62 protein-coding genes, 1 tRNA gene, 1 pseudogene and 1 riboswitch (1 of these 65 running past the window's edge) are annotated in these 57671 nt (G+C 41.4%); of the genes and pseudogenes, 13 read left to right on the top strand and 51 right to left on the bottom strand.

Annotation, left to right across the window (positions count from 1 at the left end; translation table 11 throughout):
- Both AC3EBE_RS10665 and AC3EBE_RS10660 read right to left on the bottom strand, forming a co-directional pair.
- Positions 1–501, bottom strand: partial view of a phosphodiester glycosidase family protein gene (locus AC3EBE_RS10665; protein ID WP_488595013.1) — the 5' portion only. 3612 nt of this gene lie to the left of the window's left edge; only the first 501 of its 4113 coding nucleotides appear in the window; its start codon is at positions 499–501; its stop codon lies beyond the left edge, outside the window.
- A gap of 200 nt (positions 502–701) precedes the next feature.
- Positions 702–1223 (bottom strand): hypothetical protein, encoded by a 522-nt coding sequence (locus tag AC3EBE_RS10660; RefSeq protein ID WP_488595012.1) that lies wholly within the window; start codon positions 1221–1223, stop codon positions 702–704.
- A 164-nt stretch (positions 1224–1387) separates the two neighbouring features.
- Here AC3EBE_RS10660 and AC3EBE_RS10655 point away from each other — a divergent pair, with 164 nt between their 5' ends.
- Positions 1388–2200 carry a DODA-type extradiol aromatic ring-opening family dioxygenase gene (locus tag AC3EBE_RS10655; RefSeq protein WP_488595011.1) on the top strand — a complete coding sequence of 271 codons (813 nt, stop codon included), beginning with the start codon at positions 1388–1390 and terminating at the stop codon, positions 2198–2200.
- 49 nt (positions 2201–2249) lie between these two features.
- Positions 2250–3446, top strand: coding sequence for an MFS transporter (locus AC3EBE_RS10650; protein WP_488595010.1), 1197 nt, complete (start codon positions 2250–2252; stop codon positions 3444–3446).
- Positions 3447–3474: 28 nt separating this feature from the next.
- Here the strand turns inward: AC3EBE_RS10650 and AC3EBE_RS10645 are convergent, their stop codons facing one another.
- The 4 genes from AC3EBE_RS10645 to AC3EBE_RS10630 all read right to left on the bottom strand — a co-directional run bounded on the left by AC3EBE_RS10645 (position 3475) and on the right by AC3EBE_RS10630 (position 6281).
- Positions 3475–3717 carry a hypothetical protein gene (locus AC3EBE_RS10645; RefSeq protein ID WP_488595009.1) on the bottom strand — a complete coding sequence of 81 codons (243 nt, stop codon included), beginning with the start codon at positions 3715–3717 and terminating at the stop codon, positions 3475–3477.
- Positions 3718–3808: 91 nt separating this feature from the next.
- The gene (locus AC3EBE_RS10640; RefSeq protein WP_488595008.1) at positions 3809–4282 is read right to left on the bottom strand and encodes a GNAT family N-acetyltransferase; all 474 of its coding nucleotides are present in this window, start codon (positions 4280–4282) and stop codon (positions 3809–3811) included.
- An 83-nt stretch (positions 4283–4365) separates the two neighbouring features.
- On the bottom strand, positions 4366–5013 hold the full coding sequence (locus tag AC3EBE_RS10635; RefSeq protein WP_488595007.1) for a pentapeptide repeat-containing protein: 648 nt from the start codon (positions 5011–5013) through the stop codon (positions 4366–4368).
- A gap of 338 nt (positions 5014–5351) precedes the next feature.
- On the bottom strand, positions 5352–6281 hold the full coding sequence (locus AC3EBE_RS10630; protein WP_488595006.1) for a DMT family transporter: 930 nt from the start codon (positions 6279–6281) through the stop codon (positions 5352–5354).
- A 265-nt stretch (positions 6282–6546) separates the two neighbouring features.
- Between AC3EBE_RS10630 and AC3EBE_RS10625 the strand changes: the two genes are divergently transcribed.
- On the top strand, positions 6547–7515 hold the full coding sequence (locus AC3EBE_RS10625) for an NAD(P)-dependent alcohol dehydrogenase (protein WP_488595005.1): 969 nt from the start codon (positions 6547–6549) through the stop codon (positions 7513–7515).
- 170 nt (positions 7516–7685) lie between these two features.
- On the top strand, positions 7686–9008 hold the full coding sequence (locus AC3EBE_RS10620) for a DUF3238 domain-containing protein (protein ID WP_488595004.1): 1323 nt from the start codon (positions 7686–7688) through the stop codon (positions 9006–9008).
- Between the two features lie 46 nt (positions 9009–9054).
- Here AC3EBE_RS10620 and AC3EBE_RS10615 read toward each other — a convergent pair whose 3' ends face one another.
- Together AC3EBE_RS10615 and AC3EBE_RS10610 are read right to left on the bottom strand one after the other, a co-directional pair.
- A complete protein-coding gene (locus AC3EBE_RS10615) occupies positions 9055–9444 on the bottom strand; it encodes a thiol-disulfide oxidoreductase DCC family protein (protein ID WP_488595003.1) in 390 nt (129 codons plus the stop codon).
- A gap of 86 nt (positions 9445–9530) precedes the next feature.
- On the bottom strand, positions 9531–10625 hold the full coding sequence (locus AC3EBE_RS10610; protein ID WP_488595002.1) for an alpha/beta hydrolase: 1095 nt from the start codon (positions 10623–10625) through the stop codon (positions 9531–9533).
- Positions 10626–10791: 166 nt separating this feature from the next.
- Here AC3EBE_RS10610 and AC3EBE_RS10605 point away from each other — a divergent pair, with 166 nt between their 5' ends.
- Positions 10792–11835 carry an S-layer homology domain-containing protein gene (locus AC3EBE_RS10605; protein WP_488595001.1) on the top strand — a complete coding sequence of 348 codons (1044 nt, stop codon included), beginning with the start codon at positions 10792–10794 and terminating at the stop codon, positions 11833–11835.
- A gap of 97 nt (positions 11836–11932) precedes the next feature.
- Here the strand turns inward: AC3EBE_RS10605 and AC3EBE_RS10600 are convergent, their stop codons facing one another.
- Positions 11933–12502 (bottom strand): cysteine hydrolase family protein, encoded by a 570-nt coding sequence (locus AC3EBE_RS10600; RefSeq protein WP_488595000.1) that lies wholly within the window; start codon positions 12500–12502, stop codon positions 11933–11935.
- Between the two features lie 178 nt (positions 12503–12680).
- Between AC3EBE_RS10600 and AC3EBE_RS10595 the strand changes: the two genes are divergently transcribed.
- The gene (locus tag AC3EBE_RS10595) at positions 12681–14096 is read left to right on the top strand and encodes a vWA domain-containing protein (protein ID WP_488594999.1); all 1416 of its coding nucleotides are present in this window, start codon (positions 12681–12683) and stop codon (positions 14094–14096) included.
- A gap of 826 nt (positions 14097–14922) precedes the next feature.
- On the opposite strand, the gene AC3EBE_RS10590 is transcribed toward AC3EBE_RS10595, so the two are convergent.
- Both AC3EBE_RS10590 and AC3EBE_RS10585 read right to left on the bottom strand, forming a co-directional pair.
- Entirely contained in the window at positions 14923–15222 is a 300-nt protein-coding gene (locus tag AC3EBE_RS10590) for a hypothetical protein (RefSeq protein ID WP_488594998.1), read from the bottom strand.
- Between the two features lie 140 nt (positions 15223–15362).
- On the bottom strand, positions 15363–16685 hold the full coding sequence (locus AC3EBE_RS10585; protein WP_488594997.1) for a M14 family zinc carboxypeptidase: 1323 nt from the start codon (positions 16683–16685) through the stop codon (positions 15363–15365).
- Between the two features lie 263 nt (positions 16686–16948).
- Here AC3EBE_RS10585 and AC3EBE_RS10580 point away from each other — a divergent pair, with 263 nt between their 5' ends.
- On the top strand, positions 16949–17797 hold the full coding sequence (locus tag AC3EBE_RS10580) for a DUF2785 domain-containing protein (RefSeq protein WP_488594996.1): 849 nt from the start codon (positions 16949–16951) through the stop codon (positions 17795–17797).
- 67 nt (positions 17798–17864) lie between these two features.
- On the opposite strand, the gene AC3EBE_RS10575 is transcribed toward AC3EBE_RS10580, so the two are convergent.
- From AC3EBE_RS10575 to AC3EBE_RS10530, 10 genes and pseudogenes are all read right to left on the bottom strand, one after another.
- Entirely contained in the window at positions 17865–18368 is a 504-nt protein-coding gene (locus AC3EBE_RS10575; protein WP_488594995.1) for a DinB family protein, read from the bottom strand.
- Between the two features lie 69 nt (positions 18369–18437).
- Positions 18438–19295 (bottom strand): pentapeptide repeat-containing protein, encoded by an 858-nt coding sequence (locus AC3EBE_RS10570; protein ID WP_488594994.1) that lies wholly within the window; start codon positions 19293–19295, stop codon positions 18438–18440.
- Between the two features lie 116 nt (positions 19296–19411).
- Positions 19412–20365 carry an ATP-grasp domain-containing protein gene (locus AC3EBE_RS10565; RefSeq protein ID WP_488594993.1) on the bottom strand — a complete coding sequence of 318 codons (954 nt, stop codon included), beginning with the start codon at positions 20363–20365 and terminating at the stop codon, positions 19412–19414.
- Between the two features lie 257 nt (positions 20366–20622).
- A pseudogene (locus AC3EBE_RS10560) lies at positions 20623–21672 on the bottom strand (LLM class flavin-dependent oxidoreductase).
- A gap of 254 nt (positions 21673–21926) precedes the next feature.
- Positions 21927–22032, bottom strand: a riboswitch (SAM riboswitch).
- 83 nt (positions 22033–22115) lie between these two features.
- Positions 22116–23291 (bottom strand): LL-diaminopimelate aminotransferase, encoded by a 1176-nt coding sequence (locus AC3EBE_RS10555; protein ID WP_488594992.1) that lies wholly within the window; start codon positions 23289–23291, stop codon positions 22116–22118.
- 250 nt (positions 23292–23541) lie between these two features.
- A complete protein-coding gene (clpP, locus tag AC3EBE_RS10550; protein ID WP_488594991.1) occupies positions 23542–24120 on the bottom strand; it encodes an ATP-dependent Clp endopeptidase proteolytic subunit ClpP in 579 nt (192 codons plus the stop codon).
- A gap of 21 nt (positions 24121–24141) precedes the next feature.
- Positions 24142–24816, bottom strand: a complete 675-nt coding sequence (locus tag AC3EBE_RS10545; protein ID WP_488594990.1) for a sigma-70 family RNA polymerase sigma factor — start codon at positions 24814–24816, stop codon at positions 24142–24144.
- Between the two features lie 335 nt (positions 24817–25151).
- A complete protein-coding gene (locus AC3EBE_RS10540; RefSeq protein ID WP_488594989.1) occupies positions 25152–25826 on the bottom strand; it encodes a hypothetical protein in 675 nt (224 codons plus the stop codon).
- Between the two features lie 217 nt (positions 25827–26043).
- Complete coding sequence (locus tag AC3EBE_RS10535) at positions 26044–26406, bottom strand: YunG family protein (protein ID WP_488594988.1); 363 nt, start codon at positions 26404–26406, stop codon at positions 26044–26046.
- A gap of 21 nt (positions 26407–26427) precedes the next feature.
- On the bottom strand, positions 26428–27333 hold the full coding sequence (locus tag AC3EBE_RS10530) for a DMT family transporter (protein ID WP_488594987.1): 906 nt from the start codon (positions 27331–27333) through the stop codon (positions 26428–26430).
- 396 nt (positions 27334–27729) lie between these two features.
- Here AC3EBE_RS10530 and AC3EBE_RS10525 point away from each other — a divergent pair, with 396 nt between their 5' ends.
- Positions 27730–29976, top strand: a complete 2247-nt coding sequence (locus AC3EBE_RS10525) for a molybdopterin oxidoreductase family protein (protein ID WP_488594986.1) — start codon at positions 27730–27732, stop codon at positions 29974–29976.
- Entirely contained in the window at positions 29973–30374 is a 402-nt protein-coding gene (locus AC3EBE_RS10520) for a hypothetical protein (RefSeq protein WP_488594985.1), read from the top strand. The genes AC3EBE_RS10525 and AC3EBE_RS10520 overlap by 4 nt, the downstream gene beginning before the upstream one ends.
- 62 nt (positions 30375–30436) lie before the next feature.
- Here AC3EBE_RS10520 and AC3EBE_RS10515 read toward each other — a convergent pair whose 3' ends face one another.
- From AC3EBE_RS10515 to AC3EBE_RS10445, 15 genes are all read right to left on the bottom strand, one after another.
- Positions 30437–30736, bottom strand: coding sequence for a hypothetical protein (locus AC3EBE_RS10515; protein WP_488594984.1), 300 nt, complete (start codon positions 30734–30736; stop codon positions 30437–30439).
- 140 nt (positions 30737–30876) lie between these two features.
- On the bottom strand, positions 30877–31362 hold the full coding sequence (locus tag AC3EBE_RS10510; protein ID WP_488594983.1) for a GNAT family N-acetyltransferase: 486 nt from the start codon (positions 31360–31362) through the stop codon (positions 30877–30879).
- Between the two features lie 18 nt (positions 31363–31380).
- A complete protein-coding gene (locus AC3EBE_RS10505) occupies positions 31381–31761 on the bottom strand; it encodes an NUDIX hydrolase (RefSeq protein ID WP_488594982.1) in 381 nt (126 codons plus the stop codon).
- Positions 31758–32234 carry a GNAT family N-acetyltransferase gene (locus AC3EBE_RS10500; RefSeq protein ID WP_488594981.1) on the bottom strand — a complete coding sequence of 159 codons (477 nt, stop codon included), beginning with the start codon at positions 32232–32234 and terminating at the stop codon, positions 31758–31760. Before AC3EBE_RS10500 ends, AC3EBE_RS10505 begins: the two co-directional genes overlap by 4 nt.
- 425 nt (positions 32235–32659) lie before the next feature.
- Complete coding sequence (locus AC3EBE_RS10495) at positions 32660–33001, bottom strand: YolD-like family protein (RefSeq protein ID WP_488594980.1); 342 nt, start codon at positions 32999–33001, stop codon at positions 32660–32662.
- Positions 33002–33155: 154 nt separating this feature from the next.
- Entirely contained in the window at positions 33156–33524 is a 369-nt protein-coding gene (locus AC3EBE_RS10490; RefSeq protein WP_488594979.1) for a hypothetical protein, read from the bottom strand.
- A 590-nt stretch (positions 33525–34114) separates the two neighbouring features.
- The gene (locus AC3EBE_RS10485) at positions 34115–34372 is read right to left on the bottom strand and encodes a DUF1450 domain-containing protein (RefSeq protein WP_488594978.1); all 258 of its coding nucleotides are present in this window, start codon (positions 34370–34372) and stop codon (positions 34115–34117) included.
- Between the two features lie 228 nt (positions 34373–34600).
- Positions 34601–35581 (bottom strand): DUF2705 family protein, encoded by a 981-nt coding sequence (locus tag AC3EBE_RS10480; RefSeq protein ID WP_488594977.1) that lies wholly within the window; start codon positions 35579–35581, stop codon positions 34601–34603.
- On the bottom strand, positions 35574–36485 hold the full coding sequence (locus AC3EBE_RS10475) for an ABC transporter ATP-binding protein (RefSeq protein ID WP_488594976.1): 912 nt from the start codon (positions 36483–36485) through the stop codon (positions 35574–35576). Before AC3EBE_RS10475 ends, AC3EBE_RS10480 begins: the two co-directional genes overlap by 8 nt.
- Before the next feature lie 13 nt (positions 36486–36498).
- The gene (locus tag AC3EBE_RS10470; RefSeq protein WP_488594975.1) at positions 36499–37281 is read right to left on the bottom strand and encodes an SGNH/GDSL hydrolase family protein; all 783 of its coding nucleotides are present in this window, start codon (positions 37279–37281) and stop codon (positions 36499–36501) included.
- Positions 37282–37670: 389 nt separating this feature from the next.
- Positions 37671–38204 (bottom strand): cell wall hydrolase, encoded by a 534-nt coding sequence (locus AC3EBE_RS10465; protein WP_488594974.1) that lies wholly within the window; start codon positions 38202–38204, stop codon positions 37671–37673.
- A gap of 146 nt (positions 38205–38350) precedes the next feature.
- A complete protein-coding gene (locus tag AC3EBE_RS10460) occupies positions 38351–38707 on the bottom strand; it encodes a hypothetical protein (RefSeq protein ID WP_488594973.1) in 357 nt (118 codons plus the stop codon).
- 196 nt (positions 38708–38903) lie between these two features.
- Entirely contained in the window at positions 38904–39347 is a 444-nt protein-coding gene (locus AC3EBE_RS10455; RefSeq protein ID WP_488594972.1) for a YfmQ family protein, read from the bottom strand.
- Between the two features lie 384 nt (positions 39348–39731).
- Positions 39732–39968 (bottom strand): hypothetical protein, encoded by a 237-nt coding sequence (locus AC3EBE_RS10450; protein WP_488594971.1) that lies wholly within the window; start codon positions 39966–39968, stop codon positions 39732–39734.
- 97 nt (positions 39969–40065) lie between these two features.
- Positions 40066–40869 carry a metallophosphoesterase gene (locus AC3EBE_RS10445; RefSeq protein WP_488594970.1) on the bottom strand — a complete coding sequence of 268 codons (804 nt, stop codon included), beginning with the start codon at positions 40867–40869 and terminating at the stop codon, positions 40066–40068.
- Between the two features lie 274 nt (positions 40870–41143).
- Between AC3EBE_RS10445 and AC3EBE_RS10440 the strand changes: the two genes are divergently transcribed.
- Positions 41144–42073 (top strand): LCP family protein, encoded by a 930-nt coding sequence (locus tag AC3EBE_RS10440; protein WP_488594969.1) that lies wholly within the window; start codon positions 41144–41146, stop codon positions 42071–42073.
- 269 nt (positions 42074–42342) lie between these two features.
- On the opposite strand, the gene AC3EBE_RS10435 is transcribed toward AC3EBE_RS10440, so the two are convergent.
- From AC3EBE_RS10435 to AC3EBE_RS10405, 7 genes are all read right to left on the bottom strand, one after another.
- Positions 42343–42837: a hypothetical protein gene (locus AC3EBE_RS10435; RefSeq protein WP_488594968.1), complete on the bottom strand. Its 495-nt coding sequence runs from the start codon at positions 42835–42837 to the stop codon at positions 42343–42345.
- Positions 42838–43154: 317 nt separating this feature from the next.
- Entirely contained in the window at positions 43155–44849 is a 1695-nt protein-coding gene (locus AC3EBE_RS10430) for a M3 family oligoendopeptidase (protein ID WP_488594967.1), read from the bottom strand.
- A gap of 340 nt (positions 44850–45189) precedes the next feature.
- Positions 45190–45900: an ABC transporter ATP-binding protein gene (locus AC3EBE_RS10425; protein WP_488594966.1), complete on the bottom strand. Its 711-nt coding sequence runs from the start codon at positions 45898–45900 to the stop codon at positions 45190–45192.
- Complete coding sequence (locus tag AC3EBE_RS10420) at positions 45893–46666, bottom strand: ABC transporter ATP-binding protein (RefSeq protein WP_488594965.1); 774 nt, start codon at positions 46664–46666, stop codon at positions 45893–45895. The genes AC3EBE_RS10425 and AC3EBE_RS10420 overlap by 8 nt, the downstream gene beginning before the upstream one ends.
- A complete protein-coding gene (locus tag AC3EBE_RS10415) occupies positions 46638–47615 on the bottom strand; it encodes a branched-chain amino acid ABC transporter permease (RefSeq protein WP_488594964.1) in 978 nt (325 codons plus the stop codon). The genes AC3EBE_RS10420 and AC3EBE_RS10415 overlap by 29 nt, the downstream gene beginning before the upstream one ends.
- A 12-nt stretch (positions 47616–47627) precedes the next feature.
- A complete protein-coding gene (locus AC3EBE_RS10410) occupies positions 47628–48503 on the bottom strand; it encodes a branched-chain amino acid ABC transporter permease (RefSeq protein WP_488594963.1) in 876 nt (291 codons plus the stop codon).
- Between the two features lie 77 nt (positions 48504–48580).
- Positions 48581–49732 carry an ABC transporter substrate-binding protein gene (locus tag AC3EBE_RS10405; RefSeq protein WP_488594962.1) on the bottom strand — a complete coding sequence of 384 codons (1152 nt, stop codon included), beginning with the start codon at positions 49730–49732 and terminating at the stop codon, positions 48581–48583.
- A gap of 587 nt (positions 49733–50319) precedes the next feature.
- Here AC3EBE_RS10405 and AC3EBE_RS10400 point away from each other — a divergent pair.
- Positions 50320–51312, top strand: a complete 993-nt coding sequence (locus tag AC3EBE_RS10400) for an L-lactate dehydrogenase (RefSeq protein ID WP_488594961.1) — start codon at positions 50320–50322, stop codon at positions 51310–51312.
- 981 nt (positions 51313–52293) lie between these two features.
- Here AC3EBE_RS10400 and AC3EBE_RS10395 read toward each other — a convergent pair.
- The 3 genes from AC3EBE_RS10395 to AC3EBE_RS10385 all read right to left on the bottom strand — a co-directional run bounded on the left by AC3EBE_RS10395 (position 52294) and on the right by AC3EBE_RS10385 (position 54172).
- Positions 52294–52767 (bottom strand): hypothetical protein, encoded by a 474-nt coding sequence (locus AC3EBE_RS10395; RefSeq protein ID WP_488594960.1) that lies wholly within the window; start codon positions 52765–52767, stop codon positions 52294–52296.
- A 284-nt stretch (positions 52768–53051) separates the two neighbouring features.
- Entirely contained in the window at positions 53052–53630 is a 579-nt protein-coding gene (locus AC3EBE_RS10390; protein ID WP_488594959.1) for a C39 family peptidase, read from the bottom strand.
- 445 nt (positions 53631–54075) lie between these two features.
- Positions 54076–54172, bottom strand: a tRNA-Sec gene (locus AC3EBE_RS10385).
- Between the two features lie 138 nt (positions 54173–54310).
- Here AC3EBE_RS10385 and AC3EBE_RS10380 point away from each other — a divergent pair.
- Positions 54311–54742 (top strand): DUF2621 domain-containing protein, encoded by a 432-nt coding sequence (locus AC3EBE_RS10380; RefSeq protein WP_488594958.1) that lies wholly within the window; start codon positions 54311–54313, stop codon positions 54740–54742.
- 49 nt (positions 54743–54791) lie between these two features.
- On the opposite strand, the gene AC3EBE_RS10375 is transcribed toward AC3EBE_RS10380, so the two are convergent.
- The 4 genes from AC3EBE_RS10375 to AC3EBE_RS10360 are packed head-to-tail and all read right to left on the bottom strand — an operon-like array spanning position 54792 to position 56376.
- Positions 54792–55265 carry a YhcN/YlaJ family sporulation lipoprotein gene (locus tag AC3EBE_RS10375; protein WP_488594957.1) on the bottom strand — a complete coding sequence of 158 codons (474 nt, stop codon included), beginning with the start codon at positions 55263–55265 and terminating at the stop codon, positions 54792–54794.
- A 51-nt stretch (positions 55266–55316) separates the two neighbouring features.
- Positions 55317–55832, bottom strand: coding sequence for a P-loop NTPase family protein (locus AC3EBE_RS10370; RefSeq protein WP_488594956.1), 516 nt, complete (start codon positions 55830–55832; stop codon positions 55317–55319).
- Between the two features lie 23 nt (positions 55833–55855).
- A complete protein-coding gene (locus AC3EBE_RS10365) occupies positions 55856–56188 on the bottom strand; it encodes a hypothetical protein (protein WP_488594955.1) in 333 nt (110 codons plus the stop codon).
- A 14-nt stretch (positions 56189–56202) separates the two neighbouring features.
- A complete protein-coding gene (locus tag AC3EBE_RS10360; RefSeq protein ID WP_488594954.1) occupies positions 56203–56376 on the bottom strand; it encodes a hypothetical protein in 174 nt (57 codons plus the stop codon).
- 122 nt (positions 56377–56498) lie between these two features.
- Here AC3EBE_RS10360 and AC3EBE_RS10355 point away from each other — a divergent pair, with 122 nt between their 5' ends.
- Complete coding sequence (locus AC3EBE_RS10355; RefSeq protein WP_488594953.1) at positions 56499–56837, top strand: hypothetical protein; 339 nt, start codon at positions 56499–56501, stop codon at positions 56835–56837.
- 22 nt (positions 56838–56859) lie between these two features.
- On the opposite strand, the gene AC3EBE_RS10350 is transcribed toward AC3EBE_RS10355, so the two are convergent.
- Complete coding sequence (locus AC3EBE_RS10350; RefSeq protein WP_488594952.1) at positions 56860–57075, bottom strand: hypothetical protein; 216 nt, start codon at positions 57073–57075, stop codon at positions 56860–56862.
- Positions 57076–57671: the final 596 nt, after the last annotated feature.

Genomic DNA, 57671 nt, shown 5'->3' with positions numbered 1-57671 from the left:
CCCGATGACAGCCTTCCCTGATTTTGTAATTGCAAAGAACTCCTGCCCAGGGGAGGATTGACCCTTTACTGCTTGTCTATCCTTGTACACGTAGCCCAGCGGTTCACCGGTAGCCATATTGTAAAAATCCGCATTTACGGCTGCCACCACCTGATGATTCTCTTTGTTTGCCGCGTTCGCCTGCTGCCTCACTGGCTGTAAACCAAAGGAAGTTCCATCATTCGGCATTCCCGCTTCAATAGATACCGTTGGATTTTGCATATCGACTTCGACTACAAAACTTTCAAGCTTCTTTCCTTCATTACCTACGAAGCTGTAATGCTTCTCCTTTACACCGGGTGCGAGATTCGCCTGATACTGGTTAATTGGCGTTTGGACAATTGTCGACGCCAACTCAAATGGCCCCAACGCGGAAGTGATACCAGGTGCTATCATACTGGTTACCAAAGTGGCGGAGAGGGCAAGCGGCGCAATTCTACTCTTCCATTTCGTTTTCATCATTCTCCTCCTCTATTTTTTCAGCAGCTATGTAGTACAGCTTCTATGCTAGTGAAAGACTATTAATTTAATATGAATCTATTATTAAAATTTTCCTAAAATTGGGTAAGGGTGGAAGGACCTAATTGTGGTTGGGAAATTAATTTCCTTTGGGGACTTCTCATAAAAAGCGAAAACGCACAGATAGTCTGTGCGTTTAAATATTAATTGTTATCCATAATGATCCCTTCATCGAAGGGTAGGTTTTGTATTTGTGTAATCCCATATTTTTTGTATGTGATGCTTACTGTCTCTATATCATTATCTTCACGGATGCCATCACCTTTTACACGTAACACCAGATGAAAATCACCATTGACCTGATAACCGTTCACATTGGCAAAATCATTGTTCAGCTCATCATTCAATACGTACTCTTCATCAAGTACTCCAATCGTATTCGTGGTGGCTATAAAAGGTTGGAGGTGAAGTTCATCATCCTCTTCCCCTACAATGGTACCGTCCTTTTTAATGAACTCAAGTTTTTGAATCTCTGGTTTACCTATTCCTTCCCACATAAAACTGTAGCCAAGATATATCACTTTTCCATCTGCAAATTGTTCAATCCCTGCGGCAGCATGACTCCATTTTACAAATTCCCCGTCACGGCTCATATAATCAAATATCCACCATCCACAAAAGAAGATTACGATAAAACTGAATATCATCAATGAATTGGACTTCATCTATCTCTCTCCTTATCTTGCCGGTTATTAAATTATATTTCCGTATCACCTCTACATACCTTCATCTACTTTTCCATCGAAGGCTCCTTTTTCATTTTAATGAAGGAAAAAGGCTGCTCACTATCCAATTTGTTATATAACTCATAAAAAGGTGGTACATATGAATGAACCCATTCGTCTTTGCCTGCATTGCCCCTCATGGAGGCGAACTCATTCCAGAACTTCAAGGCTCAGATCCAGGACGCATGTCAGTGACACGGGAAAACATGAAGAAGCTTGGCAGTCTCATGCAGTCGGCCAGTCCAGACTATATAATCGTTCTCACCCCTCATGGCACCAGAATCAATGGCCGTTTCTCGATTGCCGATTCCGAAAGGATGCTCGGCTCCTGGCAGGAAAACAATCTTAATTATGAAATGGAAAGACCGGTGGCACGGGAGCTGGCTGAAGCGATTCATGATGAAGCCTGTAAGAAGAATCTGCCGGCTTCAACGATTAATTTCGGCACATCTGCGGGGCCTATCTCCTGCCTGCCGCTCGATTGGGGCGCCATTGTTCCGCTTCGCTTCATGCCAGAAGTACCGATTGTCGTGATCACTCCTTCGCGGGAGCTTTCTTTCCAGCAGCATATCGATTTCGGGAAGTCGCTGAGAAAGGCTGTTTCCTCTTTCGGCCGACGAGTTGGCTTGATCGCCAGCTGCGACTGGGCCCACGCCCATGATGATAACGGTCCATATGGATTTCACCCTGCCGCACGCGCATTCGATGAACAAGCTGTCGAACTGATCAAAAATAATCAGCTAGAAAAAATGGCTGATTTTGCTGCTGATTTTATCGAGGATGCGAAACCGGATGGGATCTGGCAAACATTGATTTTGGCAGGTGCGATTCCTGTCGAGGAGAGAAGCGCTGAGTTTTTGTCCTATGAAGCACCGACTTATTTTGGGCTGATTTGTGCGGGTTATCGCAAGGAATGAAACCATTTATCAAAAGCATATTATAGTGTAAAAGAACCGGAGGGCTACTATGATTAATGGTTCGTGGCGGGCTTTATTGTGGATTGGATTGGCAGAACTATTTGCTTTGAGCCTTTGGTTCAGTGCTTCAGTGATTGCACCGCAGCTGATTCATGAATGGAATATACAGGCAGACTTTGAAGCATGGCTTTCCGCCTCTGTGCCGATAGGTTTTGTGATTGGAGCATTGATTAGTTCCTATTTTGGCATGGCTGATCGCTATAATCCGCGGAAGATCCTTGCCCTATCAGCGCTTATTGGATCCATTTTAAACGGATTGATCATTCTCGCTGACCATGCTGTTATCGGCGTCCTGCTAAGGGTACTGACTGGAGTGACCCTTGCCGGTATTTACCCAACAGCCGTTAAAATTTTATCGCAGTGGTTCCCGAAAAAACGTGGTCTTGCGATTGGAATCTTAATCGCTGCATTAACACTCGGCTCTTCCTTGCCACATTTTGTGGTGATGTTTTTTTCTTCATTAAATTGGCGGCTTGTGATCATTTGCAGTTCCATACTGGCCTTATTGGCAGCAGGCATCGTCTTGTGGATTTTAGAGGATGCACCAGAAGAATTGAATAAAATGCCTTTCTCATTTAAATTAATCAAAAAGGTGGTTGCCAATAAGCCAGTCATGCTGGCGAATTACGGATATTTCGGCCACATGTGGGAACTGTATGCTGTGTGGACATGGCTCCCCGCCTTTTTGGCAGCAAGTCTAAGACTCTACCACCCAGAAATATCCGCTTGGCTGATTGCCCTATCCTCATTTGTTTCTATTGGCATTGCAGGTGCAATTGGCTGTGTTATCGGCGGGATCATATCCGATAAAATCGGAAGGGCGAATCTCACCATTTACTCAATGTTTATTAGCGGAATTTGTGCCCTTACCATTGGGTTTACATTTGGACATTTTATCTGGCTGACCCTGGTCCTCTCTTTTATCTGGGGCATGTCAGTCATAGCAGATTCCGCACAATTCTCAGCAGCAGTCTCTGAAGTCGCAGAAGCGGAATATATAGGAACAGCCCTTACCTTCCAAATGTGCATTGGTTTCCTGATCACCATTTTCTCTATCAACCTTGTGCCAGTTTTACAAAAAACAATCGGATGGGAATGGGTCTTTACCTTTTTGGCTATAGGTCCATTACTAGGTATTGCAGCCATGTTCAAATATAAAAAGCACGAATATAAAATAAAAGAGTAGTGGCTGGCGAACAGCCACTACTCTCAATTTAATCTCTATGATCGCCACAATGATGAATCCACTTCACAGCCTTCAGCAATAAAAACGCCAAAATCAGTTCAGGAATGATAATTAAAAAGAAAAGGACATTCGTGATGGTCACTGCAGCCTCAGGCTGTCTCGCTATACTTTCCAGAGCTGCTGCGCCAGCAACACCAATCCCGTACCCGATCCCAATAAAACCCAGCAAAGCCAGTCCAGCTCCAATACAGCATTGAATAAAGCTTTTCATTGTCTCACCTTCTCATAAAATAGTGTTTTTACTACTATATTCACGAGATAGTCAGCCTGCTTGGACAATTGCACTGGAGTTTGTGGGGAGCTTAGGTTATGGCCTTTTTCATTTTGTAGCGGGGGTGAGTATCTTCCTCCTCTGCTCCCAGCAGCTCAAATCCATGCTTCTTGTAAAAAGCAATTCCCCTTACATTGGATGCTGATACTCTTAGCTGGTATTCATTTATTCCATTTTTACGGAAGTATTGCTCCGCATAGGCAATTAATTCAGCACCATATCCTTTTCCGCGGTATGCAGGCATTAGATAGAATAAGTTCACATATCCAAACCTTTTCTCCTCTTCCCTGATTTGCATTTCAATTTGGCCAACGGGTTGGCCATCCTTTTCGACAATGACCAGTCCGCCAGGAAATTTCAACAGCCTGGCAGTGATCCTGGCTAAATATTCGTTGTCATCGCCAAATAAGCGGTCATCACCAAAACTAACAACATACGAATCTCGTCTGAATTTTACAATAGTCTCAGAATCTCTCTTTAAATCGATGCTTCGGAAAGAAAGCAAGTGAATTCCCCCATTTCTTTTAAGACTATTAATGCTGTATCTTTAAAACCCCAGTCTCGCAGTCTGGGCTGGGAACAAAGGCTTCACTCCTTTACCTGTAATCCAAGGAGCTTTGAAAACCCAATCGCCTGATGGGATGACACGATACAGCCCTTCAATTTTTCCAAAGAGACGTTCAGCTGCTCGTAGGAACATGTACTTATGTCGATGCCGTTCAGTTCAGTTTCGGTAAAATCAGCGTTGTTCAGTTCACAATGGTTAAAGTCTACATTCTTGAGTTCACACCCGTAGAAGTTCGAATTATCCAAAGCTGACTGCGTGAAGCGAACGTTTTTGAGGTTCGAATCCGTAAAATCACTTAAATTAATATCACAATTTTCGAAGGTTACATGCCCGAGTGTGGTATCAGAAAAGTCAGCACCAAGAAGCTTGCATTCTTTAAATAATACACGGTGAAAAATGCCATTAGTTAACTTGGTATTAGAGAGATTGCAATTTTCAAAGATGACATCAACTGTATCAATTTTATTAAAGCCAGATTCCGAAAATGATGTATTTTTAAAATGGACCTTTGAAAAATACACTTTTTCCTCGGTTACATGGTCCAATTGGCCGCCATCCATTTCCGCATTAACGAATTCATTGTAATCATCAAGAATTTCACCATCAGGATTTACCTCATCTAAATAGGCCGGTATTTTCGGAAGATCTACTTTTATCTTTTTAGCCATAATGCACCTCTGGTTTTTTATAGGTTAATTTAACACTACACTTCATTTTCCCTGCTTATAAGTCTTTATTTTATTTTGGACTTGTGTCAATGAAAAAAGGAACCATTTCCGGTTCCTTTTAAAGGTGTGTTTAGGACTATTCAAATCAGAGTATTGCTGGTGATTTGTTATGATTGGTTGATTATGAATAACTTGAAATAAAACGGGTGTAGAATTATTATAATAGCGGCTATTAGAACAACTCGGCCCTCCAGTCTGCTTTTGAATTGTTATAGAGGCTCGAATAGAACAATTCAAACCATAAGTCGGCTTTTGAATTGTTCTAATAGCATGTTAATTTATGCATTCGATTGTTTCAGTTTTTCTTCTTCAACAGCTGACTTGTTTCCGCCAATCGACAGCCATGTTACGAAGATGAGCATTAGTATCACTCCCAGGAGCTGCATGCTTTGAAGCACCCTTTCAAACCAGATGACTGAGATCACCATTACTGTCAGCGGCTCGACGCTTGATAAAATACTCGTTTCGATGGCACTAATGTATTTCATGCTGCCGAGGAATAATAGAAACGCCATCGTACCGAAGATGATCAATATGCTCATGATCAGTATTCCTTCAGGCTGTACAATAAATGTCCATTGGTCATACTGCCAGACACGATAGATTAGGCCGAGGACAACTCCGCCTATCAGCATACTCCAGCCAACGATCGCCAGGATGCTCCATTCCTTCATAAGGCGCGCTGGATAAAGTGTATAGAAAGAGAAGGTTAATCCCACTGCCAGCCCCCATAAAAGGGCTTCCGTACTGACCAGGAGATTTCCGAGCGATCCATTTGTAAGCAATAAAAAGAGACCGGCAAGCGTTCCAGCTATTCCAAGAATTTGATAACGCGGCGGGAACTTTTTGTGAGTCAGCGAGACGTAAAGCACAACAAATATTGGAGCAGAGAATTGCAGCAGTGTCGCTACTACTGCATTGCTCGTTTCAATTGCATACGAGAATGTAAATTGCAGACCCACCATTCCAAAGATACTGAACAGCACCAGCTGATTCCTCCAGTAAGGAGTCTGGAGCACTCCAAAAACATCTTGCTTTTTTAATGCAAGGTAGCTCAATATTCCAGCCCCTGAAATAATCAGCCGGACAGTCAGCAGGAATGGGACAGTTAATTCAGTGTGAGCCAATACCCACTCCGTTAGCGACCCCGTCGTGCCCCATAACATCGAGCCAATCACAATCATCAAAATCCCCTTCAAACGCACCATTACCAGAACGCCCCTATTCTACAGGAAAAGAAAAATTTCCATAAACTATCATTCATATTAAATACTATACTACCATATAAACTACCGAAAAAAACAACTCCTTTACCGCATTAACGCGCCGGGGGTCAGACCCCCGGCGCGTTAATGCGGTAAAGCTTTTTGCTTTATTTCCAACGGGAGTTCTTTTATCAATGCTTTCGGGATATTTATTAGGTATTTAGTACCTTTGAAGTTGATCTTTAGGTCTGGATGAGGAGGGGTATTCGTGAAGGCTGTTGTTTGCAGGCGATATGGTTCTCCAGATGTTTTGGAGTTAACAGATATGGAAAAGCCTGGTCCTAAGGCTGGTGAAGTTCTCGTGAAGGTACATGCTTCTTCGCTGAACTTTGGTAATCTGGTGCTTTTAAAGGGGAAACCTTTTTTGGCCCGTTTTGCTTTTGGCCTGACTAAACCTAAATTTTTGATTCCAGGAGGAGATCTGGCAGGCACTGTTGAAGCGGTCGGAATAGATGTAAAGGAGTTTAAGGTTGGCGATGAGGTTTTTGGTGACCTGGCGGCTTCCGGCTGGGGTGCCTTTGCCGAATATGCGGCCGTTCCTGAAAGTGCTTTAACAACTAAACCGGTTAACCTTACATTCGAGGAAGCAGCGGCAGTCCCGATGGCTGGTGTTACTGCGTTACAGGCACTCAGGGATAAAGCACTGATTAAAGCAGGACAGAAGGTTTTGATTCACGGAGCCTCAGGTGGTGTCGGTTCTTTTGCCGTGCAGCTGGCCAAGGCATTCGGTGCGGAGGTTACGGCTTTATGCAGCACAAGAAATATAGGCATTGTTCAGACGCTTGGGGCTGATCATGCCATTGACTACACAAAGGAAGACTTCACAACAGGTCCGCATAAATTCGACCTGATTCTTGGAGTAAACGGACATCAGCCCCTTTCATCTTATAAGAATGCCCTAAACCCAGACGGGATTTTTGTTCATGTAGGAGGCTCTGAGTCACAGATGTTTCAGACGATGCTTCAGGGACCCTTTCTTTCAATGGCCGGAAAAAAGAAATTCAGATCCTTTTTGCAAAGACCCAACCAGAAAGATTTAACGCAATTAAGAGAATTGATCGAAGCAGGCAAAGTGAAACCTGTTATCGACCGAAGCTTCACTATGGGTAATATCGGCGAAGCCTTCAAGTATTTTGCTGAAGGCCACGCTCAAGGAAAAGTGATAATTACCATCTGATTAGAATTAGGAGGCACATAATCGATAATATTTGTGCCTTCCCATCTCACTTTTGACTAGCTTCACCTCCTATCAATCTTAGGATCACCAGAACATTTGAATGCGTTCACACCCAAGATTCTGGGTATACAGGTGGCAAGGACAATTTTAAAAGAAGAGGTGAAGGATCTATGAAAACCGAAAAGACATCAGAAAATACATCTAAAATGTCCAAAGTATTGCCTCTTGCCGCCCTTGGAGTTGCTGGAATCCTGTATGCCGGTTCTGTGAACAGACGCCGCAAGACAGCTGCTGTATCTCACTCAGAAATGCTAAATATGATGGAACAAAAGCCTACCAGCATTACTTTTGCCTGGCCAGATAAAGGCGGAAGGTATCGGGTGTACCGGAACGAGAAGCTGATATACAACGGTCCGGCTGCAGAGTTGACTGATCAGAATCTGGTTCCTGGCACTCTCTATACCTATACGATTGAAAAGATGGACGAGCAGGATCAGGTCATTGATCTGATGAAGATCCAAACAACTACAGATGTTGATTTTAAGGAAAAGGACAACCTCCTTCAGGATTTGATCATGACAACTGTTGTCGCAAATGGCCAGATTAGCCTCGAATGGGAACCTATTGAAGGTGTTTCTCAATATACTATCTTTAGGAACGGTATTCAGCTTAAGACGATAGACTCTTGTAAGTATACTGACCATCATTTAAATGCAGACGAAGAGTATATCTACACCATCAAATCGAAAAGACCACTACAGCGCTCCGACCAAATGAAATGGGAGATCAAATCTGTTGTTGCAAATGCGGTTGGTGCTATAAAGAAGGATTCTTCGACAGATATGGCAGCGAAGGAAGAATTTTCGATTACCAAGAAGATTGGGCCGCTCAACCAAGTGTTAAAACCGATTACAGAAAGCAATAAAAACAAGATAGATGGTCTCTGGCAGCTTCGCTATACTACTTTTTTAAAGGAAGAGTGGCTGCAAAATCCGAATACGGCCTCCGCTGACCATTATTTCAAGGGTGACAATCGCAGCTTCGAACCTGATTCAGACAGATTCAGGACTCGAGCTGATGTTTTCATTGACATCGAAAATCCTTCGGCTCTGTTAGGTAAGGAAGTTGGCAAGACTGAGGCGTTCAGTAAAAATGAAGAATTCATTGAAGCAGCCAACGCTTCAGATGAAGGTATAAAGCTGGATAAAGTTATGGCCGATGACGAAAAAGTGAGTTTCCATCTGCACCATAAAGTCAGCAATCCTTTAGTCATGTCGCCGGCAATCGATTATCTCGTATGCGGAACCTTTTATAAAAATGGCCAGTATGACCTTGTTGGCATCCATGACCAGGCACCAAACCATGAAGTATATTTAAAAAAGGCGGGTACAGAAGATTGGATGCCCATCCTGCAGACAGAAAGCAAAGGCCTTGAAATGATGGCAAATCAGCTCGCAAATCATTATTGGAGATATTCAACCTTCACACTATAAAAAAAACGGAAAAGCCTCGATGGAGTGCTTTTCCGTTTTTTTATATTTACAAGAATCGTTTGCGGATATTCGGCGGCGGCAGCATACAGCTGTCCTTCTGGCCAAACCATTTGTAGCGGTTTTTTGCGATTATATCATACACAATATTCCTGATGGGGCTAGGTACAACAATCAAGGCATAAAGCCATTTCCATGCCCCCTCCAGATGCCTGCTGATTCTGAGTGCTGCGGTGGATTTATAGTAAGCCTTCCCATCCTCTATCAAAATCATGCTGTCGACACCAGCGGGCACATTATGCTTTTTCACCAGCTCTTGCCCCGCTTCACTCTGCAATGAGGCAAAATGGAAAGTCCCTTTAGGATCCCTGTTCAGAATGAACTGGACGCTCGCATCACAAAAATTGCAGACGCCGTCGAAAAGTATTACAGGATGCATGTACATCCCTCCTAGTTTTAGACATTGTTGAATCTATACTATCTTTTATCCTTTATACACATAATAAAACACTTAATTGAGTATTGTTAGCGAGTTGACTCTTTAGAAACATTTATCATTTTGCTTATGATTAATACAAAATCGTCAACATTCGGGTAATGTGCTGATTTTTCAAGGGTAGTCAGCTCCTTCACCCCCTGAACTATTAATCTATCCAAAAATTCGGCAGCCAGTTCATAGCTGGTGATTTTATCATGCTGTCCCTGGAATAGATATACAGACGTATTGACTTGCTTTATTGTACGCAAATCAACATCATATTGAATTTCTTTTTGCAGATTTTTCGCAGTGAACAGGCTGAATTTCGCCCCGCTGACCAAAACTTTATATATATCACCCAGGGTGTAATCTGGACTTGTAAGTACCGGCTTTAAATAACTCAGGATCTTTACTTTTGGTATTTTTTCATCACTGTAATTATCGCCTCCATATTTACTTACATACTTACTATACTTTTCTTCATTCTCCAGTGAAAATGGGGCTTCGCCAAATGATGCAAGATCCTTTTTTAATGATGAATCAGCATTTTTATCGGCTATTTGCTGAAGCCACTTTGCTGCATGCCTTTGGCTTTCTGCATTATTAAGGAATTGAGACAAGCCAAAATACGCCTTTATGTTCTCAGGGTGTTTTTCAGCATATTTCAAGCCAATGATAGATCCCCAGGACATTCCAGCAAGATAAATTTTGTTTTGCCCAAAGCGTTCTATCAGGTAATTCACGACTTGATGTGTGTCTTCTATAAATTGTTCTATATTCATTGATTCAACAGGAATGCTGGCATTGAAGCTTTTCCCGGAACCTCTTTGGTCGTAATAGACAGCGATGAAATGATCAGTGATATCTGGGGATGCCCCTCTGGAACTTACGCCAAAGGGCATCGGCTGGCCGGGACCGCCATGAAGAAACAATATAATTGGGTTATCAGTACTTTTTCCCTCGATTAAGACAAATTGCTTTGTATGATTGACATCCAGCTGTATCAGCTCAGAAATCCCGCCATCTTCTGAAATTACGCTGGACTGCCGGAGCTTTTTTCTTTGAATGGATGATCTGCATAATAATAATCCTGATATGATTAAAACGATGAAAACAAATAAAAAAGCAATAACCTTAGCCACATTGACTCCTCCAATAATTCATATATCACTCATTAATCTTAATACATATTAAACAAGGAATATACCATTATTTTCTAATAACAATTGGTACTAAAGATGGAAAGAAATTTTAACTTCTTGCCGCTAAACTATGATTAGATAAATTTTTTCAATATGGGGTGTTGTGGTGAAAAAAGCTATTCTATCACTTGTTTCGGCTGTGTCTATACTTGCAATCAGCAATTCGCAGGTTTCAGCAGCGGGTTTTACAGATATTGAGTCATCTCCAATGAAGCCGCAAATCGAGAAGCTGGCCAGTGAAAATATCATCAGCGGCTATGCAGATGGAACGTTCCGGCCAAAGGAAAAAGTGACGAGAGCACAATACGCGAAAATGCTGGCTCTTGCTTTGGACCTGCCGCTTGATGCGAACTATTCCAAGTCCTTCACCGATTTGTCACCATGGTCAAAACCTTATGTCGGGGCTCTCGTGAAGGCAGGTATTACAAACGGTAAATCAAAAACTTTCTTTGGCGGGAATGACTATATCACCCGACAGGAAATGGCAGTCATGTTTGTAAGGGCTATGGGACTGGAAGAATATGTTTACATGCTTGATTACAACCAATCATTTGCGGATGCAAACAAAATTTCAAGCTGGGCAAAGCCCCATGTATTTTTCCTCAAGGAAATCGGTTTTGCTGATGGAAATGGCACATATTACTTCCCTCAAGATGCTACAACACGGGAAGCATTCGCAAAATTAACTTATCGACTTACATTTGAGGAGCATAAGTATTTTGAGCGGTCCTTGAATCTTATTGCAACGGGCGTATACGAGGATATCAAACAAGTCACCTATCTGGGCGATTCAATGATAAAAATCAACTATCTGGATGGCACTATAGAAGAGTCACATGCTGAAGATTTTTTAGATGAGCTATGGTGGAATTTCCACTATTATTCACTTGAGGATATGGATGGCCATGATTGGGCCTCATTGGATAGCGGTGAAAAGGAAGAATTGATCAACTTCATTCTCGATTATTGGGATAGCGGCTACAGTATTTATTACCTGACGAGAGAGAAAGAAGATGCTTACAGAGTTCTTCTTGACCGAATAAACCTTGTATTTTTGTATGACCACCAGCGAAACCAGAACTTCCTGAAAGCATTTGTCTGGGCTGCTGTTGATACACGGACAATAGATGTGGTGAATGAACCAGAATGAACAACAGCGCAGGATTCTCTTCCTGCGCTGTTTTTTTAACTATTTGCTGTTTACGGACAAAAGCCGGTTTACTTAGTGTGTGAAAGCAACAAAATGTCTAACCATTTAACTCGCTGATTAATTCTTCTGTTGTCACAATGGTGGCAAATTCTTTTTGCAGCATTGCCAGCTCATGTTCCTGAATGGCGTCTGCCGTGTAATATCCCCCATTATGGTCCGTTATTCCAAAAGCAGCAATAGCATCGGAAACCAGATAAGTATTATACCCAAGGTTTCCACTCATTCTCGTGGTCGTCGAGACGCAATGCTGAGTTGATAACCCTGTAATGACAACAGATTTTATTTGTTTTTCTGTTAAGTAAGCTTCCAGCTCCGTTCCTATAAAAGCACTATTCACATTTTTGCTGAACACTTTTTCCCCATCTAATGGTCTAATATGTTGCTTAATTTCCGTACCGTTTTTGTTTTTGTGGTTTAGCGGCGAATTCGGGTCAAGTGACAGATGCTTTGAATAAATAATTTCACCCTTCAATTTTCGCCATTCAGCCAGAAGACGCTGTATATTCCCTTCTGCCTCAGGATTATTTCGTTCACCCCAGTACGGATCATCGAATCCATTTTGCACATCCAAAACCAGTAAAGCAGGAAGTTCCCTAAATTGCGTCATATCCAATCCTCCAAGCAAAAATTTCTTTATTTCTAGGATGTGTTGATTCACAGTTTTGTACACCAGCAGTTTTATTCTTAAGTTATTCCTTCAACTTTCCTCCCTTTTCATGTTAAACTCTAAAAAGACAAAACAACAGCTTACATATATTTACTTTTAATCAATGAGGAGGAATGGTGTGAAACGTCATGCCCTATTATTCATGCTGCTCATAACAGTTGTTCTTACGGCATGCAGCAATGAACCAGAAAAAGAAACGAAAGCTGAAGGACCGGCAAAGGAAACAGTAAAGGTTCAGGAAAAGCCCGAAAACAGCCTTGGAGATCTTGATCAGATTAATCTAGAGGTCAACGAGGAGTCATTAAAAAACCTGCCTGCGGGAACGATGATGACCGATTATACATATGAAGAAGATATTACTGATACCGGGTTCGATCGTCCTGAAATGTCCACAGAGCTAAAAAGCAGGCTTCCTGAAAAACTGGAGGAACTAGCGAAGCAAACCACCGATCTAGAAACCTTAAAAAAGGGATTAGTTTCCTTGCTGGCAAGTCCACACTACAAACAGGTCCTTGAAGGCGCGAACTCGTATGAGCCTCATTTTGAAGAACCTTTCCTTCCAGACCCGACAGTTTCAGAAGGCGGTGAGGAGAAAAAAACATCCGATAAGGCCATTATCCTTTTGGACGCCAGCTCCAGTATGCTTTTACAGACAGATGGACGTGTAAAAATGGACATTGCCAAGGACGCGGTGAAAAGCTTTGCGCAGACAATTGGACAGTCAAGTGAAGTTTCTCTGGTCGTCTACGGCCACCAAGGCTCAGAAGCAGACGCTGATAAAGCTATCTCCTGTTCAGGAGTGGAAGAAGTCTATCCTATGGGCAAATATTCAAAGAAGGAATTTCATGCGGCTGTCGATTCTTTCGAGAGCAAAGGCTGGACACCTCTCGCTGGAGCAATTCAAAAGGCAGCTGAAATGAGCAGCAGTTATGATGGATCTACTACTGTCTATATCGTCAGCGATGGCGCTGAAACATGTGATGGCGACCCTATCCAGGCAAGCAAAGATTTAGTGGCAAAGAACGGCAGCACTACTGTCAATATCATTGGTTTCGATGTTGATGGCAAAACGGAGAACCAGCTGAAGGCTGTTGCTCAAGCAGGAAACGGCGAATATTTTAAAGCTGACAACCCTGATGAATTGAAAAATACGATCCAGTATGAATGGCTTCCATCTACACTGGATCTCGCCTGGGCGTTTACGATGGCTCCGGATGGATGGGAAATGCTTGCGGAATATAAAAAGGCTGAGGAGTTCCCTCTCCATTTATGGAACATAGGCAGACGCGAGGCACACCGGATCATCGATGCCGCTGCAATCATGGCTGAGAACGGCTGGATTACTGATGAACAGCAATCCGAATTACGGGATTGGGGATTCGAACGAAGTGAAGCAATGAAAGAGCTTCACTATGAGCTTTCTAAAAGAAATAAAGAGAAAGCAGATGTAAAAAGCAAAGAAATCCGCCAGCGAGTCGATGAATGGACAGAAAAAATGAAGACATTGAAGAAGGAACGCGGGGATACTTGGTAATTAAGAAAAGCGAAAGCTCTTAAAAAGGAATGGCGACTAAGTTCGCCACATCCTTTGGCAACGTCGCCGTCAGCACATCCTGTGCAAGTCCGACCAGCGCTGGCCGACAAAGACCGCCACGTCCTGTGGCAACGTCGGCACTAGAACATCGTGTTCGTCGGAGGGCCTGTCAGTGAAGTCGCTCTTTGACTTCATTGGCAGGACCGAAGCGTCTCGAGGAGTTAGGAGCCGCAGCTAGACAAGCGACTCGAGGGGCTAGGCGCTGTAGCTAGACAGTTTGAGAAGAATGCAAATATTCTTTAAAGCAAAGAAGACGGTTCTCATATAATGAGAACCGTCTTTTTTGTTCACTAAATCTCCCATATGTTCACCAAATCATCATCCCCTTATCGTGTTGCAAGTACAAAAACACCTTATAATGTTCATGTATTCACGTAAAGGAGCTGATCCTGATGAAAGATAAGTTCATTGATATAGTTATTGGTCTGACAGTATTTTGTTTGGAATGGACTATTTTATTCATTCTTGCTTCTGACAGGGAAATGAAAGCTTAAGTTTGAACCCTCTTGCTCAACAAGAGGGTGCTATCGTATACAATTTCTTTAAATATTGAAATACTTACAATTCCTATTTAGATTGTAATCTAAAATTGGTCTGTTGATTTCCGTTCCAGGCGCTTCGCTTTGCTCCTGCGGGGTCTCACCTGTCCCGCTTCATCCCGAAGGAGTCTTCGGGCCTGGAACGAAGAGCAACAAGGTTTTACTACGGATATAGTAATTTTCATACATCTCTTGTCGATTAACCTCTTAATATAGCAGGTGTTTCTCTATAATTTTTCTATTGCAATTCCATGCTTCGTTCTGTTTACGATTACTTCATCGTTAACTTGAAAGCTCTGGTAGACTTTTTTATTGACTACTATTTTTTCATTAAGGAATAGCACCCAATAGCGCTTTTCCGATTGATAATTGCCATACTGATTGCTTACGAGCGTTTCTGTTCCTTTTTCTGTGATAAAACCCTGGCTTTGCTGAAAACGAAACTCTTCTGAAAGAAAACCTTCGTAAGCAAATGACAGCAGCCCGATGCAAGAAATCCAGAGAACGATGCTTATTATATTTTTCATTCCATCACCCGTGCTTAGCTTATGGAGGATGGAGGAAAATTAAACATTTAATGATAAAACCCCCTGATGACAGCAAAGAACATCAGAGGGTCGATTTTAATTAAACGATGTGAAAGCAATAAAGCTTACGAAAAGCTCGTTTAAAAGTCTTTTTCCGTTTCTCTCGTTGTTGGATCTTCAATCCTGTTCGATGATTCAGGAATTGCATCATAATAGGATGGATCAACATCATGGATGCTTCCGTCCGCGAGGCCTTTGAATACTTCAAAGAGTGGAACTTTGACGGTTTCCTTCAGCATTCCAGCCTGCTTTTGGCCGAGGGTCTGGCTTTGTCCTTTAATTTCAATCAGCATGATTGCCGCATCATTCAAGGCGAAAGCACCAAGTGCGGTTCCCGGTAGGTTAACGTCAGGATACTTCTGGATGGCTCCAAAGTGTGAGAAGCCGCGTTGAAGTGCCTGGGCGGAAAGTGCGTTAACCTGCTTTCCAAGCTTCAATACATCCTCATCGACTTCATATTGCTTACCTGAGAATGGGTCTGTATATGGATCTGCCACTACGGCCGCAACCTGAACAGGAACAGAGCGATTATCTTCTTCTGTTAGAGTATTGAAGCCGCGATGGTGCACATCAACATATACGTCCGGCTTGAATTCCTTGAATACACTCGTAACAGTCCTTGCTTCAGCGGTCACATAGAAACCGCCATACTGGCTATTGTTCGTTCCTTTGCTGTTCAGGAAGTCAGCAACTTTTGCTTGATCCTCGTTTTCAACTCTGAAATCAAGGTTAGGGTTATAGTCACGGTTCTGGTCATATCCCGGAATGCCGTAGACGACTCTTCCATTATTGTTCTGTGCCCGCTCACTGCCATCACTGTTGTAATACCATGGAGCAGCCGTACCTGCTGGGAGCTGGATGTTTTCCGGCAGCCATGTCTGATGGGTATAACGAGTTGGGTACCATTTGCCTTCATATGTATTATCGGCACCTTCCGGATTGATGCGCGGCATGATCCAGATCGATACATTCTCCAGGATTTCTTCTACTTCCTTGCCACCCGTGTTAAGTTTTTGAATGATATCCATTGCTGCCTCTGTACCAATTTGTTCATTCCCATGAATTTGAGTCGTGATCAAAACTCGTTTTTTGTTTGGATCAGCATCGCCAAATTTCACGACATATAATGGTTCCCCCTTATCCGCCTCTGTTTGGTACCCATCCGGTGCAAGGTTTGTATAGCCAGCCACTTCAAGCTTCATTTTCCCATGAGAAGATGCTTCCAGCTTTTGCAGAGACTTGTACAATTCTTCATTGGACATATAACTTGATAAAGAGATATTTTGCTCGTTTTCAATGTAAGGACCATTCGGCTTTGACTGCGGATCGGCGAATACCGTGGATGAAGCAATCATCGATAGAGCCATCGCTGTTGGTACTACAACCTTCGTAAACTTCTTCATTTTCCATGCCCTCCTGCTATTTTTTATTTAGCAACCCCACTATTTCGTGTTGCTTAATAGTTAGTATAGGAGCTCACAAAGAAAAAGTATAATAAAATATCTATTAATTCAGAAAATTGATACTATTGTTTTAGATGCCCTTTTTTAATAAGGAAAAAAGTATGAATATCAAAGCATTCAGCCTCCTAATAATGAACTATAAAAACGACACTCATATAGGTAAATTATGTTAAAGTATATTTATCTAAATTGGAGGATTGGGAATGTATCTAACCGCAGAAGAATTAAAAAATGAATTAAAAATGCTAGACTTTAAGCAGCCTGATAGAATAGTATTCAAAAATCCGGATTACCTTTTAACAAGCATGGTCGAACATATCGGCTCTCCAGATCCTGAGCTTAGAGATAAACTCATTTATACTAGCTTTTTCTATTTAATAATGGACGATTATCTTACATATGCCCAAATGAAGAGTTTGATTGAAACATGTCTTGATGAAAATTATCTATTCTTGAATATCGACTTAATGAATGATGACTCAGTCTTTACGCGCGCATTTTCATCACTTGTCATTGCCCTTATATTAGGTAAGGACCGGGAAGCACGCTTTCTTCCTGACGAACTCGTAAACCGTGCTATAGAAAGCAGTATTCATTATTTGCAAAAAGAGCAGGATTTACGTGGTTACGTTGAGGAAAAGGGCTGGGCACACAGCATTGCCCATGGTGCGGATCTACTGGATGAAGCAATAAAGCATCCACTATTTGATATCAAGATGGCTGAGAAATGCCTGGACGCCATTGGTGGCAGCCTATTTAAGGGTACAGTTTACATAGATGACGAGGATAAACGCCTTATATCTCCCATTACTGCATTATTAGATAGGAATATGAGTGAAATGATTTTAAAAAAATGGATTGAGAACTTGTCAATAAATCTAGCCAAATTGCGAAATCCACAAAAATTTTCTCTGCGTTTTTACAGAACACGGACGAACTTAAGCAACTTTCTAAAAACACTGTACTTCAGCATGATTTTTAATAGTGCCGGCTTGGAAGTGAGGAAAACCATCGAGGTCATTTTGAAAAAGTGGGAGCGGAATGAATTTTGATAATGAAATGAAAAACGGCAGTTCAAGGACTGCCGTTTTCGTATGGCTACCGCAATAAATAATTTAATTACATCTTAGGTGCATCCATTCCTATCTGACTCCATTCATCCTTTGACGGGCCATAAATGCCGGGCACCTGTAAACCTGCCTGTCGCATTAAGACAGTCATTTGTCCTCTATGGTGTATTTGATGCTGGATAATCAATAGAAGAAGCGTCCCCTTTGTCATCCTGTTTCCAAAGAAATCGATCTCTTCATCCAGATTTTCATCAATAAATTGAGACTTTACAGCTTGCATTAATGCATTGCTGGCTTTCTCATAGGACTTAAGAATAAATTCTGCGGAGTCAGGGACAGGGTAATCCTCCGCCGGTGCGTCAAAATCAATTCCTGCCTGTGATGCCATTAATTTGATTGCTGCAGTAATATGCCAAGCGATTCGGCCCAGCGTCCAGTTTTCCGCGGTGATTTGCTGCGACAATGACTCATCCGTCAATTGTTCGAGTACTTTTTTTGTGGATGAAGCCTCAAACTGCCACGAAGCCAAAAAACGATCTACTGTTTTAAACATAGCCATCCTCCTAAGATAAAATAGGCCCAACCTTTATAACTATTCGAGGATGGAAATAAATATCCTTTTTTAATGATCTCCTGAAAGGCCCTGCCAATGAACTGGCCTTGTTAAGCCTGACGGCAATTTGGTATTTTTATCTCCCCTTGCCGAATTCACCTGAGCCTGGGTCAAAAAGAAGCTTCCCGATAAATTTGCTCCGCTCAAGTCAGTGTCCCTCATATCAGCACCAATAAAATCACAATCCCGCAAATCCGCTTCCCTGAAATCTGCCGCAATCATCACTGCACCACGTAGATTTGCCCCTCTAAGGTCTGCCTTGCGCATTTTTGCTCCAAGAAACATGCTGCCCCTTTTCAATTTTCGGGCAGTATTGTTTCGTGGAACTTTCTTGCGAATCAGCTCACTTGTTTTCAGCAGTTTCTCATTGACTGAGGCACGAACGTCATCAATATTCAGCGTCAATAAATCAGTCGGATCCATAAATGTGAGTTTTTCGGTATTTATAAAGGCTGCCGACAGTTCATCATGCAATACTTCTGCTCCTCTTAGGTTCTGTGCCTCATTTAAATAGAGAAGCATTTCATGGAGCTGCTGCATTACGGGAAAAACGGCAAACATTTCATCTGAAAGTTCGGGATTTTGCATCCAGTCCCTTCCCTCGTATGTCACCTGGGAAACCTTTTGCCCAGCGCCAAAGCACTCATACACGGTACATCCCTTAAAGCCAATGAAACGCAAATTTGTATGTTTGCTGCATTTAAAATCGTTTTGAAGGTTGCTGCAAGGAATACCGCCAGCTTTATCCTTTGCAAAATCAGCAGATTTGGCAAAAGGCAATGCTACACAGCAAAGTCCAAAGCAGCTTCCACAGTCAGAGCTCAATTTATTTATAAGATCATGGTCATTTATTACTTGATTTGGCACTTTCCACAACTCCGTCTCAATTAACTCAAAAACATCCACTCTAATCAGTCTAGCATATTTTTCCTTAAAAATAGTAAAAGCAGCGGACGAAATTCGCCACGCTGCTTCTCAATCCTTTATACTCTCGATAAAGAATACTCAGCCTGAAGCTCTCTTTTCAGAAATCCTGCAAGCTCCAGCATTCCATATTTACCAGCCGCTTTTTCTGCATCAGAATTATAATTCGTATTCGTATTGATATCGTAGGTGAAAATTTCTCCCTGCTCATTCTGAATGAATTCAATTCCCGCTACGAAAATGTTATTTGCTTTAAGTACCCTCTTGTATTTTTCAATGATTGAATCATAAAAGCTTTCTTTTATCTGGAATTTGGGTTTCTGTTCAGTTTCTTCTCCGACAGGACAAAATAGGTCTCCAATCTGGCAGGCATCTGCAGGACATAGTTCAAAGCCTTCTGACGTATCAACTCTTACAGCATAGACAAATTCTCCGCCAACAAATTCACACCTAGTGATGCTGCTGTCTGGCGACTGGATATACTCCTGGATCAGGGTTACACCGTCTACCGGTTCTTCGAATGAAGCCCCTCCCACATATGACTTCAAGCCTTCAATCGACTGGAATAGCTGTACGCCGAGCCCCTTGCCTGCCCGGTTATGCTTCGTTATAAAAGGTTTTCCCTCGAAATCCCTGGCTGCTTCAAGCAGGTGTTCCTTCCCGACTGCCGCTATTGTCTTTGGCGTTTTTACACCATGCTTGTTTAGTTCAAGGTATTGTTTTACCTTGCTCACTTCAAGCTCAAGGGCCCTCGTTCCGTTGAATACTTTCCTGCCGTGGCTTTCCAGCCAGGCTAGTACTTGTGATGCATACTCTGGTGCAAAACGATGCCCCCTTGTATGGGAAGATGCACTCATCCTGCTGTAAAAGATGCCTTCTGGCGGCTCTGCTGTTAAATCCAATGTTCCCTGATCAAGATGCCATTCTTCAAACGGGACATTCAATTCCTCAAGTCTTTTTGTCAGATGAATGGTCCATTCGCTATTTTCATGAATTATATATACTTTGCTCATAGTTTCATCTCCTTTTTATTAGGCTCTGTTATACAAAGCTGTTGATTTTCGTTCCAGGCGCTTCGCTTTCCTCGGGGCGTGCGCTGAGCCTCCTCGGCGCTTCGCTTCTGCGGGGTAAAATGGCCCCTTCTTTTCGGGCCATTTCTACCTAGGTCTCACCTGCCCGCTTATCCCGAAGGAGTCTGCGCGCCTGGAACGAAGAGCAACAGGATTATAATTCAACATTGGTATATTACAGAGCCTTTTATTAAAAAAACTTAAACGGCCAGGCTTTTTCTTTTTTCCTCAACAAGCGGCATGACTTGTTTTGCGAACCGCTCCATTTCCTCAAGCTGAGGAGAGAATTGCAGAAGCAGCAGACCAAGTCCAGCTTCCTCATACTGTAAAATCTCTTCAGCAATCTGGTCTGGTGTTCCAATTAAATTTGGCCTCAATCCGCGATTGGAAACGGAGTAATCCTGAAGCTGGATCTGCTGTTCCAGCTGGGATTTGCTTGTGAAATCTTTAAAACCGGCATATGCACTGGATTCCTTCACATCCGTAATTCTTGCGAGTTCAGCCTGTGCCTCTTCCTCGGTATCCCTGCAAATGACGTAAGCTGCCATCCCGAACTCTGACAGCTCAGGATTCTCGGTTTTTGCTCTCCGAGATTTCATATCGGAAATCTTTCTTTCAATCTCTTCCACAGTGCCGCCATGCATCACATATGCATCACATTTTTCCACAATCGTCTGTTTGCCTTTCTCGCTTTCGCCACCGGCATACAAAATTGGATTAGGCCGCTGGACTGGTTTTGGATATAGCTTAGTATCTTTCAGCTGATAGAAATTTCCGTCAAAAGAAAAACTAGGTTCGCTCCAAAGCCCTTTCAGGACATCGATGAACTCCCTTGTTCTGTCATAACGCTCGTCATGCTCTGTGAAGATTCCGCCATACTGTCGGGCTTCCTCTTCTCACCATGCTGAAACGACATTCAGGGTAAATCGTCCATTACTGATTTGATCAATATTTGCTGCCATTTTGGCAGTGATTGCAGGATTGTGAAATCCCGGACGCACTGCTGCCATGATTTCTATCTTCTCAGTTACCGATGCCAGTGCCGCTGCAGTAGTCCAGGCTTCGAGCGAATCATGCTCCGGCCCTTTGATATCATTCAAGTAAAGCTCTGCTATTAAAGTTGTTGAATATCCCCAACGCTCTGCAGCCTGGATCAATTCCTTGTTATACTCGAACGTAGCCGGCATTTGTTCATCCTCAACATTTCTTAACCATCCACCGAAAATCGGCAGCCAAAAACCATACTTCATCCTAATCTCTCCTCCGCTGCTTAACATTAACTCTACTATACCAACCTGTTAAGTTGGCATTATGGATAAAAAATTTAACACTTAAAACTGTCAGAACAACTCGTTTTCCTTTTTACAAGTTGGATTGTTCTAATGCACCGTCTGGTACAATATTCCGCTTTTCAAATTTGAATCTTTCAAAAGTACAATCCTGAAAAAGCCTCCGATAAAACAAAAACTCCCTTCATAAAGAAGAGAGTTCAATAAGCACTCTCTTCTCATCTTTCAGACAATAATGTCCGCAGGAATTGGCACAGTATTCGTAAAGAACCTGTTGCCGAGGTTTCGCAGGGCCTATCCCTCCACCTCTCTTGATAAGAAGAAAATCATATAAAGTTTTAGTTCACTAAAGTGATAATATTCTAAATTAATATAAAAGTCAATTCGTTTACCGAAATATTTTTTTATTTTGTTTGGGCAAGCAAAAACTGATCTACACGCTGAGCTGCCTCTGTCAGGCGTTCAGACGGCTGCACCATTGCGATTCGGACATAGCCCTCTCCCTGTTTGCCAAAAGCATCACCTGGCACAACAGCGACTCCCTCCTCCTCAATCAGCTTGAATGCAAACTCTCGTGACTTCCACCCCGCAGGAATCTTTGCCCAGACAAACATAGTTGCCGGTGATTTAGCAACCTGCCAGCCGCTGTCCCTCAAACCATTGATCAAGGTATCCCGCCTTAGTTCATATTGATTCACCTGGTCCTGCAGGAAAGAGAAATCTGAAGTCAGCGCCGTCACTGCTGCTTTCTGGATCGGCAGAAAAATCCCGTAATCGATATGTGATTTGAAGGATGCGAGACAGCTTATGACTTCTGGATTCCCTACCACATATCCAATCCGGCAGCCTGCCATATTAAATGTTTTTGAGAGCGAGTTGAATTCCACGCCCACTTCCTTCGCACCAGGAACCGACATGAAGCTAATTTGCGGGTTATTGTCAAAAATCAGCTCTGAATAGGCAAAATCATGGACAACCAGGATATTATGCAGCTTTGCAAACTGCACAACCTCCTCGAAAAAGCTTCTATCCGCCAGCGCTGTGACAGGGTTTCCCGGGTAGCTTAATATCATCATTTTCGCTTTCGCCAATACATCTGCAGGAACTTCATCAAGCTTGGGCAGAAATTTGTTCTCCGCCAGCAACGGCATTGGATGAATCATCCCTCCCGCGATATTCACGCTAGCTTCATAGATTGGATAACCCGGATCAGGTACAAGCACATAATCCCCTGGATCGATGATTGCAGTAGCCAGATGAGCAAGTCCATCCTGCGATCCCATTAGCTGCAGCACTTCATTTTGATCATTCAGTTCTACTCCATAGCGCTCCCGGTAAAAATAAGCCACTGCCTCATTAAATTCGCTGATTCCCTTCAAAGTATATCCGTATTTGGAAGGATCCTTTGAATACTCAACAAGTGTATCAACAACAAAAGATGGCGGCTGAAAATCCGGGCTGCCAATACTAAGATCAATTACATCTTTCCCGTTCAGCTTGGCTGCCTGCTTCCGGTCGACTACCTCCTGAAAAATACTTGAAGACATTTTCCTGATCTTTTCTGATCCAATTAGATTCATAGCTTTTCCCCTCCACCGTTTTTGCATCCTGATGTATGTAGATTAATTATTCTTACTTTTTAAAATATAAATTCCATTATAGCAGGGAGACTCATTCAGTTCTACAGTTCTTTTCTTCTTTTTTGCGTTGAAGCAATGAAGTATCTGTGATAATAAAAAATATACCATTTTCTACATGATTATTGAAAGGGATATCTCTCTTCTTTTCTGAAAATAAAAAAATGAGCTGCAGATACAGCTCATCCGTAAATTATTTGGTAATGATCTTATCAATAATCCCATACTCAAGCGCTTCCTTGGCGCTCATGAAATAATCCCGGTCTGTGTCCTTTGCAATTTTTTCAACAGGCTGGCCGGTGCGCTCTGAAATGATTTGATTTACGTGCTCGCGCAGCTTGAGGATCCGGCGGGCTGAAATTTCAATTTCCGTTGCCTGGCCCCTTGCTCCGCCAAGCGGCTGGTGAATCATGATTTCACTATTGGGAAGAGCAAATCTTTTACCCTTTGTTCCCGCGAGCAGCAGCATTGCACCAAAGGAAGCGGCCATCCCAATACAGATAGTGCTAATATCAGGTTTGATGTATTGCATTGTATCAAAAATCGCGAACCCGGCTGTAGTAGAACCGCCAGGACTATTAATGTAAATCGATATGTCTTTATCCGGATTGTCTGCTTCCAGGAACAGCAATTGGGCGATGACGCTATTGGCGACCTGGTCGTTTATTTCATCCCCAAGCATGATAATCCGGTCCTTCAGCAGACGTGAATAGATATCGTAAGATCTTTCTCCCCTGTTCGATTGCTCGATCACATATGGAATTGTTCCCATATAAAATTCCTCCCTTTACAGCTATGCAGCCATTTTTAAAGAGAGAGTAGCGTTTGAATGCAAAGCCATTGCCGGCTTTGACGACGGAGCAAGCGAAGGAAACTCATGTATCTTTTCAATCAGGACGGATGGATCCTGGGCCTGGAGCGATTCAATCAGCAAGCTGGAGAGCTGGTGCTCCTCGGCTGTCTGAATTGAAGCGGCCTCTTGGGAGTCTCCTTTTTCAACCTTTTTCTTTGCCCTGTGCAGCGAACCCTTTACTGCCACTTCAGTCATTCCGAGAATCCCGGCAATTTCTGCAGACTGGAATCGAAATGCCTCCTTCAGGATAAAGACAACTGCCTGCTTTGGCGTCATTTTTCCCATTACCAGCTCGACTGTCTCGAATACACTGCTTTGAGAAAGAGCTCCTTCGTTCGAGGTAAGATCTTCTGGAATTCCCGGAGTTTCCCGCTTCCTTTTCCGGATCGTATCCACCCAGTGATGGTAGGCAATTTTCTTCAGCAATGCGGCATTGATTTTTGATTTCTCGTAATGCTTGATTGCCTTTACAATCGCATCCTGGAAAAGATCATCCCCATCCCATTTATTCTGTGTCAGGAACTGGCAATATTGCTGCAGTCGCGGATAGAATTGTTTAAAATTCCCTATATCACTTTTCTCGTCTTCGGCCAGCAAAACCTTGTTGGTCGGCATTCTGTTCACTCCTTTGAACCTCTCTGCCCCTATAACGGATGAGAAGCAGAAAAAGATACGCTACATTATAATTTTTATTGAAATAAATCTTTATCCTTTTTATCAAGCCTTCTGGATATATGTATGAAGCCATAAATAGTAATTGCCGTAATCGTCCAGCTTAATATCTCCCTGATTACCAAGCCGTTATCAAATGCCTCATTACCATATTCTATGATCAGGCAGGCTTTTACGAAAGACAATTGGAAAAATTAAATAAAAGACGAGATCTGCTAATAAAATTGTTCTGTATCTTCGTTCACTTCCTTCAGTATTGGCAGTATTCATTTTTATTACTAACTCGTCTTATTCTTGAAAATGTAAACTGCCAATACACCAATCAGTAAAACAGCACCCCATATAACTAGAACAAAATGAAATTTGTTATCAGTCGATTCGAAGCGGTCAGGATAAATCTCCAGTAAATATTGTTGAATTATTCTCTCAGCATTATTTTTCGAAATGCCTTCATTCAAGTCTATCCCATTCATTTCAAAAACTTTTGCGGTTCCAGAGCCCAGTGGACGGAAAGCTTCTCCTTCTGCAGAATAGGCAAAAGCCAACCCGAATTGCCTGTTATATATAAATGCTTCTCCCTGCTTCAATGCTGCCAATTCATTTGGCAAATCGCGTGAGTATCCCATCTCGGCAATTTCATATCGCCCCTTTGATGGTTCCCAGACAAGCAGTTCACCATTAATAATTCCATTTTGGTAAAACGGTGCCATCCACTGTCTGCTCGGTTCAACAGTTAAATTCATTTTGTTATCGATGATCAGCTGATTCACTGCGATAATCCTGCCTACAGATAACTCATAATCCCCTTTTATTGCTGAGGATAGAAATTCTTCATAATTTTCCTGTACCGTTTTTTCAACCTCATGAGGAACGTAGTCCGTTACCTCAAACTCGTCAATGCCCATAAGCAAAAGTGAAACCATCAAAGTCAGCACAAACAAGGTTTTAATCATCAAAACGGCTCCTTTTTACATTATGGGCATAGCAATTCCTTCAGCCATCCGCCTTTTTTGGAAAAAGCACTTTACTCTTGTATGCTTGAAATCCTGACTCCCTTGCAAAAATCCGATTTCTTTTGGCTCCATTCGATATAATATCCAGAATGAATCCACGAGGAGTGAATTCTGCATTTTTCGATAAAGGCGCTTTTCTATCTCTGGCTGTAAATCATCAATTATCTTTAAGACGGTTATTGACCTCTTCCCTTAAGTACCGCAGCTGCTCGAGGTTTGTATCCAATAAGGCTTCTTCTCGATTAGAGGGCAAGCCTTCGTATTCAATCTCTTCTTCAAATTGTGTTTCGGTAAAATCTATACGGTCCCCACCTATAACATTATAAAAATGCCATGAGTCTCCAATTCTCGTTTTCCTGATTCCACCGCCCAATAACTCCTGGACAACCAGCGCTGTTACACCGCATTGTCCCTTTGCTGGATTATCAGCAGTCCACTTACTGCTCGATTTTATCGACCATGATTTCCATAATGCTATTCTTACTCTCTCTACCTGGTTCCTTTTTGCAGTTTCACTCAATCTTTAAAACTCCCCTGTCTATTACCTGCTTTTCTCCAAAACTGCTAATTTTCCTTTTCCAAATGTCCAGTTCACCAGGAATATTCCCAAGAAGATCAGTGAGCCTCCCGCATAGACATGCCAGTTGACGACTTCGTCAAGCAACAGCCAGCCTGTCAGCACACCGAAAAATGGGGCAAGAAACAAAAAAGCACTTGTTTTTCCGGGATCTCCTTCATTTATCAAATAAAACCAGATGGCGAATTGAACAATTGAAGCCATGATTGCCAGCCATAAAATAATCGCGACTGATACTGGGGTTATCATTAGCATTGGTGTTTCCAGCAAAACACTCATTATCAATAAAATAATGCCGCCAAAAAGCATCTGGTAAGCGGTTAACACCCAAACATTTAACATGCTTCCCCATAGCTTGATCAGGATTGTACCGATCGACCATGAAACCGCTGCTCCAAGACCAAGAAGAGTTCCTGTCGTCAGTTGGAGATGGAAGCCCAGAGTCACAAAAACGCCGATAAAGCCTACGATGGCCCCAACCCATTGTAAAACACGGTAGCGGATTCCAAGTGATAGTGTACCAAGGACTACAACCATCAATGGGTTGCTAAAAGTTAGGATGGAAGATTCTCCTGCTGTGATTGTACGCAAACTGAGAAAAATGCACCCCATAACCCCAGCAGTCTGGAACAAACCAATGGCAAAAACCTTTGACCAGCTGGACATTCCCTTTGGGAGCGGCTTGTTCCGGACAAATACAGACATGATGAGACCGGCAAGTGTAAAACGAAGGCCTACCAGCAATAGGGGGGACACATATGCTAAACCAATTTTTCCTACGGTAAAAGAAGAACCCATCAAAAAGGTGGTAGCGATAACGAGAACTGCAAAAAATCCTGGATTTAAATGTTTCTTTTCTAAAGTATCCATCGAAAACCTCCCCCCTCTTAAAGGTGTTGCTATGTCAATATTCTTCCCTTGTAAAAAATATCCTTTATTTTTCTATCCTTTTCTTCCAATACCCCTTCTTCTAGAATTCTTTCCTGAGTCATATAAATAATTAATTTGTTTTCGAAGGAGTGGAAGGTTCGTGGATAATTATATCCTGCCAAAGTTACCCTTTTACCAACAGATTTCGCCTCCTTTTCGGCCTGAAACAGGAATGCCGCCAGAGCTTTTACCTGTATATGCTGCCCAGACTCCGCAAGCACCGCCTTTTCTGCCTTACCGAAGACTCAGCACGTTTCCAAATTATCCATCCTACAACCAGATGAGGCATATGCTTCTTCCAGATAACCTATTGTTACATAAAGGGAGGTAAATCCAATGGCATGGGATCACTCTCGGGAAGATATCAATGTATATTCACAGGGAGAAGTTGAGAAATGGGTGTATTCCACCTGCAACATTTGTTCAAATGGCTGCGGCTGTTATATCGCTGTTAAGGATAATAAAATTGTCGGGATTAAAGGCAACAAAGAATATCCTGTCAATCGCGGAAGGCTCGGGCCAAAAGGAGAAAATCAGTGGTGGGCAAACAATAGCATTGACCGCCTTACTGCTCCTTTAATCCGCAATAATAACGGTCTGCTCGTTGAGGCAACATGGGAGGATGCCTATTCCCTGCTCACCGAAAAGGTGAAGGAACAGCTAAAGAAAGCTGGTCCAAAAAGCATCGGCTTCTACCACACCGGCCAGGCTTTTCTAGAAGAATACTACACGATCGCTAAAATAATGAGGGCCGGGATAAGAACTCATAATGTTGACGCCAATACCCGGCTTTGCACTGCTACGGCAGAATGGTCTCTGATCCAGAGTTTTGGGTCAGACGGTCCCCCTGCCTGCATGGAGGACGTCGACCTGGCAGATGTCATTGTATTCATTGGACGCAACTCCAATGAGACAAACACTGTGTTATGGGAACGGACCCTTCAAGCAAAAAAACGAAATGGTTCTATCATCATTGAAATTGATCCCCGTCTAGATTTGAGTTCACGAATGGCAGATTTAAGCTTACGGCCAAGACCCGGAACAAATGTAGCCTTGCTCAATGGAATTCTCTATCTAATTATCAAAAACGGCTGGCATGATCCCGATTATATTTCATCTCATGCCATAGGCTATCAAGAACTATATGACTCTGTCCAACACTATATTCCAGAGACAGTGGAGAATATAACAGGAGTCCCTGCAGAGGATCTACTTAAATGCGCAAAAATGATTGGAACGTCGGAAAAGGTCCTGACCATTCTGCTTCAAGGTGTCTACCAGAGCATGGATGCAGCAGCTGCATCTTCGCTTGTGAACTCAATGCATGTGATTATGGGTAAAATCGGAAAGCCTGGCTCAGGACCTTTCCAGCATGCCGGCCAGCCAAGCGCGATGTCCAACAGGGAAACAGGTGGATCTGGTTTTTATCCAGGATATCGCAATAGCGATAATCCTAAGCATTTAAAGGAAATTGCAGACTTATGGAAGGTGCCGCCCGAATCTCTTCCTGTCGGTCCTGAAACCCATGTTATGCAAATGCTGGACCTTATCGAACAGGGTACTATCCAGATGTTCTGGGTTATGTATACAAATCCGGCTGTTTCCCTGCCGAATCGGAAGCGGTTCATTGATCTGATGAAAAAGGTGTTCCTGGTGGTGCAGGATCCCTTCTTAAGTGAAACAGCTGAATTTGCAGATCTTGTCCTGCCGACTGCAATGTGGGGCGAGAAAGAAGGAACAATGACCAACCTTGAACGGCGGGTGAATGTTTTGCGAAAAGCAGTCGAACCCCCTTTACAGCTGCCCTCGGATTTTGAAATCCTTCTTGAGTTCTCAAAGAGAATGGCATTTAAAGACTCGGAAGGCAACCCATTAATACAATTCAGTACTACTGAGGAAGCTTTTAATGAATGGCGTACGGTCTCAAGAGGCAGACCTTGCGATATGTCTGGAATGACTTATGCAAAAATGGAGGAACTCGGGGGAATACAGTGGCCGTGCAACGAAGAGTTCCCCAATGGCAAGGCACGTCTATATACCGATGGCGTTTTTAACACTCAGCTGGAGTATGCGGAATCATACGGCCGCGATATGCTGACTGGAAGAAGCAGGACCCGGGAGGAATTCAAACAGCTTGGGGCAGATGGCAAAGCCATTCTTTATGGTTTCCACTGGGCTCCGATGCCAGAGCATCCTGATGCTGAATATCCTTTTTTCCTGAATACCGGGAGGATTGTCTATCATTGGCATACCCGGACAAAAACAGGCAGAGCACCATTGCTTCAGATGAATGCCCCAGAAGGATACGCAGAAATCCATCCGGCTGATGCAGCCGCTCTTGAAATTGAACCAGGTGACATTGTTAAAATCAGCACAAAGAGAAATGAAATTTATGTTCCGGCACGTATTACTGATTCCGCTTTACAAGGAACAATCTTTATTCCATTTCATTTTGGTGGTTTGAATGAAAAGCAGGCTGCCAACGAACTGACAATTGATACATGGGATCAAGTTTCAAAACAGCCTCATTTTAAAAATGGTGCATGCAAAGTGGAGAAAATGTTCATGGGAGGCCATCTGTGATGAAGAGTTTTTTCCTATCTATTCAATCGGTAACTGTTGAATTGATCGACAAAGCAGAGGCATTACACCATCAAAGCATTGCATTCAATGCATTTTTGCATCGACTAATTGTTTTATTGGAAGAATTTCAGGAACAGGTTGCGGAGTCTTTATCTCTTATAGATGACCAAGTTAAATTACGGGAGACTCTATCAATCCTATACAGAAATGCTGATATGATAGCGGAAATGAATACTATGTTAAAGCGTACATCCCAGCAAAATTTCGATTTGGAGGTAAAAAGTATTCAGCAATCCTTGACCCAACTAGTTCCAGAGGTGGTCCGAAAATACGGAAAGTATGAAACCCTCTACATCATTACCCCTGGTTATCAACAGACATCCAGCCTTTGGAAATGATGATCAGTAACCTTTCCGGCTGAATAGAGAACCTGCAGGGGCTTTATAAGTCCCTGCCTCTATTAGCCTTGATTTCTGTAATACACCCTTCGGTTCCTGAACGCCAAAATTTGTGTTTTCAAAGAGGAATATACTCCAACAGCCGCATTTCCATAAAAGAAACCCATAAAGAAACCCGCCCAAAGATTATGAGGATGAGCGATAAAAATTGAGATGATCAGGCCAATCAAGTTTGCTACTGTAGGAACCCAAGGTTTCCTAATCTTGAATATTTTTTTCAAGAGTTCTGTTGCGATGATGACAAAGGGGACCGCAATAAGTGCATCCCAAAAATTCGTATGGATGATCGGAAATGCTTCCATTCCTTCACCTCATTCCAAGTTTGTGAACTTATATTTACATAAGAGTCCATAATTATAGATTGGCTGAAGCCCGGATTGTTTATTCTGCCAGTTCTGAAAAGGTTATCCACCCCCGTGAAAAAAGCTGCAAGACCTCAGGCTCACAGCTTCAATACCATTCTAACTGTCTTTAGGATATGACCATCAAAATCATCATCAAACTCGCTCACAATTTTAAATCCCTTTGCACGGTAAAATGTTGTTCCGATTTTATTATCTCTCTCGACATTTATGAATAATTCTCTAACATTATTAAGAGAGCGGACTCCCTCATTCAATAAGCCAGTTCCAATCCCCTTACCATGATACTCAGGATTTAGATATATCGCTGAGAGTTCTGCAGTCCCCTCTTCTTTTAACGGCGTGAAACTGGCAAAGCCGATTATTTTCCTGCCTGTCTCTGCAACTAGTATAAGAGAATTATTAAGCCGCCTCAGCATCATGCTGTCACTATAGGCAAAATTTAAGAAATTTTCCTGGATTTTGCCTGGAATGATCCCTTCATATGTAAAATTCCAGCTAGTTTTCGCCACATCCTGGACTTGTTTTATATCTTCTTCATTCATTTTCCTGATGACATACTCCACTTAATCAACCCCTGTAAATTACACATTCAATGTGATTTCCTTCTCATAAAAAAGTTTTAAAATTGGTGCGGTCACTTTGTCGAACTTTTCCTGGTCATGGAGTGGAATCCATGCAGCTTCTAGTAAATCGTCATTTGCCTTATTGTGCCTATCAAAGCCCAGTTGGCCGCCAATCACTTCCGCTACGAAGGTATATTTATTTTGTTGCGCTGACAGCAAGCCTTTTAGGCGCACATGATAGCCAGTTTCTTCTCTTACTTCCCGGATGCAGGCCTCTTCTGGACTCTCATCCTCTTCCATACCGCCGCCTGGAAAATTCCAGACGATCCGTCCACCGAAAACATATTGTTTTACCATCAATAAGTGTCCGTCACGAATGATCAATGCCTGAGATATCATCCCGCTATCTCATTGTTACAGTTTTCTTTTACAATAAAGTCCATGACTCTCTCATTCTCAAGCATTTCATCGGTTTCAACAAACCCCAGATTTTTATAAAATTGAATCGCTCCTTCATTTTCCGGAACGACAGAAAGGCGAACCCTCTGGCAGCCAGGGTGCTTCTCGATGATCATTTCAATGATTTTTTCCATGGCCAGCCTTCCATACCCTTTGCCCTGAAAATGTTCGCCAATCATAAACCTCGGCACCCAGTGCTGGTCGTAATACTCATTTTCCTGAATGTACTCTACCGCTGCCAGCCCAACTACTGTATCGCCTTCACAGATAGCGTACGGTGTGAACTTGGGATCGACATATGCCCAGGCAATCGTCGCCAAATTCCTTGCCACAAACTGCTTCTGATCTTCGGAAACCTCAAGCCTAGCGCAGTCCCGGATGTTTTCCTGTGTAACACGTTTAATTTCAATCATTTTATCAACACCCACTCTCTATATGGAAATAATTCGGGTAAAATGGGTGAATTCCCTGCCAGGTGGATAAATTTAGGTCATTCTTCAACTTATATTGATTTTTCTTCTTTTGGATGGTCTTAAGAATGCTTATTAGAACCATCTTGCCCGGATTTCTTCTCCCTGGATGGTCTTAAGGAAGCTCATTAGAACCACTCAGATCGGATTCTTCTCCTGGAGGATTTTAAGGAAGCTCACTGGAAGCTTCCTGCTCAGATTTTTTCTCACTGCAGGGTCTTAAGAACACTGCTTCATTAAACTTTTTTCATGGTATAGAATAAGCGCAGCAACATTTTTCCATTAAAAAAACCCGCTATCCAGCGGGACTATAATAAGACTGATGTATGTATTCTAATTGGTGCGTTCTCTGCAATATATATTAATCCCTATTTCTCTAGCACCTCGACACCGACAATATCATCAAATTTAATCGCCACCGCTGCTCCATCTGCTGTCACCATTCTTACCTCCTTCCGAATAGGATCAAGATAGTGGACATGGCCTTTTTCCTGGTAGGTGAATCCGTCTTCCCATTTTGAAACAACTATTTGATATGTAAACTCCATGGCCTCGCAAATGCGATTTTCGAACTCGGCGATTTGGTATTCATCGAGGATCGGCTTTGCCTGCCGCAATTCGTCGCGAGCCAGCTCCCATAAAAGCGCCCGGTGTTCCGGAGCAAAATGGGCAGGTAAAAACTTGATTTTCCCCCTGTCACGAATTCTCACTCCAATCCCTCCTTCCTAAATGATTTAATGTTATTATAACCCGAACACAGGTTCGTAACCTATAGTAAAATTTTTTTCATAAAAAAAACAGCTCCAGATCCTGTTTAAACAGGGTGGAGCTGTTTGGTGAGACAGATAAATTCTAGATGTCCTTCTATGCAATGACTTCATGATATTTGAAATAAGTCGACAGTTTTGACTCAACATGAGTTTTCCAATCATCCAAGGGAACGTTCAAATCTTTAAGCACTTTATAGGCATTCACCCAGGCGCTCATTTCAGCTGTAATCCGGTAGGACCAGTCATTCAGCCATTTATCATAATCAAGTTCGCCATTGACAAAATCAATTAAATGACCGATTTCATGTGCAAAAGCATAGATATTTTCTAAAGTCGTTGACAAAGGAATCGTGATCGACATATTAGGATTAAAATTGATTTTCTTCTTGGAGTCATATATCACTTTGCAGTTCAACTTTTCCGCCTCTTCTACTAAACGTAAAAAAGTGCCATATGTAACCATACCTTTTCCCCTTTTGATTAAATAGTTTTTCTCTCTATTATATATATTTTAGTAAAAAGGTATACCTATTTTACAAAATATTCTGATATTTTTTTAAAAAATAACCATGAATTTTACCTACCGACCAAACCTCCCGATGACATGTTTGCAGCAACTCAAATATTTTTCTAATTTAAAAACACTGGAATACTCTTATTTTCGACAAAAATTTTAATTTTTAAAGCGTCAGCTTCATTTTTTTTAATATAAGATAGCCAGAGTGAAAATAGTTATGCTAAATATAATGCCTTCACATTGGCGGCAGGTTGTATTTAGTTAAAAGGAATCAAATACAGATCTCAAAAGTAATCTGAACAAGAGGATCATAAGTCGGAAAGGCAGGATAATTAATTCCGGTATCCAAAACAGTACATCGAAAACAAAATCCCAAATATCATAAATCCCTTCATTCTTCTTCTTCCTTCTTTTTTCTGCTCGTTTTTCAACAAACATATTCATTCTCCTCATTTATCCAGTTTTCTTTAATAGTAATTACGACGCTCGGCAAAAAAAGTTTCAATAAAAGACACTTCATTTCAAGGATGAAGTGTCTAATCATGCTCTTTCATTTTTTTCAATAACTCAGCCGAACTTTCAGCAGCGATCATTTCCCCATTTACCACAGCATACGGTGACATACGGCATTCTTTGCACCTGCTTTGGCACTCATATTCCTGCACCGTAACGTTTTTTTGCCCCAGAAAATCCTGGTATGCTGCATGATCCTCTTCCTTCAGAAACTCCTGAAGATTTCGCTGGCAAAATTCAATCTTCACTTTTTTCTTTTTTGCAAATAGTTTTTGGAACATAGCCAACACCCTTTTAATTGAGCTAATTCAAGCGGGAAAAATATCATCTATATCAGAGCTTATCAATAAGGTTAAAACCCATAAAGCAAGGTCTATAACAATAGTCTTCTAAAAACTATACTTCTTTCAACACTAAGCATTATACCACTTCATCCAGAAGATATGTTCAGGTTTTTCCTTCCGGCAAGACAAAGAACGCAAGCTCCAAGGCAGAAGCTTGCGTTTCCACTAATATATATCCTGTTTGATAAAGACAGTGAACGAGACTGCCAATGCAGCAATTCCCCAGATTGTCAGGACTGCCAGAGAGAATCCCAATGTCATTCCTTCAATCGGGGGAGCCTGGCCAGAAAGATAGCCGGTCAGATTCAAGTTGATCATAAACAAGTATTTTGCCGATTCCCAGGAAGACACCATACTCGTCAAAATTGCACCTGAAATCAGGGCAGCGAGCATTACTCCCATTCCGGCGGGTGTATTCCTGATCAAAACAGATAGCATGAAGGTGATTGTCCCGACAATAATCGCGACAAACCAGACAAGGCTGAATTCCATCAACAGGTATTGCCATTGGGGAATCATCTGCACCGTGTTCGTGTTCAATTCGTTTCCTTCAGCAACAAATCCTGATATCACAGGAGCAGTCCAGCCCTGATAGCCAAAAATAAGTCCAGAAATCAGTCCGGACAACAATCCAAATAAAACAACTATGACCGAAACTGATAAAAGAAGAGTAATAAATTTACTCATTAGTACTTTCCAGCGTTTCACCGGCCTTGTGAGGAGTAACTTAACTGTTCCGGCACTTCGTTCGGACGACACAATGTCTGCTGCCACCACCATGATCATTAGCGGAATCAGCAAGTTGATTGAATGCTCAGCGAACATGCGCATGAACGTTGGTGCGCCGGGTTCCATCGGATTGATGTTTTTATCAAGGTAATACTGCTGCTGCTGGATGCGAAGCTGAAGCTCATTTTTCCATTCATCGGAAATCCCGCTGCTTGTGATCCTGTTCTGCGTGTCAATGATCTGCTGCTGAAGCGTCGTTCTCCAGTCTACATCACCAAAACGCTCCAGCCTCCGTTCAATCTCCCTGTATTGAGAGTAGGTGAACATCGCTACAAGTACAGCTATAATACCTGCAACTACAAGGATTCTTTTTTTGCGAACGATTTTCAGCATTTCATTTCGGACTAGGTTAATCAATCGATTCACCTCCGGTCAGTTCAAGGAACAGGTCCTCAAGGGCAGGCAGCTTCCTGTTCATTTCTTTTACCATGACATTCTGTTCTACCAAAGCCTTGTTCAATGTGGCAGTATCACTTTCATGGTATGGAGTGATTAGAGTCCCATCAGGCCCCTCTGTTACAGAGGTGAAACTCCCCAGAATATCCTTCGCTTTTTCCAGTGGTGCAGCCCGCCAGATGACCTTTTCCTGCAGTGCCAAAAGAGAATCGACTGTATCAACCTTGATAACGGTTCCCCTCGAAATAATCGCAACCCTGTCACACATAAGCTGGATTTCACTGAGCAGATGGCTTGAAACGAGTACCGTCAGCCCTTCTTCCTCTGCCAGGAACCGGATAAAGCTCCGCATCTCCCTGATTCCCATTGGGTCGAGCCCATTGGTAGGTTCATCAAGAATCAGTACCTTTGGCTTCCCAAGCAATGCCTGGGCAATTCCCAGTCTTTGCCTCATTCCAAGAGAATAGGTTTTTACCTGATCATGTATCCGCTCCTCGAGCCGGACAAGCTTCACGACCTCATCCATATACGAACGTTCCACATTCGGTATCATCCTGGCAAAGTGCTCGAGATTTTCCCACCCTGTCAAATACGAGTAAAGCTCGGGGTTTTCAACGATACATCCCATCTGTTCCATTGCCTTTGTAAAATTCTTTTCAACATTATAGCCGCAAATCTCAATTGTTCCAGCGGTAGGTCTAATCAGGCCAACCAGCATTCTGATCGTTGTCGTTTTGCCTGCGCCGTTGGGGCCGAGGAATCCGAAAACCTCTCCTCTTTTCAAATCGAAATCTAGTCCCTTGATGATTTCCTTCTTGCCTATCCTCTTTTTCAGCCCTTTGACCGAAAGTGTAATCTCACTCATCGTCCATCTCCCTCTACCATGAAATCAGCGACGCAATCCGTTCAGCAATCAGCTTGTAGCCTTCTGCATTCGGATGGAATTTATCTGTATATAAGTAATCGTTCACACTGATCTGAAACAAATCAAACGTCGGCACAAGGATGGCTTTCTTATCTTTATCGAGCAGCTTGCTTGTCTCGAAATTCCATTCACGGACAATTTTGGTCGTTACTTGAGCGTCATTCAAATCGATGAATGGGTTATACAAACCTATTTGGAAGATCACCGCTTCCGGGTTAACTGTCCGTAATTCCTTCAAAACTGCCTCGAGGTTCTTAAGATAGGACTGCCTTAATTGCCCAACCAGTTTTGGATCTAGATTCATATAGGTTTGACCACTTTGGAACAGGTCATTGCCGCCAATCGTGATCAGTATGTAATCCGCGTTCTTGATTTGCCTTTTAATCTCATCCTGCTTCACTTGTTCAAGCAGCTGATTTGACCGATAGCCTTTTACGCCATAGTTAAACAGGGTAATCTTTTCTTTCGATTTTTCCTCAAGCTCATCTACCAAATAGCCAATATACCCTTTCCCGCTGGCATCCCCTGTCCCTCTTGTCAGCGAATCCCCGAGCGCGACAACAACCTTTCCTTGCTTCTTTTCCTCCGTTGCAGGCTGCTGCTCAGTAGTCTCTGTAACTCCTGACGCCTCACCCTTGAAAAATTGATTTTGGAACGTCCAGCCAAGCCCGACTAGCATGAGCAAGAAGGATAAAGCCGAAACGATTAAAACCCATTGAACTGAATGCTTCCTCACCTGATCACTACCTATCCTTTTAATTCTTGTGCCACTAATTGGTATTGTTAATTTTATAACAAATAATCTTTAATTAAAAATGTTAATGCTGTGAATTTTTGTTTTGATGTGCTGGAACGCAAAACGAATAATTAATTGTTCTATAGTGAATTTTATAAAAAACAGGCTATGTTAAACGAGGCTGTTGATTTTCGTTCCAGGCGCTTCGCTTTCCTCGGGGCGTGCGGTGAGCCTCCTCGTCGCTTTGCTCCTGCGGGGTCTCACTTGCCCGCTTCATCCCGAAGGAGTCTTCGCGCCTTCCACTACAATCAACAGGGTTAATAACCAACATTCAGCTTTAACACAGCCAAAAACAAAAAAGCGCGCAGCTTTTATGCTGTTCGCGCTTTTTATATAGCAAATGCATGATTGCCGATTTTCTTTACAACTTCACGTGAGAAAATCCAATCACTTGTGGCCGTATTAGGGTTGTAAAAGTATAACAGCTCCTGGTTTTTTTCCTGGTCAACCAATGCTTGATCAACTGCTTCAATGGCATCTTTATTTGGCGGTTCGTTAATAGAGCCATTCAGAACTGGTTCAAAAGCGTTTCTTTGGTAGATAACTTCCTTAATAGTATCAGGGAATTGTTCGTTTTCAACGCGATTCAGGACCACGTCGGCAACTGCAACTTTTCCTTCGAATGGTTCACCTTCTGCTTCAGCATGAACCAGACGGGCAAGCAGTTTCTTTTCCTCTTCTTTAATGAAACGGTGGTCAGTAACGGAAGATTCTTTAGTCACAACTTCAACTTTTTTTAACTTCAATGTTTCAGCAGCTTGAGCCTCATCAACCGTTTCTGCGTCGAAGTGATGTGTAGGAAAAACACTATATGAACCAATAATAAGTGTGATTGTGCTTAATAAAGTAATAAGATTATTCATCCTTGTAAAACCTCCTGTTCGTTCTTTTTTAGGATAAAACAGGCCATTTACAAGGCTAACAGGTTTTCAAGCATTTCTCATTAGTGAATCATTGGGAGAATTACCAGCCAGGGTTTCGGTATCTTTAGACTATTATGATACTTTATTTACACTTCCATTCCTTCTTCGTTCAGGACAAACAGCCTGCACAGATTTTTCAAAGTGTGAATTTTAGCTGTAAAAAGATACAATTCATCATAATTTCTTTCGATAAATTCCTCGATAACGGGTAACCCTTTTTTAAAGCGTCCAACCAAAAGCAGTGTGTAATTTTCTTCAGCCGTTACCTGATTTACTCTCTTGATTTCATTGGCCAGTGATTGAAATTTGTAGTCCTCGACCATAAGCATTAACTGAAAATGTAAATTGGATTTTTTGTTCTGCTGATATGTCTTATTTATCAATTCGACAAATAGAAGAATATTGTCTGCCAGGAGATTCGCTTTTTCCATTTGGATTTTCATAAGCCATGCCCCCAAGTATGCTGATAAGGGATATGTATGATGTTTGTGGATGGCTTAACACATAATAGCAATAAAAATGACTGCTGATAATAATGTCGGCAGCCGAATTATAAGTTTACATTATTTTTCATTTATAGAGGTTGAACTTAAGTTCTAGTATTTGCCTGATGATTTGTGCTCAGGCACTTCGATCATTCTATTGTCCTTTTCCAATAATATCGGCCTTTATTTGAAGATCCGAAAGCAGGCTATAGGATAATATTTTCTTTTTGTATTCTTTGACTACATCTACACGGTCCTTATAAAGGAATAGGGATACTTTGACCTTTTTTTTACCTTCATTCACTTTAATAATAACAGGGGGCCCACTATCATCCCTTACTAAGTAATGCTCCTCAGTCCCTGGCCAAATGTAATGTTTCTCTAAAAATGTTGCTTCATTGAAAGAATTTAGGATTTGAATTTTTTCTTTCCCTTCTATTATTACACCATTTATTAAAACTGTGGAATTTTCATAACTAATCTCTGAATGCAAGGCAAATTTTTTAAGAATCCATTCAACAGCACCAGTAGGAAGACAGGTGACTATAATTTTAAATAAACTAAAAAGTGTTAACGGAATGATCACTGCCCATGTCATTCAATCATCTCCAATATGATTATTACAAGGAAAAAAGGTTTCCGAATACCTTTTAATCCCTCTCTCAATATTTTTTCGTTTTCGCGTGCAAACGAAAAACGTACAAAGCCATTTTTAGCTCCCAGGGCCGCCACTTTTAGCATATCAACCCGCAAGGCTAGGATACGAATTCGCACAATGACCTTAACATTTTCAGTCTGCTAAAAAGGGATGCGAATTTGTGTACTAAAACACACTTAAGTTAATGGAAAACCTAGTTGTAACGAAAAAACTAGCATTCCAATTCATTTACAAATTAGAATGCTAAATTTGTGTGCGAATTAAGTTTTAGCACTCGAAACCCAACCCATTAGATAATTCAGCAGTCATTTTTTAATGTTAACATTATTCTTCATCCGGTATATTCAAAACTTTGACAGTTTTAAAAGCCGGGATCATTTTGAAATTTAAGTTCCAGCTCGACGACGTTACTTCAAATTCCTGGTCTGTAACAGTAAACTGCATCATTACATCATTTACCCCGTCCATTAAAACATAGGAATTCTCATTTGCATATAGTTTAATCGTTTTATGTGCGATTAATGTCCACCCATTTACTAATGTATGACTTTTATTAACCATGTTTTTCGCCTCCATAGAGGATTATAAATCATGGCTGTGGATTTTTCGATGGGATTGATTTACAAAGAATCATAACTGGTGCTGTAACGTTGTAGTATTAAATCTCAATTACCTTAATACATGAGAAGATTTCTTCCTCTGCAGATGGATGCTCCCATTCATCAGGATAATAACCTAATGGGTTACATATCATTTCGATTCCTTTGTTTAGATCATGGTAACGGGTATGAATATGGCCAAAAATATACTTTTTAACGGCATATTTCTGAGCTAATTCCCAGAATCTTGAGCTTCCCATCATAGCATTGAAAAAGTCCCAACTTGGATCGCCCTTGACTGATACATAATCTGAGCTTGGTACGAAATGTGTTACCATAATAATTTTTCTTCCTCGATATGCACGTAACCAGTTTTCTAATTTTGAAAAATAAAGATCAGTCACTTCAAAATCAGGCATCTTCCAGTTAGCATAGGTTTTATCCGGCCATGTAAAATCATTGAAAGAACCAGCTTGAAATTGTTCTTTAGTGTAACCCTCTATTCCATAAGAGTAATCATACCAGCCACCGTCCCCAATTATCACCCATCCGTCATCCAATTCCACCGGTCCATTTCCCAGGTTGCCGGGAAACTTCAGCAGGATTTGATACGCGAGATTTGAATCTTCATGATAAATATCGTGGTTACCATGAACAAACAATAACCTTGTTTTTAAAGAATGATTTTGCAATTCATTTAATAGTGCAAGGCTTTTTTCAGGACCGGCAGTCATATCCCCGCTTATGATAAAAACATCTGGTGCATACTCGGCTAACCATTTTTTTAAGATCACAATTATGTCAGTCTTAGTATTTTTACGATTTAAACCTTCATGAATGTCAGACAAGATAGCGATTCTCATAGAACCCTCCCGCTCCCAGGTTAAATGAATCCTCTCATTACAAGGATTTCCCCTTAAAGTTAATACATCTACAAGTACTTCTCTACCATTTTATAAAATATTTACTATTAATAGACTACTAACCATGCAATTTGGGGTATTACAAAGAAATGAAATCATGTTAACTGATTTTTAAACAAATGTAATCTAATATTCCATAAGATGAAATCTATTTATGGGATAATGACTACTTCACATGATTCCTCATATAATTTTCAGCCAAGGTGGTGCAAGTATGGCAGCAACAAAAAAGAGGAAAAGGATCAGATGGACACGCGTATCCGCTGCCCTTATTCTCTTAAGTATCTTTTTGGTTGGTCTTTTTACTATTTTTCAATACATAGACGGAACCATTCAAACAATCAATCAACCCTTAAAAAAGGCAGAGGCAAATACTTCATTTCAAGGAGAGAAAAAAAAGCTTGATGAAGTGAATGTACTCTTACTCGGAAGTGACTCGCGGGGAGAGGAAGCAGCACGAACAGATACCATCATGGTTGCACACTATAACCCCAAAACTCATGATGTAAAAATCATATCGCTTATGCGTGACATGCTTGTCTCAATACCAGAACATGGACAGCAAAAGTTAAATGCTGCCTATACATACGGAGGCCCTGAATTATTGAGACAGACTATTCAAATGAATTTCGGGCTGGATATCCATCACTATGCGATTGTCGACTTTAAAGGCTTCGAAAAAGGCGTCGACCTCCTCGTACCAGATGGAATTGAAGTCGACATTCCCTACACCATGTCCCATGGTATTGGTATGACATTGGAGGAAGGAACACAACAATTGCATGGCAAAGAACTGTTAGGATATGTACGCTTCCGCCAGGACCGCCTAAGTGACTTCGGTCGAGTGCAAAGGCAGCAAGAAGTCATCGCAAAACTTAAGGACGAAGCAGTGAGCCTGCAAAGCGTCGTTCAGCTTCCCGACCTTTTGAAAATACTAAATAAATACATCGATACCAATTTAGACACACCCACACTTTTGACAATTGGAAAAGACATTTTAACCAATAAAACAGGCGAAGTAGAAACAATCAGAATACCCGAAGACGGCAGCTTCACAAACGAACGCTTCGAAGATATCGGCGAAGTATTAGACGTAGACCTCGAGCAAAACAAAAAAGTGATCGATCAATTCTTGGAAGCATAGGGACGTACCTTCTGCTTCAAAGTGAAGCATAGGGACGTATCTAGTGCTTCTAAATTACGAAGGAGTTAAATAAAAAAACCGCACGAGTGGGAATCCAACCTGCGGTTAATATACTTTATTGGGGTACCTTACTAATTGAATTCATATGAGCAGGATCGAGATCATATGCGGTTTAAATGAGCTAGCATTTATTTCTTACTTGTTCCCTTATAACCTCCAAAACTTTCAAAGAAATAGTGATTCTTCTAGCAGTAAGTTTGTTAAACTTATCAGGAAGTTCCTCCCCACCCATAGATTGTTCCTCTCGGAAATCTTCCATCCGCATTTGGGTTAAATATAGTTTGATTACTTGCCATTTCCAATCTAAGTCTTTTAATTATTTCTTCTTTACTAGGTTTTTCTTTGAAAAGTATCTTCGCAAAACTTGCGTCAATTATTACTTTTAGTGCTGTTTCCACATTTTTAGGAACTCTAACATTCTCAATAATTTTCAAATAAAAATATTCTTCATCTTCAACAAGCTCCGACTTTTTAGTGTTAATATAACTTAACCGAAACCCAAGATGCATTTGATTATTACTATCAACATGAATATCAACAAATGGATCTTTCTCAAAAGAAATATAGTTATTAATTTTCATTGGAGTAATAGATACATCAAAATTAAATAATGAAAAAGCATCTTCAGGTGTTTCTCTTGAAAAAGAAATGTCACATTCTATATTACCTACTATTGTAGGCAGAGTGATTTTATTATCAGCCATTTGGAGCCCTCTTTATTAGAAAATTTTGTTTCACAATTTGCTTTAGCCATTAATTAGATAATGTTATCTTGTGTATCACGTCAATGACTTTTATGTATCTATCTAGATTACTTATTAAAATTATCGGTTTATACCTGAAGTGACTTTAGCTTTTTCTATTAAACACGAATTAGTTTGTAATATTTCATCTAATTTCCAAAGCTTGCTGCAAGGTTAAAACAAGTGAGCAATTCAAAATATATAGAAAAACCGCACGAGGGGTTTCCACCGTGCGGGACCAAATTTAGATACTTATTAAGTTTTGCAATATTTCTTAATTAAAGAGCCTTATCATCAACCGAATTCAAATAAGCTTCAATTTCATCAATCACAGATTTCACACAACCATCTTCAAATGGAGAAATTAAATTCGCTTCTTTGACAAGCTCTGTGAATGATTGGCTGCCGCCCTGCTTACATAAGTGCAGGTAATCCTTCCAGGCATCCTCTCTATTTTCCTGCGTACGTTTCCAGAATTGCAACGCACAAATTTGAGCTAGTGTGTAATCAATATAGTAGAAAGGAACTTTGTAAATATGTCCCTGCTGCTGCCAGAAACCACCGTTTTCCAGGAAGTCATTTCCTTCATAATCGCGATGCGGCAAGTACTTCTTCTCAATTTCTCTCCAAGCTCGCTTCCGCTCAGCTGGAGTTGCTTCCGGGTTGGCATACACAAAATGCTGGAATTCATCGACTGCTACACCATAAGGAATAAAAAGAACCGCTTCGCTTAAATGAGAGAACTTGTACTTATCCGTATCTTCCTCGAAGAAAAGATCCATCCAAGGCCAAGCAAAGAATTCCATGCTCATCGAATGTATTTCACATGCTTCTAGTGTAGGGAACGCGTACTCAGGTACTTCAAACACACGACTTTCAAATACTTGGAAGGCATGTCCTACTTCATGCTTTAATACACGAACATCACCTTTTGTTCCATTAAAGTTTGCAAAAATGTATGGTGACTTATGTTTGCTAATATAGGTGCAGTATCCGCCTCCAGCCTTACCTGCTTTACTTAATAAGTCCATTAGGTTGTTTTCTACCATATAAGTGTAAAACTCATTCGTTTCAGGAGACATTTCCTCGTACATTTTCTTCGCTTGATCAACAATCCACTCCGCATCTCCTTTAGGATCAGGATTTCCTGTCTTAAAGCTGAAGCTGTCATCGTAATATTTAAATGTTTCGACACCAATACGTTCCTGCTGTCTTTGTTTTAGTTTTGTTGCTAAAGGAACGATGTACTCTTTCACTTGGTCACGGAACTTTGCTACCATCTCAGCATCATAATCAGTACGGGACAGCCGGGCATAAGCTAACTCTGTAAAAGAAGAGAATCCCAGCTTCTTAGCAATACTAGTCCGTACTTTTACGAGCTTGTCGTATAAATCATCCAATTGAACGGCATGCTCAACGAAAAAGTTGTACTTAGCTTCGTTTGATTCTTTCCTAACGGAACGGTCAGGTGATTGGTGGTAAGGAACTAACTGAGCAAGATTTTTCACTTCCCCGTCAAATGGGATTTTAGCTGAAGCAAGTAAATCAACATACTCACTAACTAGTTTGTTTTCTTCCTGCATTTCTTTCAACACATTAGGAGAGAATGTTTTTAATTGACTGTCAGCTAATAAGAATAACTGTTTCCCCCACTTTTCTTCTAACTGAGAGCGGAATTCAGAACCTGTAAGTGCCTCGTAATATTCTGTGATCAGGCCCTTATAGGCTGGTCCTGCTTCATTGAAAAAATCCTTTTCTTTCTTATAGAACTCATCCGTGGTATCAATCGTCTGACGAATTTGAACAATCTGTCTCATGCTTTCAAACTCAGAGCGTACCTCATTGATTTCTTTCATTACTCTGTCCTGAACCTCAAAGGACTCAGCAGATCGGAACCTCTCCAGTAATTGATTAAGGTTCCCCTCCACCTCTTCAAGATTTGGTCTTGTATATGGATAATCATTAAACTGCACGAATGAATCCCCCTTATGTAGTAAAAATTTTCATATAAATTACATATTTCGGCAAAAGAGGAAAATCTCCTGTTACTTTCAGAAAAAAACTTCGTTATTCGAAATATAGATATTACTGTTTTGCGTGTTTCTACGCCCCTTACAACCAAAAACACTGCATACAAAAAAACGCACAGGTCGATAACTGTGCGGTTAAATTATGTATTTTTGCGGGACCGCCTGGGTATCGCCCCCAGCGGATTCTCCCGCTACATTGCCAATGGAGTCCTATGTAGCTTAGGGACTTACCTAATGCTTCCAGAAGAAGCACAGGGTACGTCCCCCCGCTTCCAATCTGTGATTAGCTTGATTTCCGCCCTAGGTAGGCCTCCATGATTCTTGGGTCGGTCAATAGATCATTGGATTTTCCTTCTGTGATAATTTTTCCTGTTTCAAGTACGTATCCATAGTCAGATACACGGAGAGCCTGTCTCGCATTTTGCTCCACTAGGAGAACGGTTGTCCCTGCTTCGTTGATCTCCTTAATGATTTTGAAAATGTCGGCTACAACAAGTGGTGCAAGGCCCATTGAAGGTTCATCAAGCAATAAAAGCTTCGGCTTGCTCAAGAGCGCCCTTGCGATGGCAAGCATTTGCTGTTGTCCTCCAGAGAGAGTCCCTCCCAATTGCTGATGCCTTTCCTTGAGAATCGGGAATCTCTCCATCACTTTTTCGATATCATGTTTAATTTCATTATCCTTTCGATGATAGGCTCCCATTTCAAGATTCTCAAGCACGGTCATACCGGATAGAATTTGCCTTCCTTCAGGCACAAGTGCGATTCCTGTTCGTACCAGCTGATCCGGCCGCCTTCCTGCTACATCCTCTCCAAGAAATTCAACCTTTCCCTCTTGCGGCTTTAAAAGGCCGCAAATCGTTTTCATTGTGGTGGATTTTCCTGCACCATTTGCTCCAAGAATGGTTACAATACTCCCTTCCTCAACCTCAAGACTAATATTTTTTAGCACATTGATTTTTCCATAGGAAGTAGAAATTCCCTGAACCTTAAGCATACAGTTCATCCTCCTCACTGCCGAGGTATGCCTCGATGACATCAGGGTTATTCTGTATCTCAGCAGGACTGCCCTCCGCAATTTTCCTGCCAAAGTTAAGCACCGCAATCCTGTCACACAAATTCATCACCAGCGGCATATCATGTTCAATCAACAGGACAGTAACCCCTTTAGCCTGGATTTTTTTTATCAGCTCAAACAAATTGCTTGTTTCTGTTTCGTTCATCCCAGCAGCCGGTTCATCGAGCAGCAGCAATTGCGGATCGCTTGCCAGCGCTCTGGCAATTTCCAGCCTTCTTTGCTGTCCGTAAGCCAAGCTGTCTGCTAGATTCTCTGCATATCCAGTAAGGCCGACAAAGTCGAGCAATTCATTCGCTCTTCTCCGAATGTTCTCCTCTTCCTGGCGTTGTCTTTTTGTTCTGAAGACACTGCTGAAAACGCCCGACTTGCTCCGACAATGCTCCCCTACCATGACGTTTTCTTGAGCTGTCATTTGAGGGAACAGGCGAATATTTTGAAACGTACGGCATATCCCCTTTTTGGTGATAAGGTGCGGCTTGACTCCGCTGATATTTTCCCCGTTAAAAACAATTTCCCCTGAAGTTAGCGGGAACATGGAGGTAACTAAATTGAACATCGTCGTTTTTCCTGCTCCGTTCGGACCGATCAACCCGAAGATTTCACCTTTGTTGATAGAAAAGGAGACATCGGAAACTGCGCTGATTCCGCCAAAATTTTTATGCACTTTTTTGATTTGCAGTACCATGCTCTTTCCCCCTTTTCTTCGTTTTCAACTTCATCCAGTTTAAAAGATGAACGTCAATGAGTCCCTGAGGACGGACTGCCATCATCACGAGGATGATCAAACCGTAAATCATATAACGATACTCACTGATAAAGCGAAGGACCTCAGGCATTACGGTTAAGAATAATGCTCCAAATACAGGCCCCCAAATGACCTCGCTGCCACCGAACACAGCAAAAATCAAAATCTCAACTGCCCTGTGGTAAGCAAAATCAGCCGGACTAATATAGGCAAGGACATGGGCATACAAGGCTCCGGCAAATCCGGAAAGCAAAGCTCCCTGTGTAAAAGCAAGCACTTTATAGTAAGTGATGTTGATGCCCATAGATTCAGCTGCCTTTTCATCCAGTTTGATGGCAGCAAACGCCCGACCAACCCGAGAGCGGGATTGTCTTCTGATAAACCATATAACCCCAATTACAATAAACAATAAGAGCAGAAAAACCATAAGGAAAATGAATTGGTTGTTTTGCAATCCAATAAACCTCGGGTCAAAACCAAATTCCTTAAAATTCCTAAGGATTTCACGTCCAAGATGGGGAATGCCAGACAAACCAATGGATCCCTTAGTCAAAGACTCCCAGTTTACTAAAACAACACGGAGAACTTCCCCAAATCCAAGAGTCACAATGGCCAAATAAACCCCCTGAAGTCTCAGAGTCGGAATTCCGATCATAATGCCGAACAATCCAGCCATAAGTGTACCTGCTAAAATTCCAAGCAGGATTGGAAAATCGAAGTTTAGCGTCAGAAGCGCCGAAGTATAAGCACCTATTCCCATAAACCCTGCATTTGCAAGTGAAAGCTGTCCGGTAGAAAGTGTTATATAAATACTTATACCAAGTATGACATTGATTAAAATAAATGAAGCGACCTGTAAATAGTACGGATTGATAAGTTCCCCAAGCATTTGTTCACCTTCTTATGCCGAAATTTTTTGGCCGAATAATCCTTGTGGCCTAACAAGGAGAATGACAATGATTGCTGCAAACGCAATCGCATCCCGGTAGCCCGAGTCTCCATACACCACAACGAAGGTTTCCGCCAATCCTAGGATCAGGCCGCCTGCCATAGCACCCTTGACATTTCCCATTCCACCGAGAATGATTATTGCGAGCCCCTTTAAGCCAATAGACAAGCCCATTTGAGGGGTGACTGAGTTAAATGCCATTCCGACAAGGATTCCTGCAATTCCCCCCATTGCGGAAGCGATAATCACTGTCATGGTGATTGTCTTTTTCGTATCGACTCCTAGAAGACTGGCCGTTTCAAGGTTCTCGGCAGTTGCCCTTAGTGCTTTGCCGGCTTTTGTTTTTCCCAGCCAATATGAGAGTGTATACATTAAAATAACTGAAATCATAAAAATGACAATTTGCACCAGATACACTGTAATCGATCCTATCTGGAAGCTGATTTCCGCGAATGTATTATTGAACGGATGGTTTCCTGCCCCAAATAAATGATGGGATAAGTTTTCAAGCAGGATGGAAACACCAATGGTACTGATCAAAGGGGCAAGGTGTGAAACTCCCTGTTTATTTCTGAGCGGCCTTAGCGCAAAGCGCTCCAGCAAATAACCCATAATCCCAGTCACCAAAACAGCAGCTGCGAAAGCAAGCCATAGAGGCCCTTTGAAAGTGGAAGTTACAATAACACCAATGAAAGCTCCAAACATAAAAATTTCACCATGGGCCATATTTATGATGCCCAGCACCCCGAAAACGAGTGTAAAGCCCAGTGCCACAATGGCATATATGCTGCCCAGGGTAATTCCGTTGATTAACTGTTCGATTAACATGGCATCTCACCTTCTGATTCTTTATTTAAAAGAAATTTCCATCAGCGGAGTATTCCGCTGATGGATTACGGGTCTGACTATTCAAACACCTTGAACTTTCCTTCTTCAATGATAAGAACAGTAGGCTCCATTACAACATCTCCGTCCTTATCAAAGGAGAAGCTGCCAAGGATTCCCTGAAAATCTTTAGTTTCCGCTAATGCGTCTCGAACCGCATCCCGGTCTGCATCTCCGGCAATCTTTAACGCCTCAGCCATGATATAGAGAGCGTCATACGCCTGTGCAGCAAACTGGTCAGGTTTTTTGCCGTATTTTTCCTCATACTTTTTCACGAAGTCCTGGACTTTCTGATCGTCTTTATCACCATACCAGGGTGTTGCCACAATCAAGCCGTTGGCAGCATCACCGGCAATTTTGATCACTTCAGGAGAGTTGAAGCCATTTCCGCCGACAAATGGAACATCAATCCCCAATTTGCGTGCCTGGTCCATGATGACTGCACCTTCATTATAAAGAGCTGAAGCCAGAATCAAATCAGGTTTGAGACCTTTGATTTTCGTTAATTGTGCATTATAGTCAGATTGGCCTTTTTGGAATGTCTCAATGGTTAAGATTTCGAGCCCCTTCTCTTCAGCAGCCTTTTTCATAGTATCGAATCCTGACTTCGTAAACACATCATCATTTCCATATAAGATTGCTACTTTTTTTGCGTCATATTTTTCTATCGCTTTATCGATCGATGCTGGAATAGCCAATGCTTCAGGAAGCGAGTTTCGGAATACATATTCACCGATTTGCGGAATCCCTTCAGCAGTAGTAGATGTTCCCATAATTGGCACCCCGTTTAGATCCGCTTCAGGACCAACTACGTTCATCTCTGTACTTAGAGTCGGTCCGATAATCGCCGTAACATTTTTAGAATTCATCAATTTCTGGGCAGCGGTTAAAGCTTGATCCTGCTTCCCTGCTGAATCCTCAATAACAAGGTTGATTTTTACATCTCCCGCTTTATTGATTTCTTCGTTTGCTAGCTTGAGTCCGTTGGTAATTGCTTCACCATATGCCGCTCCCGGTCCGCTAATATAGGATATGACTCCAATATCAGCTGTCACTTTTCCTTCCCCGCTTGCTTCTTTCCCCCCAGAAGATTGGGCACCCCCACAAGCCGACAGCAAAAACAGACTTGATAAAGCAGTAAACTGAGCAAATCTTCTAAAATGCTTTCTCATTCTCTAAACCCCCTCTAATTTTTAGAAAAATAATAATATTCCAAACTATATAACAATTAAAATATAAAACTATTGCAAAGTAAAGGCAAAATAAAGATAAATTTTCCACTTAGAAAACAGGTTTATCATTAATAGATTATGGCAGTTAACCATCAGATTACATTTATAGAACTATGAGAATCTCCAACCTCGGTTAGTAGATCTAACTGGAATCCAAATAAAATCAAGTATAAATGAATTCATGTCCATATGCTTTATTTCATCTTTTTACCCTCACATCCATTCAAAAATTTCAGTTCAAAATACTCGTTTTGGATAAAAATTACATCCTTTAATAAATAGACAAATGTAAGGAGAAAACGTCATATTTCGTTTTCAGTTATTTGGTCCAAAAGTGAACGGATGCGAACAAGAATGTCGATTCGTAATCCTGTGTCCTATTTAAAAGAATGACATATTTTAACAAAAACGATTATTTCCATCTTCCCTGATAAAACCCTTTTTAAATCTGAAAAAATGCATTTAAATATTCAGTATTTTCTTAATTGTGTTAAAGTATAGATGACAATTAGTTAGGGGGGAAAAACATGAAAAGAAATAAGTTAGTTGTTGTAGGAGTAGGCCATGTTGGATCATATGTTCTAGCAGATGCAATGAAATTAGGACTATTTGCGGAAATAGCTGTCATTGATAAAGATAAGGATGTTGCTTATGGCGAAGCTCTTGACCAGGAACATGCAACCGCTCTTACATATATGTCAAATACAACGGTACATGCTGGGGATTATTCCGAGTGTGCGAATGCAGATGTAATTATCTGTGCTGCTGGTCCCAGCATGATAAAAAGTGATGAAGATGCCATGCCGGACAGGGCTCAATTAGCTGTTGTCAATTCAGACGTAATTCGTGAAGTTATGACTGGAATTACTAAATATACGAAAGAAGCAATCATTATTCTAATAACAAATCCGTTAGATACCATGGTGTACATAGCAGAAAATGAATTTGGCTATCCGAAGGGACGCATATTCGGCACCGGAACTATGCTTGATTCTGCACGTCTTCGTAAAATAATTGCTACTAATTATGACATCGATTCAAAAAGTGTAACAGGTTTTATGATGGGCGAACACGGACATACAGCTTTCCCAGTATTAAGCCGCTTAAGTGTGCAAGGATTTAGTGAAAAAGAATTAGACCAAGTTTTCCAGGGAAAAGAACCATTAAGTAGGGACAGTATTAAAGAACAAGTTGTAAAGGCAGCCTTTGATGTGTTAAATGGGAAAGGATGGACAAATGCAGGTGTTGCCCAAGCTGCCGTTACACTAGCAAAGGCGGTTATGCTGGATGAACGCAGTGTTTATCCGGTGTCCACAACATTACACGGACAATATGGATACGATGGAGATGTCGCATTAAGTATGCCATGTGTCATCGGGAGAAATGGCGTAGAAAAACAATTAGAAATTGCTCTCGACTCCCAAGAACTTAAATGGCTACATCAATCAGCAGAATATATTAAAGAAACGATGAAAGTTGCAAAGACAGGTAGAATTCATAATTCTAAAATTCCAGGTTGATATTTTCAACTAAAATTTCTTTTTAGACGAACAGGATCTGTCCTGTTCGTCTATTTATTTAAATTCTTACAGCAAATATGTTAATCCACTCGACACGCCAGATATCCAATAGCCATTTAAAATTGTATCCCGTATTCCTCACTTGTACGAGATTCTAAACCCTCAGACCGTTAAACCAATAAACCGCTCAAACATCTTACATATTGTAAAGCTCTCAGTGACCGTACTCGCAGTTATAACTCTTCTATGTTTTCTCACAAGTATACGGATACAAAAAAACCTCCAAATATAATAATTTGAAGGCTCTGAACACACAGAGTTTTAGCTTCTCGGTCACACACAGTTCGTTAAAATGAGTATAAAACTGTGTAAGTGAGAAGTTATGTAAATGATTAAAATCTTAATTTGGCGGGACCGCCTGGGAATCGAACCCAGCTGACCTGGCACGCAGGTCACAAGCGGTTTTGAAGTTTGCTAGCATTTGTTTTTCTAGTAACTTGTTGTACCCTTAAGTACTGGTAAATTAGGCTTTTTTACTTATTAATATCTTCTTGTAATCTTAAGTTTCAAAAATCCGGGCACCAAGCATGGCACCAAATGCCCCTAAATAATAATTGAGTTGGAACTTTCGAAATTGATGTTTGAGAATCCATTCTTTTCAGCTTTATTACTCTTTATAAGAGTATAGACGATCCCAAAGACAAAGTACCTGGACTGCTGAAAGTAGTAGAGATTAGGAAAAAAATGTATCCATGTTCACCGTTCGAAAACGATAAAACTGCTGCAAAGGGAAAGTTCTTTTCTTCCTCATATTATTTTGAAAAAAGAAACCGAAAAGAATAATTGAAAGAATGTAAAAAATACTGTCTTATCCATCCAGTATTGTTCTTTGGTTGCTAAATTAAAATTACATATCCTTCTCTCCTTCCAGGGAATAAAAAAGAAAAGCCCATCAATTGGACAGGCCTTTCATTTCATTGCTTATTTAACTGCTTTCAACTTTCGATTTTTAATCACAAGATAAGCACATGCAGCAACGAGTACCCCAACAGCACCGTAAAGTGTATATAAGAGATTGTTGTTCTCCGAATTATACTGCGCCAGTATGCTGCCCTTTGCACCATCTTGGCCTGTATCTGTGCCGACCTTTCCCTCATACATCTCAACTATGACAGACTGATAATCTTCAATGGATTTTTCCTGTGTCTTAAGGAGGTCTTTGCCTGCCTTATTTAAACCCTTTACCTTTTTCCCGTTATAAACAAACCATAGTTCGTTTTCCATATTATAAAAGAGGCTTTCGTTTTCCTTGATTTTTGCCAATTCCTTTACATCCTCGTATGGATAGCCGAATATTGCAAGATCATAGGCCCCTGCCTCATTTAAGTATGTGGAGATTGCATTGACAGGCTTTCCATCCTGGTATACGACAGAGATATATTCCTTGGCATCCACGATGCCTTCGCTTCCTTTTTTCTTGCCGACATAGAAATCCTATTCCTCACATAGATTTTCAGGAGTGGACCGAATGTGATGTTTTCGGATGGAGTAAAATTGAAACTTCCAGGCGTATCACCTTTTACTGTGTCCAAAACAATGTTCTTGAAATGAATGTCTGCAAAATCTTGGGCACCTATAGGAATTTCGGTTTCCGCAGCGCTCGCATGAAAAGAAGTAAATAAAATGCTTAGTAATAAAGTTCAAACCATCATCAGTTTTTTCATTGTGAATCCCCCTTTTTAGTCGTACATTCCTACCCTGGTGTCATCCCAAGAGAAGGTTGTATTACTCACGAAATATTTGTAGGTAGTTTTTCTCGGTGTAGTACCCGATGTGCCGACATCCGACCATGTTATATAGTCCGAGCCGGTGCCGTTGTCATCATAACCGTATATGACCGCCTGATGACCGACTTTAGCACCACTTGACCAAACAATCCTGGTCAGCATTGGCTGTTGTTTTTCAACCTGACTTTTAACTACGGAGTAACTCACAATGTCGCCAACTGTGTATCCGGTGGCTGCAAAATATGCCTTAGACAGGATGCGTGTAGTTTCTAATTCCAATGAACCCGTAGCATCGTAACAAGTGGTGGTTGCCTTCCCCCATTTAAAAAATGTACATTGGGTAGTCTGTCTATCTCCCGTGTGGTAATATACAATCGATTGTGCCGTAGCCACCCAGCACCAATTATCCTCTAACTGATTGTAAATTGGAACGTATAAAGTTCTGGCAGCAGCTTCCGGTTTAATAGAGCCGGCACCTGCGAAAATGCTCAATACCAATACGAGACTAAGCAAGACCTTCATTACTTTCATTTTACTTCCCAACCCCTTACTCTGTAATATTTTTAATATGACAAAACCGGACAACACTCGACATTGTCCTCACCTGTCCTCACCCCCCTATAACTATTAAAACCTTCTAAATATGTATTTTTTTCTACAAACGGATGTTGGGAAATTTTTTTGCGTAACAAAGGATGAGCCCAAGGCAAAAAAAATCGCCCCAGTTGACAGGGCGATTCTTCATATATTCATAAAATGTAGATCTGCTGATTCCTTTCTTTTTAACAATATCTGCTACCGAATAGCGATTTAATTCGTACAACGCAAAAGCCATTTCTAGGGTAATCGTAAAAGCACAGGGACGTACCTTATGCTTCTAAAAAAGGCTTTTCTCATTGCCAAGTTGCAGATGGATAATGATCCTTCACACAAAAAAACCGCCCAGAATGCTGAGCGGTCACTAATTTATGTATTTTGGCGGGACCGCCTGGGAATCGAACCCAGCTGACCTGGCACGCAGGTCACAAGCGGTTTTGAAGACCGTGGAGGACACCAGTACCCCATTCAGCCCCGTTTTTGGAACAAGGTCTATTATACTGACAACCTGCCTTTTTTACAAGTGAGTTACTCAAATTGTCACAGGACTTGTCTTATCTTGCGGGCCAATACTATAATAAGAAAAGATATTAGAATTGTGTGGGTGAATGGTTATGTATCAGCTTGAAGGTTGGTTTTTGTGGTTCATAATGTTTTGGGTTGTTGTCTTGGTTGGACTATTTGCGATTGGCGGATTTTTTATGTTCCGCAAATTTTTGAAAAAGCTTCCTAAGGATGATGGGAAGTCTGATATGGATTGGGAAGAATATTATGTTAATGAAACGCGTCATTTATGGCCGGATGACCAGAAGGCTTTGCTTGAGGATCTTGTCAGCCCGGTTCCTGAATTGTTCAGGGATGTTGCCCGGCATAAGATTGCCGGAAAGATTGGCGAGCTCGCCCTTGAAGAAAAAGCAGATAGAATTACCCAGGAACTGGTAATCCGAGGTTATATCCTTGCTACGCCAAAGCGCGACCATAAGTTTTTGCGCAAAAGACTGGCTGAGAAACAAATTTGTACACAGCCGTATGAAAGCCTGTTTTAAATAGAAAAGAATGCTATCCGTAATAGCATTCTTTTTTATATATAAAAAATTATCGAGCAGACGGAAAGGCTTCATGCACCATTTCATTAAATTCTTCCAGCAGGCCGCGAACAGGTCTTCCATTTTGTATTTCTTCTTCATACTCCACCATCCTGTCAACAAAATCCGGGTTAGAAGAAACATATACATTTTGAATTATTTTATCTGAGGATTTAACTTGATCAGCAATCTGATTTTCTAATTCTTTTCGATCTTGTCCATTTAAATCCATTAAAACGGCTACATAGGCATGCCTATTTGTTATGATTACCGTAGCATGTCTTACCTTCTCCAGCTTTTCAATTTTTTCTGCCACATCATTCGCCACCCTTAGCTGGGAATCATCATAGACATTTTGGTCAATTCCAAAGCTTTGTACCTTGGCATTTCCATCATTCATGTCACGTGCCTCATTATTAGCAGCGCAGCCCGAGATCAAGCATATCGAAAAAATGAGGAGAGAAGTCCCTATAAAAAATCTCAATGTTATTCCTCCCAATGCTGAAATTCAACATTAGGATGGCCGAAAATCGTACTAATATGTACTTTTCTTTCTGAAAAGCTTATGTATATCTTTATTTTTCGTTAAAATGATCACTTTGTCATTGTGGCTCTTTAACAGTTTGACCGCTTCAACCAGGTCATGATCATCATATCGATTATTCCATTCCAGTAAATCAAGCAGCGTACGCAATGTTTCTCGCCTAATCGAAGGCTGTAACTGCAATTTTCTTAGAATAAATCCTTTGACAATTCTCCATCTCCTAACATGGACATTCGTTTTTAAAACGATAATATAATCCGCCCTGCTGAAAGATTCCTCAACCCACCGATAATAAACTCCTTCAACAACCCATTTTTCGTTCATGACGATTTGCTTCAGCTGATGATCTCTTTTAACTGGCTGGGTTTGAGATCCCTGGTATGCAGATTCCATATCCCAGAACAAGTGGTCCAGCTGATATATTGGCACCTTTAGCTTGTTAGACACTTTCTTTGCAATGTATGTTTTCCCGCTCCCTGGAGCACCGATAATATGTATTTTTGTCAATGTTTCCACCCTGAACAATTAATCTATTTTGCTGCCTGATATGTATTCTCTTCAAAGGTTATCAAGGAATCCTTAATGTCGGACATTATTAGAGCGTTAGTGAATCGTCTTTCAATCCCATCTTTTAACTCGGACCACTGATCTTCTATAATTGATTTTTGCCATGCAAACTGAAAGCTGAAAATGGTGTCCGACTGGCTTTTTTCCAATGGAGTGAACATCATGTTTGCGCCTGTAACCTGGGCATTTGCATGCGCAGCTAAATTCAAAAAAAGCACTTCCAATATCTTTTGTTCTCGCTCATTTAAATCGTGGCCCACTTTTGATACCTTAATATCGACCATAGAAATTCCCAAGCTTCTTCCTCCATTCAATCCTTATCTAAATCATCATCAAACATAGATGGCTTTCTTGGATCCTTGATTCCCAACTTTTCCTTAATAGAAGCCAGGTCCTTGATGATTATCTGCGTATTCAGCCATGCTGCAATCGATGCAAACACAGCTAAGACTAATCCTGCTGTCATGATTATATTTACTAACAAAGAATCACCTCAGGTAAAATTTTACCACATTCTAACAGAAAACTGCGTTTATTCTAAAAATTAATCTTAATGTGGTCTTTCTGTTAATATAGATAGGTAATCAACTACTGCGAGGTATTAAAATGTATTGGAACACTCTATCTGTCTGGCTTTGGATCGTATATTATCTGTTCCTGCTGATCATGTTTTCCTCAACGATATTCAGCATCATCCGAAAAAAAATGGTGGTCTACTCGATGATTGCCCTAGTAATCACCATTACACTCCCGATGGTAGGCTTGATAAATAGCATTGACAGGCCAATGGATCAGACTGAATGGGAACATTTGCTCTCACAGCTAAAATCAGGAGCGTTTTGGGCTTACTATTCGATTGCCGGACATCTATATTTGATTGGCTGGCTTGCTGCCTTCCTGTGGAAACTGCTGGCTGGAAAAAATAAAACAAGTACCCAATCATGAGATTTTGGGTACTTGTTTTTTGTTATTTATGAATTGATATTTTTTCCTTCTTGGTTCTTAATGCCTTTGTCTCGTATACATTTCCAGCAATTACAAGAACCAGGCCGACGGCAATAAGCAAAAGAAACAAGAACTTTGGAATTGAAGTAATGTACCCCATACTTCTCATGAACAGCGGTACAAGGAACACGGCGAGACCAGCGGCTTTTAACAGAATGGCATAATGCTTCATAGACATTTCCTTTCCCCCGTTCGTTTTGAGATGGTTTTGTCAGTATATTAGCCAATGTCCGCCCTTATTCCTGCTTAAAATGAAAAAAAAAGCAGCGGCCCCACCTTCGCCGACTGCCCCTGATAGCCACATTTGCTACCCCGCCTATTTTTATCATAAATGATGATTGTAAAAATCCATGACGATTTTTCTTAATGTTTTTTGAATTCACTCTAAAGTTTGTTAAAGCAGATAGAAATGAGTAATGACCAGCAGGAAATTGATGATGACTTTGTAAACCATCCAGATCACTCCTTAAACAGTTAGTGGTCCTTTACATCTCTACTTTAACACATGAATGTTAAGCTAAAATAAAAGAAAATCGTCTATTTTGTAAACTTTTGCAAGCTTTCTTCTATGGATATGTTCTTTTCCAATAGCTCTGTTAAACGAGGCTGTTGATTTTCGTTCCAGGCGCTTCGCTTTCCTCGGGGCGTGCGGTGAGCCTCCTCGTCGCTTTGCTCCTGCGGGGTCTCACCTACCCGCTTCATCCCGAAGGAGTCTTCGCGCCTTCCACTACAATCAACAGGGTTAAAAATCAACATTCAGCTTTAACACAGCCT

The organism is Mesobacillus sp., assembly GCF_057785455.1.
The sequence above is the reverse complement of the archived record's forward strand: the minus strand, read 5'-3'. Positions and strand labels throughout refer to the sequence as shown.

Coding starts and splice junctions, on each gene's coding strand:
- AC3EBE_RS10635 (WP_488595007.1), bottom strand. CDS start 5,013: ATGGCTAAAAAGATAAAAGTAGATCTTCCGAAAATACCGGCCTATTTA.
- clpP (WP_488594991.1), bottom strand. CDS start 24,120: ATGGGAACAATTCCATATGTGATCGAGCAATCGAACAGGGGAGAAAGA.
- AC3EBE_RS10525 (WP_488594986.1), top strand. CDS start 27,730: ATGGCATGGGATCACTCTCGGGAAGATATCAATGTATATTCACAGGGA.
- AC3EBE_RS10475 (WP_488594976.1), bottom strand. CDS start 36,485: ATGAGTGAGATTACACTTTCGGTCAAAGGGCTGAAAAAGAGGATAGGC.
- AC3EBE_RS10420 (WP_488594965.1), bottom strand. CDS start 46,666: ATGGTACTGCAAATCAAAAAAGTGCATAAAAATTTTGGCGGAATCAGC.
- AC3EBE_RS10445 (WP_488594970.1), bottom strand. CDS start 40,869: ATGAGAATCGCTATCTTGTCTGACATTCATGAAGGTTTAAATCGTAAA.
- AC3EBE_RS10655 (WP_488595011.1), top strand. CDS start 1,388: ATGAACCCATTCGTCTTTGCCTGCATTGCCCCTCATGGAGGCGAACTC.
- AC3EBE_RS10540 (WP_488594989.1), bottom strand. CDS start 25,826: ATGATTAAAACCTTGTTTGTGCTGACTTTGATGGTTTCACTTTTGCTT.
- AC3EBE_RS10440 (WP_488594969.1), top strand. CDS start 41,144: ATGGCAGCAACAAAAAAGAGGAAAAGGATCAGATGGACACGCGTATCC.
- AC3EBE_RS10650 (WP_488595010.1), top strand. CDS start 2,250: ATGATTAATGGTTCGTGGCGGGCTTTATTGTGGATTGGATTGGCAGAA.
- AC3EBE_RS10575 (WP_488594995.1), bottom strand. CDS start 18,368: ATGTTTAAAACAGTAGATCGTTTTTTGGCTTCGTGGCAGTTTGAGGCT.
- AC3EBE_RS10380 (WP_488594958.1), top strand. CDS start 54,311: ATGTATCAGCTTGAAGGTTGGTTTTTGTGGTTCATAATGTTTTGGGTT.
- AC3EBE_RS10455 (WP_488594972.1), bottom strand. CDS start 39,347: ATGACATGGGCAGTGATCATTCCGTTAACACTTTTTAGTTTATTTAAA.
- AC3EBE_RS10500 (WP_488594981.1), bottom strand. CDS start 32,234: ATGATTGAAATTAAACGTGTTACACAGGAAAACATCCGGGACTGCGCT.
- AC3EBE_RS10460 (WP_488594973.1), bottom strand. CDS start 38,707: ATGAAAATCCAAATGGAAAAAGCGAATCTCCTGGCAGACAATATTCTT.
- AC3EBE_RS10410 (WP_488594963.1), bottom strand. CDS start 48,503: ATGTTAATCGAACAGTTAATCAACGGAATTACCCTGGGCAGCATATAT.
- AC3EBE_RS10555 (WP_488594992.1), bottom strand. CDS start 23,291: ATGAATCTAATTGGATCAGAAAAGATCAGGAAAATGTCTTCAAGTATT.
- AC3EBE_RS10515 (WP_488594984.1), bottom strand. CDS start 30,736: ATGGAAGCATTTCCGATCATCCATACGAATTTTTGGGATGCACTTATT.
- AC3EBE_RS10660 (WP_488595012.1), bottom strand. CDS start 1,223: ATGAAGTCCAATTCATTGATGATATTCAGTTTTATCGTAATCTTCTTT.
- AC3EBE_RS10400 (WP_488594961.1), top strand. CDS start 50,320: ATGAAAAGAAATAAGTTAGTTGTTGTAGGAGTAGGCCATGTTGGATCA.
- AC3EBE_RS10390 (WP_488594959.1), bottom strand. CDS start 53,630: ATGAAAGTAATGAAGGTCTTGCTTAGTCTCGTATTGGTATTGAGCATT.
- AC3EBE_RS10415 (WP_488594964.1), bottom strand. CDS start 47,615: ATGCTTGGGGAACTTATCAATCCGTACTATTTACAGGTCGCTTCATTT.
- AC3EBE_RS10545 (WP_488594990.1), bottom strand. CDS start 24,816: ATGCCGACCAACAAGGTTTTGCTGGCCGAAGACGAGAAAAGTGATATA.
- AC3EBE_RS10350 (WP_488594952.1), bottom strand. CDS start 57,075: ATGTCTATGAAGCATTATGCCATTCTGTTAAAAGCCGCTGGTCTCGCC.
- AC3EBE_RS10600 (WP_488595000.1), bottom strand. CDS start 12,502: ATGACGCAATTTAGGGAACTTCCTGCTTTACTGGTTTTGGATGTGCAA.
- AC3EBE_RS10425 (WP_488594966.1), bottom strand. CDS start 45,900: ATGCTTAAGGTTCAGGGAATTTCTACTTCCTATGGAAAAATCAATGTG.
- AC3EBE_RS10465 (WP_488594974.1), bottom strand. CDS start 38,204: ATGAATAATCTTATTACTTTATTAAGCACAATCACACTTATTATTGGT.
- AC3EBE_RS10590 (WP_488594998.1), bottom strand. CDS start 15,222: ATGAAAAATATAATAAGCATCGTTCTCTGGATTTCTTGCATCGGGCTG.
- AC3EBE_RS10405 (WP_488594962.1), bottom strand. CDS start 49,732: ATGAGAAAGCATTTTAGAAGATTTGCTCAGTTTACTGCTTTATCAAGT.
- AC3EBE_RS10485 (WP_488594978.1), bottom strand. CDS start 34,372: ATGTTCCAAAAACTATTTGCAAAAAAGAAAAAAGTGAAGATTGAATTT.
- AC3EBE_RS10645 (WP_488595009.1), bottom strand. CDS start 3,717: ATGAAAAGCTTTATTCAATGCTGTATTGGAGCTGGACTGGCTTTGCTG.
- AC3EBE_RS10580 (WP_488594996.1), top strand. CDS start 16,949: ATGTATCTAACCGCAGAAGAATTAAAAAATGAATTAAAAATGCTAGAC.
- AC3EBE_RS10505 (WP_488594982.1), bottom strand. CDS start 31,761: ATGATATCTCAGGCATTGATCATTCGTGACGGACACTTATTGATGGTA.
- AC3EBE_RS10615 (WP_488595003.1), bottom strand. CDS start 9,444: ATGCATCCTGTAATACTTTTCGACGGCGTCTGCAATTTTTGTGATGCG.
- AC3EBE_RS10435 (WP_488594968.1), bottom strand. CDS start 42,837: ATGGCTGATAATAAAATCACTCTGCCTACAATAGTAGGTAATATAGAA.
- AC3EBE_RS10490 (WP_488594979.1), bottom strand. CDS start 33,524: ATGGTTACATATGGCACTTTTTTACGTTTAGTAGAAGAGGCGGAAAAG.
- AC3EBE_RS10530 (WP_488594987.1), bottom strand. CDS start 27,333: ATGGATACTTTAGAAAAGAAACATTTAAATCCAGGATTTTTTGCAGTT.
- AC3EBE_RS10620 (WP_488595004.1), top strand. CDS start 7,686: ATGAAAACCGAAAAGACATCAGAAAATACATCTAAAATGTCCAAAGTA.
- AC3EBE_RS10450 (WP_488594971.1), bottom strand. CDS start 39,968: ATGGTTAATAAAAGTCATACATTAGTAAATGGGTGGACATTAATCGCA.
- AC3EBE_RS10630 (WP_488595006.1), bottom strand. CDS start 6,281: ATGGTGCGTTTGAAGGGGATTTTGATGATTGTGATTGGCTCGATGTTA.
- AC3EBE_RS10355 (WP_488594953.1), top strand. CDS start 56,499: ATGTATTGGAACACTCTATCTGTCTGGCTTTGGATCGTATATTATCTG.
- AC3EBE_RS10585 (WP_488594997.1), bottom strand. CDS start 16,685: ATGAAGAAGTTTACGAAGGTTGTAGTACCAACAGCGATGGCTCTATCG.
- AC3EBE_RS10565 (WP_488594993.1), bottom strand. CDS start 20,365: ATGAGCAAAGTATATATAATTCATGAAAATAGCGAATGGACCATTCAT.